This window comes from Enterobacter sp. BWH64 (genome assembly GCF_001037645.1).
Lineage (GTDB): Bacteria > Pseudomonadota > Gammaproteobacteria > Enterobacterales > Enterobacteriaceae > Enterobacter > Enterobacter hormaechei_C.
Window position 1 is genome coordinate 1,777,116 of the sequence record NZ_KQ089922.1, and the last position, 43,546, is coordinate 1,820,661.

The window sequence follows — 43,546 nt, forward strand, 5'->3', positions numbered from 1 at the left end:
CGTCCGTTCCGCCGTTGCTGAACATGTCTTTTTGCAGCGGGATCCCCTGCGAGCGCGCGATCGTCTCAGCCAGCGCAATCAGTTTGGCTGGGGCGATGAGCGTTTTGTCGTACAGCACCAGCATCGGGCCCGCACCGATCTGGCGATGGTTGGCGCTGCCATAATCGAAATTTTTTGACCAGCAGGCGGTATCCAGCACCAGCGCGATATCAGGATGAATGGCGCGCGTGGCGGTCTGGCCGCCGCGCAGGCCGACCTCTTCACTTGAGCTGGCCACCAGCCAAAGCTCGCAGTCGAGCGGCGTCTGGTGCAGCTCGTGCAGCAGCGCAATCAGCAGGTAACAGCCGAGACGATCGTCGAAGGCTTTACCCATCACCCGATTGTGGGGAAGGGTCTGAAAGGGTGTATCGAACGTCACGCGGTCGCCTGCGTCGATACCGGCGGCGAACACCTCCTCCGCCGACGTCGCGCCAATGTCGACACGCAAATTGTCAACGTTTTCTCCTTTCAGATCTCCATCCAGCAGGCCCGGTATTTTTTCCCCGTTACGCGTGGTGATGCGCACCGGCTGAAGGGTACGGGCCATCATGCGCACGTTGCCGATGGGCAGGACATCAATGGCCCCTTCGCGCGAGACGCTACGCACCATAAAACCGACTTCATCCATATGGGCGCAGACCATCACCTTCGGGCCCCGGCTCTGGTTGACGCGGATAAGCACGGAACCCAGCCCATCAAACTGAACCTCTTTATGGTATTTTTGCGCCTCACTGAGCAGGATGTCGCGCACCTCTTGCTCTGAGGCCGCAATGGCGTCTGCTTCGCTCAGGGCGCGCAGTAAATCTCTGTCCACTCTTGTTCTCCCGTCAGCAATAGCCGTTTGTCGAGGGTATAAAGCACCTCGGCGCCCGTTTCCGTCACCAGCACCACATCTTCAATTCGTACCCCGCCCTGGTGTTCAAGGTAGATCCCCGGTTCAACGGTCAGCACCATGCCGGGCTGCAACGGGGTGCGGTCGGTAGGGGAAAAACGTGGATTTTCATGGACATCAATACCAATGGCATGGCCGGTGTTATGCCCGAACTGCGGGCCGTAACCTGCACGTTCAATCACGGAACGTGCGGCGCTATCGATCTGATTACAGGAAACGCCGGGGCGGATGGCATCAATGGCCGCCTGTTGTGCCGCCAGAACGATCTGGTACACCGCATAGAGAGGGTGCTCCTCCGGCGGCGTGTTTTGCCCGGCGACAAGAAAGGTTCTTGTCATATCCGAGCAATACCCCTGGTGTTGGGCGCCGAAATCAAGGGTGATCATCTCGCCAGGCATAATCACTTTGTCAGAGGCTTTGCCGTGGGGCAGCGCACCGCGCGGCCCGCTGGCGACAATGGTGTCGAAAGAGGGCTTGTCCGCACCCTCCTGCTTCATAAACCACTCCAGCTCGGCAGCGACTTCACGCTCGCGCATACCGGGCTGAATGAAACGCCGGATGTGCTGTGCGGCGCGGTCGGCAATGCCGCATGCTGCACGGATACGGTCGATTTCGTCAGCGGTTTTTATCTGCCGCAGCGCGTCTAGCGAGGTGCTGCAAAGGGTGGTATTTAGTGTATCGTGCCACAGCACGCCTGTTTGCCAGCTCACGTATTCACCCTCAAAGCCAAGACGGGTGAGATCTTCCTTCGCAATAATCTGATTCACCGCCTGCGCAAACGGGTTCTCCGTGTTAAGCAGGTGCATCTCATAGCCCGCCGCTCGTGAAGCGATATCGCTGTAGTAACGGAAATCCACCAGGATATGTGCCGCGGTTTGTGTCACCAGCACATATCCCGAACCGGTTGAAATGCCCAGATGCGGCTGTTTATTCTGGCGCGAAGAGATGAGCACGCCGTCCAGTTTTTCCGCAGCCAGCCAGGCATGAAGCCTTCTCAGTAATTCCATGGTTCACCCCGTTACAGCGTGTCGATAGCGAGTTTTCCGCGCTTGTGCAGACTGTTACGAATAATCACGACCAACAGCGCGGTGATCGCCGCCCCGACCACAATACTGAGCATGTACGCCCCCAGATTGGTGACCAGCGGCCACGCCCAGATCGCCGATTCAGGGAACCACTGCACGGCACCGAGCGCGGTGGCGGTCATCGCACCCGCGATCGCACCCGCCATATACGCCGGCAGCGTCGCAAGCGGATTTTCCAGCAGGAACGGGATGGCCCCTTCACTGATGCCCATGAAGGCGAGGAACATGGCCGTTTTGCCTTGCGGATAAAGCTGCGGACTAAACAGGCGTTTGCCGGTCAGACGATGGTCAATCAGCGTGGCCAGCCCCAGACCAATGGGCGGAATAACAATCGCCACGGCGCGGGAGGTGATGGGCAGGACATGATCGGTTGTCAGCCCCAGGCCAACAAATCCCGCCGCTTTGTTAATGGGGCCGCCGAGATCGATCGCCGTGGCCGCCGCCATCCCGATGGCGTACATCATGGAGCCCGCCTGACCCGCCGCCAGCAGTACGGTCCGCATACCTGCATTCAGCCAGCCGCCAATCGGCGTGATGATGTAATACATCGCCAGCATCACAAACAGCGCCGAGAGGATTGGGATCAGAAAGGTGCTTTTAAAGGCCAGCAGATACTGCGGTACGTTAATACGGCTATTCAGCCATTTGACCAGATAGCCTGCGGCTATGGCGATAATCAGCGCGCCAATAAACGTGGAGGGCACGGGTTTGGTGGCAAGCCAGGTCAGTTTTTCCGCATCAAAGTTCAGCACCAGCGTCGGCTGCGTGGCGACAAGGCCACCGATAAACCCGGCCGGGAAGGCCAGCTTTCCGCCGATAGAGTTGGCGACAAAGGCGGCAAACATCGGGATGGCGAAGCTGAACAGCAGCCCGCCGAACGATTCGGTCAGATAGCCAAATTTCAATACCGAGAGATTGAAACCGGTGAATTTGCCTGAGTTAAGCGCGTCGAGAATACCGGTGTCAGGCGGGATCTCCAGCCAGACGTAGGCGATGAGCTGTGAAATGGCGAGGATAACCCCGCCCATGATAAGCGTTGGCACCATGCGGGATATCCCCGACATAATGTGCTGTGGAAGCTCTTTCCAGAAAGACGCACTGGCGGCAACCGGTGCGGATTTGATGGCAAGTGTGTCACCCTCGTGACTGTCCGGGCGAACCGCGCTGCGTTTTTTAATAGCCATGACGAAAACCCCTGGGTGTGAGGATTATTATTGTTCTGCTGCAATCATCTCTTCGATCTCTTTCAGGGTGCCTGCCGCGTTTTTAATGGCGTCCTGAAGCGTAATCTCATACACGTCGCGCGTTTCGAAGCGCTCATTGTCTTCCGGGGTGATCGCGATGGCGTGGATAATAATGTCAGCGTCGGCAATATCCTGTGGGGTCAGGCGATTCTGGATCCCGTCCGCGCCCTGGGTTTCAATTTTTACCTCATAACCGGCTTCCGTCGCTGCGTCTTCCAGCGCCTGGGCTGCCATGAAGGTATGTGCCAGGCCCATCGGGCAGGCGCACAGTGCAATCAGTTTTTTAGCCATGTGAAATTCCTCCTGTAGATAACGCCATGATTATGGCGGGGAGGTTTCAGTGATGTTTACCGGATTAATAATGCTTTAGCTGGAAAAATGATGCGTGTGAGCGGAAGTGTGAGGTTAATCGTCATATCACGGAAATCAATGAAAAACCGGGCAAAAAGGTGCCCGGCGCAGCATCAGTAACCGGCTTTATCAATGACAAACTGTTTGCCGCAGTTGCCCGGATGCGGCTGTGGCGCAAAGGAGCCGGCAGAGAGCGGGTTGTTGATGGTGCTGGCGTTCAGCGAGATCTGCATCTCGGTCAGATAAGCCGGATTGCCGTGGCAGGTAAGCTTGAACGCTTTTACGCTCTGTTTCCCCCAGCTTTTGGCCACGGCTGCATCGAAGTCGCTGCGGCGGACGGTTTTGCCATAATTTTCCGCCAGAAATTTTCCTGCCGCGCTGTGCTTCACTTCCTGGTTCATGCGCACCATGGTGCCGAAGTAAGCGTCGGGATCAAAACCAAAGCAGACGCCGTGTTTCGCGTATTCATAACGTTCAAGGCAGGAGTTGCCGCCCGCGCCGGGCATCACGCTGTTCAGCTTCGCCGCGCCGGTTAGCGATAGTCCGGTCTCTGCGGCGTCACATTTGCGGCTGGCTTTTGCTTCCGGCATATTCGGAACCGGACGAGTGGCACAGCCGAAGCGCATCCAGCGGCGTTCATCCACTCCGCGAGCGGCAATAGATTTCGGCAGCGCGGGCCATAAGCCGTGGACGGTCAGAAAATCGGTTTTGTTGCTGCTCTCTTTTTGCAGGCGACACTCTTCCGGTTCGTCACGGTTACGTTCGACCATGCTCTGGCAAAATCCGGTTTGCCAGGAAAGGGCCAGAACGTAGCGATCGAAATCGCCGTACTGGGTTGGCTTAAGCGGATCTGCCTGAATTGAGAAGACACAGAGTGCAAGCGCTACTGCGCCAGACGGGATAACGATATCCTTCCTGAACATTTGCTTTCCTAATTGGTTGGGCGCGATTAATTTCTGGGGGTTATTAAAGCACAAAAAGCGCCCGCAGGCGCTTTTTGGAAATCAGGAATTTCGCTTAGGCAGCGCCGGGAACCAGCACTTCGGTGGCGATAATAACGATAATCAGGCCAACCAGCACCGGCACTGACGTGCGTTTTACCACTTCAAACGGAGAGATTTTCGCCATCCCCGCAACCGCAACCACCACGCCCGATACCGGAGAAATGGTACGACCCAGGTTGGAGGCCTGAAGCATCGGAATGGACAGGTAAGCCGGGTTGATGCCGGAGGAGTGCGCCAGCTTAGGGATCATCTCAACAAAGGCGTAGAACGGCGCGTTACCGGAGCCGGTGGTCATCGCCGCCAGCATGGTCAGCACCACCAGCACCAGCATCAGGATAATGCTGGCCGAGCCGAACGAGGTGGCGATAGAGATCAGGCTCTGAATAAAGCCGATGGTGCTCAGCCCCTGGGCAAACACCCCCGCGGCAACCAGCAGCATCACCACGCCCGCGAAGGCATCCGCCATACCGCGGAAGGCAACTTCCAGACCCGTGAACACTTTCTGGGTGTTAAAACTACGAACGAATTCCAGGATGGCCGCCAGCAGCATACAGATCACCAGGATAGTGATGATGTGCAGCTGCGGGCCCCATTTGCCGTCGAAAATAAGCACGCCAATAATCGGCGTGAAGGGCAGGATGGAATAAAACGCTGGGGCGGTAGTGGTGATTTCGCTGACGTCCATCATTTCATGGCTGACGTTCTCTTTCTTATCGAGATAGCGCTGCCAGAAGAAATGCGCCACGCCCATGCCGAGAATAGCGGTGATGGAGATCGGCAGTGTGGTTTTGAAGGCGAAGTCAATCAACGACATTTCCGCGGCTTTTGCGGCCAACACTACGTCACCGGAAGTAGGGGAGAGAATAATCGCCGCCGGAGAGGCGCAAATAGCCGCCGCTGCGCCACGGCTGATCCCGACGTTAACCATTACCGGGAACAACGTTGCCATTAACAGCACACCAAGACCCGTTGCTGAGGAAACGGCTAATGACATCAGACAGGCCAGGAAATAGGCCGCGACCATCAGCAGATAGGGGGAATTAATATATTGCAGCGGCTTAGAAGCCAGCTTTACCACCATATCATTCGCGCCGATATGGGTCATATAGGCAGCAAATCCGCAGAGCATCATGATCATCATGCCCAGATCGCCGCCGCGGCTCATCAGCAGAATTTTTATATATTCCACAATATCGGTAGCGGTATATCCGGTGCTGGCTTCACTGGCGGGTAAAACCTGATGACCCATTAGCGCGCTAATGATCAGCAGCGTCAGGCCGCCGACAAATAGCACGCCGGTGGCTGAGTAACCTTTAATGATGTAGCGTGCTACACCGACAATGACCACGACTCCAATGAGGAGTTCGAGAAAAGTAAGCATGATTTCCCCTGTATCCTTGCTGCCCGAGAGACAAATAATCAATAAAAAAGAAGCTGAAATGTGCCGAATAAATGTCCAGTCCTTGCTGATTAAAATCAAGAAAGAGACTACTAAAGGCACTGATGACGATATTTTTGCTAACCCTGCGTCATTTATATTAAGACGTTATTGACCTGATGAATAGATATTATATGTCATTAAATTGATGGTGAAGTGTTAAGGTTTTGAGTATTACTTGCCGACAATCGATTTAAAACGTAAATCTCTTTAAAACCACTTCTCTTTCATTCTTTTGCCTGCTTATACTCGGTTCACTTTTACCCTATCCGACGATCTGAATATGCACGCCAGCTGGACATATCGCCTGCGCTTTATCAAAAAACATCTGCTGATGTTTTTGCTGGCGTTTGGCTGGCTGTTGATCCAGAGTCAGGTGGCCGTCGCCTCCCATCAATGTTCAATGGATTTGCGCGGTGAGGTAGCCACCATCCAGCATATGGAGATGATGGCGCAACCGGGGCCGCATTATGCTGCCGGTGCTTCACCGCTGTGTGAAAAGCATTGTGTGCCGGATCAGGTACAAAAAGATCCTGCCCAGCCGCATCTGGTGGCGCTGCCTGCCGGCATGACCCTGACCTTAACGACCCCAGAGTGCTCGTCTGCAAGCCATTCTGCGTGGTCCGTTACCCCTCCTGCTGTGGGGCCGCCGGCAACGATCCGCTACTGCCGGTTTCGGGAGTAAAAACCTGTTAATTCGTTGATTTTTATTTACTTAACGTTTAACAGGAGTTTTATCATGCGTACCGTATTCCTTTCCGCGCTGGTTGGCGCGTCCGTCTCTTTCGCTTCTTATACCGTTCAGGCAAACCAGACCTGGCAGGGCCACGGCGTGGTTCAGTCGATCTCTGACGGCGCCGTCATGCTCCGGCACGAGGCCATACCGGAACTAAAATGGCCAGCAATGACCATGCCGTTTACTTTATCTTCGGGCGCCACGCTGAATGGCGCCAAACCGGGGGATGAAGTGACCTTCACGCTTGAGCGTGCGGGTGACGGTTTCCAGATTATCTCGCTGACGCCAGCACGCTAAGCGAGGTCACCATGAAACAACACACACTGAGCCTGTGGCTCGGTGGGGTGTTGTTCGGCCTGTTAACCTCCGTCGCGCAGGCGGAGCCGTGGACGCTCGAACACACCCTCATCGAAGCCCAGCGCTACTCGGCAGAACTCTCCGCCAGCCGTAACGAAGCGCAGGCGCTGGATGCGATGGCGGATTCCGCCACGCAATTACCTGACCCAAAACTGAAATTCGGCATCGAAAACGTGCCGGTACAGGGCAGCAACGATCGGCGGCTGACGCGCGAAGGGATGACCATGCAGAAGGTTGGCATCATGCAAAGCTACGTCAGCTCAGAGAAGCGGGAACGTAAAGCGCAGACCTTTCAGGCGCAGGCGCGAAGCGTGCTGGCAAAATCCGAGGCCGTCCGCGCCGCGCTTCAGCGTGATACCGCCCAAGCCTGGCTGGATCTGGCGCTGGCCCAGCAGGCGCTGAACACGGCCAGAACGCTGGTCCGCGAAACGGAACGCCAGCGGGGCGTGCAGAAGGCGAGCGTCGGGGCGGGAAGCGCCACGCCGGACAGCGTACTGGCCCTGCAAATGATCCTCAGCGCCATGCGCGACAAAGAGACGCTGGCGCAGCGGGATGTGCAGCTGGCGCAAAGCCGTCTGCTGGAGCTTACGGGGCACGCGATTACGGCGGTTCGCGGTCCGCTGCCGCGCTATCAGCGTCTTCCTGCCGATGAAAAAACGTTGCAGGAGGGGATCGTCAGGCACCCGGAAGTGGAGGCCGCACGACGTGAAGCCGAGACCGCGAAAGCGCGTTCAGCGCAATCTGCCGTGGCGGCGATACCCGATGTGGATGTGGAGGTCTATTACGCCCACCGCGCCGAAGGCTACGACGATATGGCTGGCGTGATGTTCAGCGTGGATCTGCCTCTGTTCCAGTCAAAACGTCAGGACAAGGATTACGCCGCCGATGTTTCCCGCTCTATGCAGGCGGTGGATCAACTGACGCTGCTCAAACGCGAACACATTGCCCGGGTGCAAACGCTGGTGGCGCAGTATCAGGCTGCGCAAACGGTGTGGCAGCGACAGCGGGACGAAGTACTGCCGTTGCAGCGTCAACGGCTGGCGGTGCTGACGGCGCAGTATCGCTCTGGACAGTCGGCGCTTCCGGCCCTGCTGGAGGCGCGTCGTGGCGTACTGGATACGGAACTGGCGGTGAACCAGGCGGAGCGCGAAATGGCGCGAACCTGGGCTGCCGTGAACTGGCTGATCCCGCAGGAGCTGGCGCAATGAAAAAAACAACGTTAATGGCGATTGCCATCGCGATAGCTGCCGCTGGCGGCTATTTTGTCGGACAGAAGCAGACGCATCAGCCGGCTGCGGCTGCACAACCCTCTGAACGTAAGGTGCTTTACTGGTACGACCCTATGGTGCCCGGTCAGCGCTTCGATAAGCCGGGTAAATCTCCCTTTATGGATATGGATCTGGTCCCGCGCTATGCCGATGAAGCACAGGCGGCGTCAGGCGTGGCCATCAGCACTCAACAGCAGCAAAACCTGGGGATGAAAACCGCCAACGTTGAGATGCGCCAGCTGGTTTCGCCGTTCTCGGCCTTTGCCACGGTTGCAACGGACGAACGTAACGTCTCGGTGGTGTCAGCCCCGGCCAATGGCGTGGTGTCAAAATTGTTTGTTAATGCGCCGCAGCAGCAGGTGAAAGCCGGAGAGGCGCTGGCGCAACTGTGGATCCCGCAATGGACCACCGCCCAGCAGGAGTATCTCGCGGTTCGTCAGCTTGGCGATGCCGCATTGACCCGCGCCGCACGCGAGCGGCTGGCGTTGCAGTTTATGCCGGAAGAGGTCATTCGTTTGCTGGAGCGTAGCGGTAAGCCGCAGACCACGCTCACCCTGCGCGCTGACCGGGCGGGCTATGTGGTGAAGCTGGATGTGCGGGAAGGGGCGCAAATTACCGCAACGGCGCCGCTGTTTGAGATCGCCAGCCTCGATCCGGTCTGGCTGGTGGTCGATTACCCGCAAACGCAGGCGCAGTCTCTGGCAGTGGGCAGCAACGTGGTAGCAACGTCAGAAAGCTGGCCGGGGTAGCAATTCCACGGCACGGTCAGCGAATTGCTGCCGCAGATGGAGGCGACCACGCGAACCCTGAAAGCCCGTATCGTGCTGGAAAATACCGCACATAAGCTGAAGCCAGGCATGTACCTCTCCGTCAGGCGTGCGGAAGAGATGAAAGGCCCGCCGGTGCTGGCGGTGCCGGAAGAGGCGGTGATTAACAGCGGAGAGTCTGCGCGTCTGCTGCTGGCCACCGGGGATGGTTATTTCCAGCCTGTGACGGTGACAACCGGCCTGACGGCGCAGGGCTGGACGGCGATCCTGTCCGGGGTCAAAGAGGGCGATAAGGTGGTGACGTCCGGGCAATTCCTCATTGATTCCGAAGCCAGCCTGCGTAGCGTGATGCCGGAGGTGACGCCATGATTGCCGCTGTGATTCGCGCCTCGTTGCGTAACCGCCTGCTGGTGATCCTGGCCGCGCTGATGATGGCCGGCTGGGGCTGGTGGGCGGTGCAGCGTGCGCCGCTGGACGCGTTGCCCGATCTGTCTGATGTGCAGGTCATTATCAAAGCGAGTTACCCCGGAAAAGCGCCGCAGGTGATTGAAGATCAGGTGACCTGACCCTGACAACCTCCATGTTGTCTGTGCCGGGAGCTAAAACCGTGCGTGGTTTTTCAATGTTTGGTGACGCTTATGTGTATGTGCTGTTTGAGGATGGCACCGATCTCTACTGGGCGCGATCCCGGGTGCTGGAATATTTAAGTCAGGTACAGGCGCAGTTTCCGCCAGGCGTGAAGGTGTCGCTGGGGCCAGATGCGACGGGCGTGGGCTGGATCTACGAATATGCGCTGATCGACCGTAGTGGAAAACACAGCCTGGCAGATCTGCGGGCCCTTCAGGACTGGACGCTTAAGTTCGAGCTCAAGACAGTACCGAATGTATCTGAAGTGGCAAGTATTGGCGGAATGGTGCGTCAGTATCAGATCGTGGCGGACCCGGCGAAGATGCGCGCGCTGAATATTACCCACAGCCAGCTATCCGGCGCGGTGCAGGCCGCCAATAAAGAGAGCGGCGGCGCCCTGCTGGAGATGAGCGAAGCGGAGTATATGGTGCGGACAACGGGCTATTTGCGCTCGCTGGAGGATTTTCGCAATGTGGTGATCGCCACCCGCGATGGCGTACCTGTCCTGCTGAAAGATGTCGCCACCATTGGCATTGGCCCGGAGATCCGCCGGGGCGTGGCGGAGCTTAACGGTGAAGGGGAGGTCGCTGGCGGCGTGATCGTGATGCGCTACGGGCAGAATGCGCTGGAAACGCTTCGTGCGGTAAAAGCGAAACTGAGCAAGCTGCAAAAAACGCTGCCGCAGGGCGTCGAGATTGTTCCGGTCTACGATCGTTCCACGCTGATTGAGGAATCGGTCAAAACGCTGACGCACAAGCTGCTCGAAGAGTTTGCCGTGGTGGTACTGGTGTGCGCGCTGTTCCTGTTCCACCTGCGCTCCGCGCTGGTGGCGATGGTCTCTCTGCCGCTGGGGATCCTCGGTGCTTTTGTGGTGATGCACTATCAGGGCATTAACGCGAATATGATGTCGCTCGGCGGGATCGCCATTGCCATCGGGGCGATGGTGGATGCGGCAATTGTGATGATTGAAAACATGCACAAGGTGCTGGAGCAGTGGCGGCATGATAATCCGGGCAAGGAGCCTGCGCCGGGGGAATACTGGCGTCTGGCGGAAAAGGCGGCGGTTGAAGTGGGACCAGCGCTGTTTTGCAGCCTGTTAATCATCACGCTGTCATTTATACCGGTTTTTTCGCTGGAAGCGCAGGAGGGGCGAATGTTCTCGCCGCTGGCGTTCACCAAAACCTGGTCGATGGCCGTGGCCGCCGGGCTTGGGATCACCCTGGTGCCGGTGCTAATGGGCTTTTTCATTCGCGGGAAAATCCCGGATGAGAAGGCAAACCCGATCAACCGCCTCCTGATCCGCCTGTATGAGCCGCTGCTGGACAAGGTACTGACCTTCCCGAAAATGACGCTGGCACTGGCATGTCTGCTGCTGATCGCCACGCTCTGGCCGCTGAGCCGCCTGGGAAGCGAATTTATGCCGCCGCTGGATGAAGGGGATTTACTCTATATGCCCTCCACGCTGCCGGGGATCTCTGCTCGCGAGGCATCGCGGCTGCTTCAGCAGACGGACCGCTTGATCAAAAGCGTACCGGAGGTCGCGAGCGTGTTTGGCAAAGCCGGTCGCGCGGAGTCGGCAACCGATCCCGCGCCATTAACCATGCTGGAAACAACCATTCACTTTAAGCCCCGCGAGCAGTGGCGGCCAGGAATGACGCCGCAAAAGCTGGTGGAGGAGCTTGATAAAACCGTGTCGCTGCCGGGTATTGCCAATGTGTGGGTGCCGCCTGTCCGTAACCGCCTGGACATGCTGGCAACCGGGATCAAAAGCCCGGTCGGCATTAAGGTGAACGGCAATAATATTGCCGACATCGAGCGCGTGGCCCGGCAGATTGAGCAGGTGGTGAAGGACGTTCCTGGCGTCTCCTCTGCGCTGGCGGAGCGTCTGGAAGGCGGGCGCTACGTGGATATACGTATCGACCGGCAAAAAGCCGCGCGCTACGGCGTTTCCGTCGATGAACTGCAAAGCCTGGTCTCCACGCTGGTCGGGGGCGATAACATTGGCGAGGTGATCCAGGGACGCGAGCGGTATCCCATCAACCTGCGTTATCCCCGCGATTTGCGTGATAACGTCGACACGTTGCGGGTGTTGCCGGTAGTGACCGCCAGCGGTAGCCAGGTGGCGCTGGGGGAATTGGCCGATATCGTCGTGACGGAAGGCCCACCGATGCTAAAAAGTGAAAACGCGCGCCTTTCCAGCTGGATCTACGTGGACTTGCGCGGGCGCGATCTGAAGTCCGCCGTGGATGAAATGCAAAAACGGGTGGAGGAGAAGGTGGTATTGCCGCAGGGCGTGTCTCTCTCCTGGTCCGGGCAGTTTGAATATCTGGAACGGGCGACCGCGACGCTCAAAATAGTTTTACCTGTCACGCTGATGATTATATTCGTCCTTTTATGGTTAACCTTCAGGCGGATATCAAATGTCCTGATAATAATGGGGACATTGCCGTTCGCGCTTATTGGGGGCGTGTGGTTACTGTGGCTGCTTGAATATAATTTGTCAGTGGCGGGGGCCGTTGGCTTTATCGCCCTTTCCGGAGTGGCGGCAGAATTCGGCGTAATTATGGTTCTTTATTTGAATCATGCGCTTAATAAATATCACAGGCTGGAGCCAGAAGGGGGAAATACGGTGCTGATGCAGGCGATCCACGAAGGTGCCGTGCTGCGCGTGCGTCCGAAGGTGATGACGGTCGCCACTATTATGGCGGGACTGCTGCCCATCATGTGGGGCAGCGGGAGTGGCTCAGAGGTGATGCAACGTATTGCCGCGCCGATGATTGGTGGCATGGTAACGGCACCGTTATTATCGATGTTAGTTATTCCCGCACTCTACAAATTGTTACATCAACGTTAAATATGTCAACTGCATGTGCTTATTCAGGCATGCAGTTTATGTATCCTCAGATTATTCCCAGGAACGGGATGGTAATTAGGAATAACACCCATGCTGTTAAGCGTTCATTCAAGTATTCTGTGTTAAGGTCTGCACCGAATACTAAATATGGTAATGGCATTGTGATTGTACGAATTAAATTCCCCCTGATTTTGTTGTTTATTATTGGGCAGTTATCGTTTGCGTCTGCGGTTAATGCAGACAGTAATACAGCGGATAAAGGCTGGTTCACCACCTTCACGGATAACGTCGCGCAAACATGGAATGAACCTGAGCATTACGATCTCTATATTCCGGCCATTACGTGGCATGCACGTTTTGCCTACGATAAAGAAAAAACTGACCGTTATAACGAGCGTCCGTGGGGGGCCGGCTTCGGTCAGTCTCGCTGGGATGAAAAAGGTAACTGGCATGGCCTGTACCTGATGGCGTTTAAGGACTCCTACAATAAATGGGAGCCTATTGGTGGCTACGGCTGGGAAAAAACCTGGCGTCCGTTATCAGACGACAACTTCCGTCTGGGGCTGGGCTATACGGCAGGGTTCACGGCGCGTGATAACTGGAAATACATTCCTGTTCCGGTACTGCTGCCGCTTGCCTCCATCGGCTATGGTCCGGCAACGTTTCAGATGACCTACATACCGGGTACCTATAACAACGGTAACGTTTACTTTGCCTGGATGCGGTTTCAGTTTTAACTGAATTTTTCTGCTAAATCGGCCAAAAAACGCACAGACATTGAAATGTAAAGGATAAAAATCGAACAGCGAAAATTAACGCGACTTTTGTCACTTTTTATCAAAGATCCGCTGGACAAAACGCCTCACAATTGTTGTACTGATACCCGACACAGCATTTGTGTCGTTTTTTAATGTAAAGGTAATTTTGATGTCTAAGATTAAAGGTAACGTTAAGTGGTTTAATGAGTCCAAAGGATTCGGTTTCATTACTCCTGAAGATGGCAGCAAAGACGTGTTCGTACACTTCTCTGCAATCCAGTCTAATGGTTTCAAAACTCTGGCTGAAGGTCAGCGCGTAGAGTTCGAAATCACTAACGGTGCCAAAGGCCCTTCTGCTGCTAACGTAATCGCTCTGTAATTCAGACGCGTCAGCAAGAATTTCAAAACCCGCTCAATGAGCGGGTTTTTTTCGTTCTGAATCAACCATTAAGATAGATCTTCAGGAAGCTGGCGACGATCGCGACGCTTAGCAATACCATACCCACGCCTGACAGAGTTTCTTTCATGCTATCACCCTCGTTCAATATTGAGCCAAGAGTGGCAGAGAAAAATTAAGCCAACATTAAGGTTGCCGCGCTTAATGTCCGCTGGCGGAGGAAAATAACCAGAATGCGATCGCAGTCATCGCAAACGAGCCAAGCATGTTAACGGCAATGTTGGTCAGCGCCCAGCCCATCCGGCCTTCCTGAAACAGAAAGACCACCTCCGCAGAGAAGGTAGAAAACGTTGTTAAGCCGCCGCAGAAACCAGTTGTAATCAGAACCTTCCACATAGGGTCGATGTTGGTCATGCGATTAAACCAGGCCAGCCCCATCCCAATAATAAACGCCCCGATCAGATTTGCCGCCAGTGTCCCCATCGGAATGGCCTGATGCAGGGGGTTAAACCGCATGCTTAAGAGCCACCGCGCAACGCTACCCGTGCCTCCACCAATAAAAACGGCTATAAGTAGTTGTAACACTGTCAATACCTGCTATTTGCTGTGTAAGTGCATCGAGTGTAACGCTGTTTTTAACCGGGAGACAATTATGTATGTTGCAGTAGGGCAGTTCGCGGTGACGCCGGACTGGAATGAAAACGCGGAAAAATGCGTCTCCCTGATGGTTCAGGCGAAGCAAAAGGGGGCGTCGTTGCTGGTACTTCCCGAAGCGTTACTGGCCCGTGATGATACCGATCCGGACCTGTCGGTAAAGTCTGCACAAACGCTGGAAGGGGCGTTTCTGAAACGACTGCTGGCCGAAAGCGTTGACAACACGCTCACCACCATCTTGACGGTCCATGTTCCGTCCTCGCCGGGGCGCGCGGTAAACACGCTGGTGGCGATACGTGAGGGTGCCATCGTCGCGAGTTACGCCAAACTTCATCTGTATGATGCGTTCAGCGTTCAGGAGTCGCGCCTGGTCGATCCGGGGAGTGTCATTCCGCCGTTGATTGAGGTGGCGGGTTTTAAGGTTGGCCTGATGACCTGCTACGATATCCGTTTTCCCGAGCTGGCGCTAAACCTGGCATTGCAGGGGGCCGAGGTGCTGGTTCTGCCCGCCGCGTGGGTCAAAGGACCGCTTAAGGATCATCACTGGGCGACGCTGCTGGCAGCACGTGCGCTGGATACCACCTGTTACGTGGTAGCCGCGGGTGAATGTGGTAACAAAAATATCGGGCAGAGCAGGGTTGTCGATCCGCTGGGGGTGACGGTTGCGGCAGCAGCGGAGACGCCTGCGTTATTGCTGACGGAGATAATTTTCGCCCGAATAGCGCTTGCGCGTCAGCAATTACCTGTTCTGCGCAACCGCAGGTTTGCGCCACCGCAATTAATGTGATGTTTTTTTCAACAATGCTTGATTCACCTTGTTACAGATTGCTATTGTGTGCACGCGCCAAATGACCGTTAATACGTTCAGGTTTTTTGGCGGAATGCAGCCTGTTTCATGTAAAGAAGGTATTTATGGGTGAGATTAGTATTACCAAACTGCTGGTGGTTGCCGCACTGGTCGTCCTGCTGTTCGGTACCAAGAAGTTACGCACGCTGGGTGGAGACCTGGGTGCTGCCATTAAGGGCTTTAAGAAAGCAATGAACGATGACGACGCGGCAGCAAAGAAAAGCGCCGAAGATGACATCACTGCGCAGAAGCTTTCACACAAAGAGTAATGGCAATGCTGCAAGGCTTGCATAAAAAAACCGGCTCACGAGGCCGGTTTTTTGTTTTACTGTAAATAAATTTTACAGCTTTATTTCACTTCTTCGCCCTTCGCCTGCATATCGGCGTGATAAGAGGAGCGAACAAACGGACCGCACGCGGCATGGGTAAAGCCCATCGCCATCGCTTCGGCTTTCATTTCATCGAACTCATCCGGGCTCACGTAACGCTGTACAGGCAGGTGGTGACGGCTTGGCTGGAGGTACTGGCCCAGCGTCAGCATGGTGACGCCGTGGCGGCGCAGATCGCGCATCACTTCAATGATCTCAGCGTTGGTTTCACCCAGGCCGACCATCAGGCCAGACTTGGTTGGAATATGCGGATGGGCTTCTTTAAAGCGTTCCAGCAGCTTCAGCGACCAGTTGTAGTCTGCACCGGGACGTACCTGACGGTAGATGCGCGGTACGTTCTCCAGGTTGTGGTTGAACACGTCTGGTGGCGTCGCGGTCAGGATATCAAGCGCGCGATCCATACGGCCACGGAAGTCCGGCACCAGCGTCTCAATCTTAATGTTCGGGCTTTTTTCGCGGATGGCGGTAATACAGTCAGCAAAATGCTGAGCACCGCCATCGCGCAGATCGTCACGGTCAACGGAGGTGATAACAACATAACGCAGCGCCATATCGGCAATCGTCTGCGCCAGTTTTTGCGGTTCGTTTGCGTCAGGCGCAACAGGACGGCCATGGGCAACGTCACAGAACGGACAGCGGCGGGTGCAGATGGCACCCAGAATCATAAATGTCGCGGTACCGTGATTGAAACATTCAGCAAGGTTAGGGCAGGAGGCCTCTTCACAGACAGAGTGAAGGCCATTTTTGCGCATCGCCGCTTTGATCCCCTGGATACGCGAAGAGTCGGCCGGAAGTTTGATTTTCATCCATTCCGGTTTTCTTAACAGCGCCTCGCGCTCTGTAGCCACGTTTTTAACCGGGATAAGGGCCATTTTATCGGCATCGCGGTATTTAACACCGCGTTCCATCACAATGGGTTTACTCATAGCGTGCGTGTTCCAGTTGCGAATATCGAAGGAAAGCGTTTCAATTCAAGGGAATGTTGTAATTATCAACTATTTTTGAACGAACGACAGGCAGTATATCATTTAAAGGGGCGATAAAGCAGCCTGCCAGGTCGCCAATTTGTAAAATAGTTGTTGTTTTGTGCCTTTTGCCCCGCATGCGGCAGGGGCTTGTGTTGGAAGGCGGGATCAGAACGCCTGGCGGATCACATTAATGACGTTTTCCAGCACCGGATCGCGCAGGCTTAGCTTGTTGTAATGCAGTGAGATTTCAACAGATTCCGTCGTAAGTTGACTCAATGGAATGCTCTCCAGCGGCCAGCACTTTTGAAGCAGAGTGAAGAGACGCACAGGCATAATACAGAGCAAATCGCTGCTGCCAATCAGGGCCGCAAGGGTAAACATATTGTAACTGCTGAAGCTGATCAGACGGTCCGGGAACAGTTCGTCAATACGCTGGCGCAGCGGATCCGGACCCTGTCCCTCGGACATAAAGGTTGCATGTTCGTAATGACGCAAATTTTCAGGCGTCAAAGCTGCGCCCAATGCAGGATGATTCTGACGACACACGAGCGCCAGAGAGTCGGTATAGAGAACGTTATGCCCTAATGCCCTGGCCGCGAAGCTGTTGCTGTCGATGATCAAGTCCGTCTGGAATTGTGCCAGCTGAGTTTCAGGATCGTTAACGGGCACGTTGCGGATCAGCAGCTGTGGCGCATGCTGTTTAACAGCCTGGTAAATAGCGGGCATGACCAGAACGCCCACAGAGAGAGAGGTGCCTATGGTGATGGTTCGTTGCTTATCGTAACTGCCGGTGAGATCCAGCGCGCCCAGAATCGATTCAAGACCCTGGCTGATGTACTCATGCAGATGGGTGGCGTACGCGGTGGGGGTTACGCCCTGGCCTTTACGAATAAATAAGGGATCGGGAAATATCGCGCGCAATTTTTGAATTGACTGGCTAATAGCAGAGGGCGTGAGATTAAGAATTTTCGCAGCATTAACGATACCTTTGTGGACATATACCGCCTCAAAAATAGTCAATAAATTGAGATCAATATTACGTAAAGTCCGGAAAATTTGCGGCTTATCTTCGCCGCTGGTTTCATTCAGGCGTTTGGCTGGTAAATTAGTAGGCTCCACGCTCTTACTCCGTATCCATTCACAATATGAATGATAGTTGAATTTATTTATTATGCTTGCAGAGATTCGTAAAGTGTTTCGTAAGTTTCCCTTGTTTATCGAAAACAAGCAGTTGGGTGATTATCACGCACGTTACACGATACCCGGTGATGGTACTATTAAGGTTCTAATTAATATGGGACGCTAATATATGGGCGACTCGAAAATATAGAATATGCGGTTTATTGTAAAGCGTAAATGCGGCAATTAAGCAGTGGCTGGTCAAATAACCGAACCACTGCCGGAAGTGTGTTAAGCAGCAATATATTCGTAGTCAGGATTGTTAAGCAGCGCTAAAAACTTCTTCAGAAGCACGGGGCGGATATTCTCAGGGGTGGCGGTATCGACCCACTGGCGCATTTGCGTCATTTCCATACCGGCATACCCGCATGGGTTGATGCGCTGGAAAGGGGTCAGATCCATATTGATATTCAGCGCCAGCCCGTGGAACGAGCAGCCTTTACGGATACGCAGCCCCAGCGAACAGATCTTCATCTCTCCAACATAGACGCCCGGGGCATCGGCGCGAGGGTGAGCATCGATACCGTACTCAGCGAGCGTGTTCACCACGGTTTGTTCCAGTAAGGTCACGAGCTCACGCACGCCCAGCTTTCTGCGTTTCAGGTTAAGCAGGACATACATGACCTGCTGGCCCGGGCCGTGGTAGGTTACCTGTCCACCGCGATCGCTCTGGATCACCGGGATATCACCCGTCATCAATAAATGTTCGGCTTTTCCTGCCTGGCCTTGAGTAAACACCGGCAGGTGTTCAACCAGCCAGATTTCATCAGGGGTGGTGTCATCGCGCATATCGGTAAACTCATGCATAGCCTGAGAGACTGGCTCGTAAGGCTGTAGCCCAAGATGGCGGACAAGAATTTTATCCTGGTACAAAAGGACGTCTCCGAAGACAAGGGAGAATAGGTAACGGGGAGTATATCACAGCGGGGAAGTGGGTTACCCGGCAAACCGGGTAACCGCTGAGGGACTACAGCACCATACGAACAATTTCGATATTGCCGAGCTCTTCGTACAGCGTCTCAACCTGCTCAATGTGTGTCGCAGTGATGGTGATTGAGACCGAGTGGTAGTTACCTTTGCTGCTCGGTTTGACTGATGGAGAGTAGTCACCCGGCGCATGGCGCTGTACCACTTCAACCACCTGATCAACCAGCTCAGGTTTCGCCAGACCCATTACTTTGTAAGTAAAAGGGGTAGGGAATTCAAGCAGTTCGTTAAGTTTGGTTTTCATGTCAGCTCCGGCGTGTGTGTAAAAAATAATAACTCCCGCCACGGGGCGGGAGTTTTACTGATACGTAGTATATGGGGATCAAAATCACACTTTCAAGTGTTCAATTTTTAACCAAACCAGTGATGGAACATCAGCTTAATGTAATCAATGATTTTGCCGAAGAAATTGCCTTCAGGAATTTCCTCCAGCACCACCAGCGGGCGCTGATCGATGGTTTTGCCATCCAGCTGGAAGTTAATCGTACCCACGACCTGATTCTTTTGCAGCGGGGCGTGCAGCTCGGTGGTATTCAGCACGTAGCTGGCTTTCAGATCTTTCATACGACCGCGTGGGATCGTCAGATAGAGATCTTTGTCCACGCCCAGGGAAGCGCGATCGTTATCGCCAAACCAGACAGGTTCAGAGGCAAATTCTTTACCGGCTTTCAGCGGGTTCACGGTTTCGAAGAAGCGGAAGCCCCAGGTCAGCAGCTTTTTGCTTTCCGTTTCGCGGCCTTTAAACGTACGTCCCCCCATCACGGCAGAGATCAGACGCATCTGGCCTTCAGTGGCGGAGGCCACCAGGTTATAGCCGGCTTTATCGGTGTGGCCAGTTTTGATGCCGTCGACGTTCAGGCTGTTGTCCCACAGCAGGCCGTTACGGTTGGTCTGACGAATGCCGTTGAAGGTGAACTCTTTCTCTTTGTAGATAGAGTACTCGTTTGGCACATCGCGGATCAGCGCCTGACCGATCAGCGCCATGTCACGCGCGGAGCTGTACTGACCCTCGGCGTCCAGGCCGTGAACGGTCTGGAAGTGGCTGTTTTTCAGGCCCAGGGCGGAGACGTAGCTGTTCATCAGGCCCACAAACGCGTCCTGGCTGCCCGCTGCAAAATCGGCCATGGCCACGCAGGCGTCGTTACCGGACTGCAAGTTGATGCCACGGATAAGCTGAGAGACCGGAACCTGCATGCCTGGCTTCAGGAACATCAGCGATGAACCTTTGAACACCGGGTTGCCGGTTGCCCACGCATCATTACCGATGGTCACCAGGTCGGTTTCTTTGAATTTGCCTGCTTTCATGGCCTGGCCGATAACATAGCTGGTCATCATTTTGGTCAGGCTGGCCGGATCGCGGCGGGCATCGGCGTTCTGTTCTGCCAGAACTTTGCCGGAGTTGTAATCAATCAGGATGTAGGATTCCGCGTCGATCTGCGGAACGCCAGGGATCATGGTCTTGATGTTCAGGTCGTCCGCGTGAGCTGCGGAGAACGCAGCAGCGCAAAGGGCCGTGGTCAGCGCCATGCGCTGCACAAAACGAGCAGAAAAAGTGGTCTTCATGGTCAGAACTACGACATCCGTGATGGAATTAAAAAAAGTGCCTTACTATAGCAAATGCTATACGGGCAGGCATCCGACTTTCATCATGAGAGTGTTAACGTGCTTTACACAAACTGACATTTCGGATACCACCGAATAATTATTTTGCAACAGCGATAAACGACTGGAGCTGCGCCTCGCTCTGCAAACGCTGTTGCAGGGACGCTGCCTGCGATTTGCTGGCAAACGGACCCATCTGGATACGCCATACCGCACCGTTTTGCTCAACGCGGCCTGGCACGCCAAACTGCTTGCTTAAACGCTGCTGATATTGCTCCGCACGGGTCCGATCGCTGACGGCGCCAACCTGAACCACGTAGCTGCCGCTCGCCGTCGCAGGCGCCGCAGTCTGCGTAGCAGCAGGCGCGGTCACCGGGGCGGCTTGTGTAGCGGGTGCAGCAGCGACGGGCGCAGGCGCTGGGGCAGGTTCATTTGATTCAATCACGCCCGGCGCTAACGTGGTGGGTGCGCCAAGGAAACCACTGCTTTTCACCGGGGCGCCGGTCGCGTCTTCACTTTGCAGCGTATCGTTGCTGATAGCACGCACTTCACCCTGCGGCTGTGCGGGCTCTGCCGGCGTTGAAGCGCCCCCCATACCACCGCTCAGATCCGGGCGAGCGGGCAGGGCATAGGTCTGTTTCGCGACCGTGGTACAGGCCGTGCCCGGGCCAGACAGTGAACCATCCTGCGCCACGATAATCGGGTCGATACGCACTTTAGTATTGTTTGAGGTGTTCAGACGGTCGGCAGCCGCGCGGGACAGGGAGATCACGCGATCGGTGCCGTAAGGACCGCGATCGTTGATACGCACCACGATCATTCGGCCATTCGCCAGGTTAGTGATGCGTGCATAGCTCGGGACAGGCAACGTCGGGTGTGCCGCCGTGATCTGCATCGGATCGAAGGTTTCACCCGACGCGGTCAGATTGCTGCCGGGCTCAGCGTCATAGATGGCAGCAAAGCCAGCCTGGCTGAAACGGGAAGGATCCTGAACGATTTTATAGCTTTTACCGTCGCGCTGATAATCCTGATTCACGCTGGCGTTCAGCGGTTCATAAACGGGATCGGCACCGCTAATCTCAACAATCGGGCCATTACAGACCGCAGGCTGCGGCGGCGCGACGGTTGCCTGTTGCTGACCATCATCACTTGTACAGGCGGCAAGTAAACTTGCTGCGATGCAGATCCCCAGCCACTGCTTACGCATTGCGATCCCCTTATTTTTATACGCTTTTGGACAACATTTTCCTGTGGGTATGGATCGACATGACGATACCAAACCCGGCCATCAACACGATCAGTGCCGAGCCCCCGTAACTCACCAGCGGCAGCGGTACGCCAACAACCGGCAGAATACCACTCACCATACCAATATTTACGAAGACATAAACGAACAAAATCAACATTAATCCGCCTGCCATCACGCGACCAAAGGTGGTTTGCGCGCGCGCGGCAATCCACAAACCTCGCATGATCAGCAGCACGTAGAGTGCAAGCAGCACCAGGATGCCAACCAGCCCTAACTCCTCAGCCAGAACGGCAAAGATAAAGTCGGTGTGGCGTTCCGGTAAAAATTCGAGCTGCGACTGCGTACCGTGCAGCCAGCCTTTACCACGCAGGCCTCCGGAGCCAATCGCAATCTTCGACTGAATAATATGATAGCCTGCGCCCAGCGGATCGGTCTCGGGATCGAGCAGCATCATAACGCGCTGACGCTGGTAATCATGCATCAGGAAGAACCAGAGGATAGGGATAAACGCGGCAACCAGCACCACGGCGATACCAATCAGACGCCAGCTCAGGCCGGACAGGAACAGGACGAACAGGCCGGAGAGGGCGATAAGAATTGAAGTCCCGAGGTCCGGCTGTGCGGCCACGAGCAGCGTCGGCAGGAAAATCAGCACCAGCGCAATGGCGGTATTTTTCAACGACGGCGGGCAGACGTCGCGGTTAATAAAGCGAGCCACCATCAGCGGGACGGCGATTTTGGCGATTTCCGACGGCTGGAAGCGGACAATCCCCAGATCCAGCCAGCGTTGCGCCCCCTTCGAGATGGCACCGAAAGCATCTACTGCCACCAACAAAATGATACAGAAAATATAGAGATAGGGCGCCCAGCCCTCGTACACGCGCGGCGGTATTTGCGCCATCACCACCATAATGACCAGACCCATGGCGATCTGGCCGATTTTACGCTCCATCATGCCGATATCCTGGCCGCTGGCGCTCCAGATAACGAGGGCGCTATAGACCAGCAGAGCCAGCAGGATCAGCAGCATGGCTGGGTCGATGTGGATCTTGTCCCACAGCGATTTTTTATTCGGATTATCCGTCATGATTATTGGTCCTCCGCCGCAGCGGCTGCCGGGTTTTCAGCTGGCAGTTCGGTGTTGTTGTCACCCAGCATGATGTGGTCGAGGATTTGACGCATGATGGTACCCACCGCCGGGCCTGCGCCGCCGTTCTCAAGAATCATCGCCACCGCAACCTGCGGGTTATCATAAGGGGCAAACGCCGTCATGAGCTTGTGGTCACGCAGACGTTCGGCAATTTTATGTGCGTTATAAGTTTCATTCGCTTTCAGACCGAAGACCTGAGCCGTACCTGATTTCGCGGCAACCTTATACGGTGCGCCGGCGAAATATTTGTGCGCCGTCCCGTTAGGACGGTTGGCTACACCGTACATGCCGTCTTTCGCGATTTCCCAGTAGCCGGAATGAATGTCACCCACCGGCGGCTCGTGCGGCTGTATCCACGGCACTTTTTTGCCGTCTTCAACGGTGCTTTGCAGCAGGTGCGGCACTTTCACAACGCCATCGTTAATGAGGATCATCATCGCCTTGTTCATTTGCAGCGGCGTTGCCGTCCAGTAGCCCTGGCCGATCCCTACCGGAATGGTGTCACCCTGATACCAGGGTTTTTTAAAGCGCTTCAGCTTCCATTCGCGGGTTGGCATGTTGCCGGAACGCTCTTCAGCCAAATCTATACCGGTGTAATGCCCGTAGCCGAATTTGCTCATCCATTCAGACAGACGGTCAATACCCATGTCGTAGGCGACCTGATAGAAGAAGGTATCCGCCGACTCCTCCAGTGATTTGGTCACGTTCAGATGGCCGTGGCCCCATTTTTTCCAGTCGCGGTAGCGTTTCTCAGAGCCAGGTAACTGCCACCAGCCGGGGTCAAACAGACTGGTATTGCGGGTGATGACGCCCGCGCTTAGCGCAGACACGGCGACATACGGTTTAACCGTTGAAGCTGGAGGATAAACCCCCTGCGTCGCGCGATTCACCAGCGGCGTGTTTGGATCGTTGAGCAGGCCGGAGTAATCCTTGCTGGAGATGCCATCCACGAACAGGTTCGGATCGTAGCTTGGCATCGAAACCATCGCCAGAATGCCGCCGGTACGCGGGTCGGTCACAATAACCGCAGCACGGCTACCCGCCAGCAGCGTCTCGATATACTGCTGTAGCTTCAGGTCGAGCGTCAGATAGACGTCATGCCCCGCCTGCGGGGGAACCTCTTTCAGCTGACGGATCACGCGGCCACGGTTGTTAACTTCAACCTCTTCATACCCGGTCTGACCGTGCAGCACGTCTTCGTAATAACGTTCGATCCCCAGCTTGCCAATATCATGGGTTGCGGCGTAGTTAGCCAGCTTGCCGTCTTTATCAAGGCGTTCGACGTCTTTATCGTTGATTTTGGAGACGTAACCAATGACGTGCGTCAGCGCGGAGCCGTAAGGATAGTAGCGGCGTTTATAGCCTTTGACCTCCACACCGGGGAAACGGTACTGGTTAACGGCAAAACGGGCGACCTGCACTTCCGTCAGGTTGGTTTTTACCGGAATGGAGGTGAAGCGGTGAGAACGTGCGCGCTCTTTTTTGAACGCAGCGATATCGTCATCAGTCAGGTCGACAACGCTTCTCAGCGCGTTCAGGGTATCCTGCACGTTATCCACTTTCTCGGGCATCATCTCTATCTGGTAGATGGTGCGATTAAGCGCCAGCGGCGTGCCGTTACGATCGTAGATAATGCCGCGGCTGGGCGCGATGGGCACCAGCTTGATACGGTTTTCGTTTGAGCGGGTCTGGTAATCGGTATAGCGGACAATTTGCAGATTATAGAGGTTGGCGATCAGCACGCCGGTAAGCAGCAAAATCCCCGTAAAGGCGACCAGCGCCCGGCGCACAAACAGCGCGGACTCAGCCGTATAGTCGCGAAAAGAATTCTGTAGTTTCATCCGCTGCTTAAATTACCCTGGTCAGTCATTACTCGCGGTGATAAGGGTGGTTGGTAGTGATGCTCCATGCGCGATACAAACTTTCTGCCACGAGAACCCGCACAAGCGGGTGGGGCAGCGTCAGCGCCGAGAGTGACCAACTTTGTTCTGCTGCCGCTTTGCAGGCGGGAGATAACCCCTCTGGTCCGCCAATCAACAGACTGACGTCCCGACCATCCTGCTTCCAGCGCTCCAGTTCGTGCGCCAGCTGCGGCGTATCCCAGGGTTTGCCCGGGATATCGAGGGTCACGATGCGGTTTTTGCCTGCGGCAGCCAGCATCAGCTCTCCCTCTTTATCGAGAATACGTTTGATATCTGCGTTCTTGCCGCGCTTTCCTGCTGGGATCTCCACCAGTTCGAACGGCATATCTTTTGGGAAACGACGCAGATACTCAGTAAAACCGGTTTGTACCCAGTCCGGCATTTTGGTGCCGACGGCGACCAGTTGCAACTTCACGCATTAACCCCAGAGTTTTTCCAGCTCATACAGGCGACGGCTCTCTTCCTGCATGACGTGGACAATCACATCGCCGAGATCGACAACCACCCAGTCAGCGGTCGCTTCACCTTCAACGCCCAGCGGAAGCAGCCCTGCCGCGCGCGATTCCTGAACAACATGGTCAGCAATCGAAACAACGTGACGAGTTGAGGTCCCGGTGCAGATGATCATGCAGTCGGTGATGCTGGATTTACCCTTAACGTCGATAGCGATGATGTCCTGACCTTTCAGGTCATCAATTTTGTCGATAACAAAATCCTGGAGTGCTTTACCCTGCAAGTTTTCCCCCTGGGTGTATGAGATTGTACAACTATGAATTCGTGGTCAGTCAGTATACCTGAACTGACGCCAGTCGCGGGACAAATGTCACCGCCCGGCTTTTGAAGGCGGGTATCATCCCACCCTCCGCCTGATATTGCATCGCCATTTTTGTAAAACAATTTCTGTAAAGCAGCGATCGGCGGGAAAGTCTGGCAGCGGAGGATATCAGTATGGCTTAGCCTGTCAAGGCAGGATAATCATTAACGGACAATTTCGCCGGCGATGCTCAGACATCTGTACTTTTCTGATACAGACCGTGCGCATGGATATAGGCCAGCACGGGCGAGGGGAGGAGATCGTCACAGTCTAAACCCTGCTGGAGACGCTCGCGGATGAGGGTTGCGGAAATATCAAACCACGGCGTTTCAGCGAGGTAAATTTTCCCGGCGGGGAGACTGTGCAGGTCTTCTATATTGTCCGTCAGATGTGCGTCAAGCCACTGCTGATGCTGTGCGTCGCGCATGGTCAGCGGGTAGCCCGGACGGCGGCAGACCAGCAGATGACTGTTTTCCAGAATGGTTTCGTACTGGTACCAGCTGGGAAAGTTGAGCAAGGAATCCTGGCCGATGATAAACGCCAGCGGTTTCATGGGCCCTTGCTCAGCGCGCCACTCCCGCAGCGTTTGCGATGTCCAGGAAGGGGTATCCCTGCGCAGTTCACGCTCATCCAGCGTGAAGAGAGGCTTATCGGCGATAGCCAGCGCGAGCATCGCTTTACGCTGCTCGCTGGTTGCTTCTGGCTGAGGACGGTGCGGCGGAACATTGTTGGGCATGATGATTACCCGCTGCAACCCAATCAAATTCGCGAGGATTTCTACCGGCTTAAGATGCCCATAGTGTACCGGGTCGAAGGTCCCGCCATACATTGCCTGTAAAGAATGCATATCACCCATCGATAAATACGTCTGCCAGCGCCTTATGGCAGAGCAGCAAAGAGAGGCTCTCCAGCTCCGCCCAGACAGTCTGGCCGTAATCCTGTTTTAACGTCAATTCGGCGCGCATCAGAAGTTGTACTGCCTGACGCAACTGCTCCTGGCTCAGGCGGTTTATCGCCTCCGTGGTCATCGCCCGACGGTTTTGCCAGACGCGATGTTTGTCGAATAAGGCGCGCAGGGGCGTGTGTGCTGACTGGCGTTTAAGGTTGTTCAGCAGCAGTAATTCGCGCTGGAGCGTACGGAGCAGAATGACCGGCTCACTCCCTTCCAGGCGCAGCTGTTGCAGGATGTGCAGAGCACGCTTACTTTTCGCCGACAGCAGCGCATCAACCCAGTGGAAGGGGGTAAAGTGCGCGGCATCATTCACCGCCTGTTCCACGCGCGGCAGCGTCAGCTTACCATCGGGCCACAGCAGGGCGAGCCTGTCCAGCGCCTGCGCCAGTGCCAGAAGGTTGCCTTCGTAGCAGTAGCACAGGAGCTGACTGGCGGCCTCATCCAGCTGCAAATTGTGCTGCTTTGCTCGCGCGGCAACCCATTTTGGCAGATGCGCCTGCTCTGGCGTCTGGCAGGTGACCAGCACCGCATTGGGGGCTAGCCGGGTAAACCAGGCCGCGTTTTCCTGCGCTTTTGTGAGTTTGTTGCCGCGTACGATAAGCAGAAGATCGCCGTGTAACAAACTCACCAGCATAGCCAGCTGTTCATTGATGGCAGCGTTAGGACCATTCTCCGGCAGCAGGATCTGGATTGTCTGACGAGAGGCAAACAGGCTCATGGCCTGACAAAGCGAGAAGATAGCGTTCCAGTCGGTACTGTTATCGATCTGGAACGTATAATGTTCATCGAAACCCTGCGCGGCTGCCGCATGGCGAACCGCATCAAGGCTTTCCTGAAGTAACAGGGGGTCATTGCCGAGTAGCAGATAGGCCGCGCGCAGCCCTTCGTTGAGCTGCGCGCGGAGTTGTTCAGGATACAACCTGATCATCAGTTACCCAGAGACGTTGGCATATCCGGCGTGCTGGCATCCGGTGTTTCGATGACGTCAGCGCCTTTTTTCGTCGACGCGGCAATGGCAGGCAGTCTGCGGATCAGCTGTTCCGCGGCCTTATCGTACATCTCTTTGATGATAATCTGCTGTTCGGCGTCTTTTGCCAGCGCCGTCTGCGGGTTATCGAAGAACGAGCGGTAGACTTTGGTATTGATAGGGTAAATATCTTTACCTGGCATCAAGACGGCCGCATCAACGGTAAGCACCATCTGATATTCCGCCGTCCGCCCATCCTGGAAGATCGAGGCCGTATCTTGTGACAGCGTTGATTTCAGGACGCGAAGCGAAGGAACATCCTGACGCAGGGTTCCCTTCTCGATCAGCTCAACATCGTTCAAACGCAGCTGGTTACGAATGGCCCGGCTCAGCGGTCCGTTCGGATCGGATGAGTCGAAGATCATTGTTTTCATCTGAGCAGGCACTGCCGTGGTGTTGCGCAGGTGCCAGCCGCAGCCAGCGGTGACCAGCACCGCCAGAGATAAGAGTATTGTTGCCAGTTGTCGCACGTTTCCTCCCGCGCTTAGCCAACGACCAGATTCAGCAGTTTACCAGGTACGTAGATCACTTTACGTACGGTAACGCCCTCAAGGTATTTCGCGACCAGATGCTCCTGGCCTGCGCGCTCGCGAACCTGTTCTTCGGTTGCGTCGACCGCGACGGTAATTTTACCGCGCACTTTACCGTTAACCTGCACCACCACCAGCGTGGTGTTTTCCACCATAGCGGATTCATCCGCCACTGGCCACGGCGCGTTGTCGATATCGCCTTCGCCTTTCAGCTCCTGCCACAGGGTGAAGCTAACGTGCGGCGTGAACGGGTTAAGCATGCGAACGACCGCCAGCAGCGCTTCACGCATTAAGGCGCGATCCTGCTCGCCGTCCTGCGGGGCTTTCGCCAGCTTGTTCATCAGTTCCATAATAGCCGCAATTGCGGTATTGAAGGTCTGACGACGACCAATATCATCGGTGACTTTCGCAATGGTTTTATGAACATCACGACGCAGCGCCTGCTGATCTTCGCTCAGTGCAGCCACGTTCAGCGCTGGCGCATCACCCTGAGAGGTGTGCTCGTACACCAGTTTCCAGACGCGTTTCAGGAAGCGGTTTGCCCCTTCAACGCCGGATTCCTGCCATTCCAGCGTCATATCTGCCGGGGAGGCGAACATCATGAACAGACGCACGGTGTCAGCGCCGTAACGCTCAACCATTACCTGCGGGTCGATACCGTTATTTTTCGACTTGGACATCTTGCTCATGCCGGTATACACCAGTTCATGACCTTCGGCGTCTTTCGCCTTCACGATACGGCCTTTCTCGTCGCGCTCCACAATCGCATCAACCGGAGAAACCCAGTTACGCTCGCCGTTCGCGCCAACGTAGTAGAACGCATCTGCCAGCACCATACCCTGACACAGCAGCTGTTTTGCCGGCTCGTCGGAGTTGACGAGGCCTGCGTCACGCATCAGTTTGTGGAAGAAGCGGAAGTAGAGCAGGTGCATGATGGCGTGTTCAATGCCACCGATGTAGATGTCTACCGGCAGCCAGTAGTTTGCTGCATCGGAATCCAGCATGCCTTCTTTGTACTGCGGGCAGGTGTAGCGCGCATAGTACCAGGAGGATTCCATAAAGGTGTCGAAGGTGTCGGTTTCACGCAGCGCTGGCTGACCGTTGACGGTGGTTTTCGCCCACTCAGGATCGGCTTTGATCGGGCTGGTGATGCCGTCCATGACCACGTCTTCCGGCAGGATCACCGGCAGCTGATCTTCCGGCGTTGGCATCACGGTGCCATCTTCCAGAGTCACCATTGGGATTGGCGCACCCCAGTAACGCTGACGGGAAACGCCCCAGTCGCGCAGACGGTAGTTCACTTTACGCTCGCCCACGCCCAGGGAGGCCAGCTTGTCGGCGATGGCGTTGAAGCCTTCTTCGAAGCTCAGGCCGCTGAACTCACCGGAGTTAAACAGGGTGCCTTTTTCAGTCAGCGCTTGCTCAGAGAGATCGGGCTCAGAGCCGTCAGCAGCAAGAATAACAGGCTTGATGGTCAGGCCGTATTTGGTGGCAAATTCGTAGTCGCGCTGGTCGTGACCCGGCACGGCCATCACGGCGCCTGTGCCGTATTCCATCAGTACGAAGTTGGCTGCCCAGACAGGGATCGCTTCGCCCGTCAGCGGGTGAATGGCTTTAAAGCCGGTATCAACGCCTTTTTTCTCCATCGTCGCCATGTCGGCTTCGGCCACTTTAGTATTGCGGCATTCGTCGATGAAGGTCGCCAGTTCCGGATTGTTTTCTGCCGCTTTCTGCGCCAGCGGGTGACCTGCGGCCACGGCCAGGTAGGTCGCGCCCATGAAGGTGTCCGGACGGGTGGTATAGACGGTCAGGGTCTGGTCGTAGTTCTCAACGTTGAAGGTAATTTCCACACCTTCGGAACGGCCGATCCAGTTGCGCTGCATGGTCTTAACGGTATCTGGCCAGTGGTCCAGATTATCCAGATCGTTCAGCAGTTCGTCAGCGTAGGCGGTGATTTTGATAAACCACTGCGGGATCTCTTTACGCTCTACTTTGGTGTCGCAGCGCCAGCAGCAGCCATCGATAACCTGTTCGTTCGCGAGAACGGTCTGGTCATTCGGGCACCAGTTAACGGCAGAGGTCTTCTTGTACACCAGGCCTTTTTTATACAGCTCGGTAAAGAATTTCTGCTCCCAGCGGTAGTATTCCGGGGTACAGGTTGCCAGCTCGCGGCTCCAGTCATAGCCAAAGCCCAGCATTTTCAGCTGGTTTTTCATGTACGCAATGTTGTCGTACGTCCACGGAGCCGGTGCCGTGTTGTTTTTCACCGCCGCGCCTTCAGCAGGCAGGCCGAACGCATCCCAGCCGATAGGCTGAAGAACGTTTTTGCCCAGCATACGCTGGTAGCGCGCAATCACGTCACCGATGGTGTAGTTACGCACGTGGCCCATGTGTAGTCGACCAGAAGGATAGGGAAGCATCGACAGGCAGTAATACTTCTCTTTGCTCTCGTCTTCGGTTACTTCAAAGGTGCGCTTCTCGTCCCAGTGTTGCTGGACTTTTGATTCTATCTCTTCCGGGCGGTATTGCTCTTGCATGGCAGCCAGTGGTCCTGTGTTCAATACAGCTACAAATGTAGCCAATGGATGTGGTAATTCAGATCCGCATAGCATAGCCCAAACGCCCGCGTCAAAACAGCCTTTCACGCAAATGCACTTTGCAGGAATTTACCGGGTCTGTGCTTCACCTGACAAAGCGGCGGCGAAATAAGGTCTATTATTAGAGACAGTTACTTACCCGGGAGGCAAAATGATGAACAAGGTTGCTCAATTTTACCGTGAACTGGTAGCGACTCTGACGGAACGGCTGCGTAACGGCGAGCGTGATATCGACGCGCTGGTCGAACAGGCACGCGCACGCGTGACGCAAACGGGTGAGTTAACGCGAACCGAAGTGGAAGAGGTGACGCGCGCCGTGCGCCGTGACCTGGAGGAGTTTGCGCGAAGCTATGAAGAGAGCCAGGACGAGATCGCCGACAGCGTTTTTATGCGGGTCATCAAAGAGAGCCTGTGGCAGGAGCTGGCGGATATTACCGATAAAACTCAGCTGGAATGGCGTGAGGTGTTTCAGGATTTAAACCACCACGGTGTCTATCACAGCGGCGAAGTAGTGGGGTTGGGGAACCTGGTGTGTGAGAAGTGCCACCATCATATCGCCGTTTATACGCCGGAGGTGCTGTCGCTGTGTCCGAAGTGCGGGCACGACCAGTTCCAGCGTCGGCCGTTTGAGCCGTAGGTAAAAGCAAAACTGTTTGCACCCTCTCCCTGTGGGAGAGGGGCGGGGTGAGGGCATCAGGCCGCAGAATAATAAGCCAGCCGCTCCGCCAGTAAATCCACAAACGCTTCCCGATCGATATCCACCATTACCGTGGTATTCGGCTTGTTTCCCGTCAATGAGTAATAGTCCACCACCGTCATTCCCTGGGTATATTTCCCCTGTGTTTCCACACCAACCCAACGCTCGACCGTGGTAAACATTTCCGGCTTCAGCAGCCAGGCGATGGTGCATGGGTCATGCAGCGGGGCGCCGTGGAAGCCCCACTTTTCGGCTTTGTGATACTCCATAAAGAAGTCGAGCAGCTCGGCCACGGTCGTTGCAACCGGGTTGCCCACGGCGCGGAAGCGTTCAATATCGTCTGTCATAATCTGTGCCCGATGCGTCACGTCCAGCCCCGCCATCACAATCGGCAGGCCCGACTGGAAGACGATTTCCGCGGCTTCCGGGTCAACGAAGATGTTGAACTCTGCTGCTGGCGTCCAGTTCCCCAGCCCCATTGCCCCGCCCATGATGACGATACGGGCGATGTTGCTGTGCAGTTCAGGATGGCTGTTCAGCAGCAGCGCTACGTTGGTCTGCGGGCCGGTCGCCACCAACGTCACGGGCTCTGCGCTCTCACGCAGCACCTTCGCCATGAGCTCGACGGCAGTGCAGTTTTGCGGTGTGAAATTCGGCTCCGGTAGCGCCGGGCCATCCAGCCCACTTTCACCGTGAACATTATCCGCAATGATCAGCTCGCGCATCAGTGGCTTAACGGCGCCACCTGCGACCGGAATATCGGTGCGTTTCAGCAGCGTCAACATGCGCAACACGTTTCGCAAGGTTTTATCCGGCGTCTGGTTCCCGGCGGAGGAGGTGACAGCTTTTACGTCCAGTTCAGGGGAAGCAAGAGCAAGGACGAGTGCGATCGCGTCATCATGACCCGGATCGCAGTCGAGAATAATTGGCTGTGCCATAGCGTTCTCCATTCTCAGCATTATTTGTGACAAGGTTAACGCTGCGATGTGACGCCGAATAGAAAAAGAGATCTAAAGCGTGAAGCAGTGCGCAATCCGCAGATTGCGCACTAAAAAGATTAATGCAGGATTTTGGCGAGGAAGTCTTTTGCACGTTCAGATTTAGGATTTGCGAAGAACTCTTCTTTTGGTGAGTCTTCAACAATTTTCCCTTCATCCATGAAGATCACGCGGTTGGCCACTTTACGGGCGAAGCCCATTTCGTGCGTCACCACCATCATGGTCATCCCTTCGTGCGCCAGCTCCACCATGACGTCCAGCACTTCGTTGATCATCTCAGGGTCGAGCGCGGACGTCGGCTCATCAAACAGCATTGCCACCGGATCCATGCACAGCGCACGCGCGATTGCCACACGCTGCTGTTGGCCGCCCGAAAGCTGGGCCGGGAACTTATTCGCATGCGCAGACAGCCCGACGCGTTCCAGCAGCTTCAGCCCCTTTTCGCGCGCCGCTTTTTTGTCGCGCTTCAGCACTTTGACCTGCGCCAGCGTCAGGTTCTCAATGATGGACAGGTGAGGGAACAGCTCAAAATGCTGGAACACCATCCCTACGTGAGAGCGAAGCTGGGCAAGGTTGGTTTTGCGGTCATTTACTTTGGTACCGTTAACGACAATCTCGCCCTGCTGGACAGGTTCCAGCCCATTAACGGTTTTGATAAGCGTCGACTTACCGGAACCGGACGGGCCGCATACCACCACCACATCGCCTTTTTTCACTTCCGTTGAGCAGTCGGTCAGCACCTGAAAGTGCCCATACCATTTAGAAACATTTTTCAGGGAAATCATTATACCGTCCTTTTCTTCAGCCAGCTGACCAACAGCGATGCGCTTAAACTAATCACAAAATAGACCCCGCCCGCGAAGAGGATCATCTCAACCTGCGTTCCGTCACGTTCGCCAATGGTGGAGGCGGTACGGAAGAAGTCTGCCAGACTCAGCACGTAGACCAGGGAGGTATCCTGGAACAGGACGATGCCCTGCGTCAGCAGCAGCGGAACCATGGCGCGAAACGCCTGCGGCAAAATAATGAGCTTCATGGACTGCCAGTGCGTCATACCGAGCGCCAGCGCAGCGCTGGACTGCCCGCGAGAGATACTCTGAATACCTGCGCGGATGATCTCTGAGTAGTAGGCGGCTTCAAACATGGAAAACGCCACCATGGCAGAGATCAGGCGGATATCGGTCTTTGGCGACAGTCCCAGTACGTTCTGTAAAAAGCCGGGAACAATCAGATAAAACCACAGCAGCACCATGACCAGTGGAATGGAGCGGAATACGTTAACGTAAGCCGTGGCAAACCAGGCGAGCGGCTTAAAGCTCGACAGGCGCATCACTGCCAGCAGGGTGCCCCAGACAATACCGACGATAATGGCGATAACGGTGATCTTTAAGGTGATTGCCAGTCCATCCAGCAGATAGGGCATGGAGGGAACAATGGAACTCCAGTCAAAATCGTACATTTATTTGCCCCCCAGATTGCCCGGCAGGCGTACTTTGCGTTCAACCAGGTTCATCACCAGCATGATGAAAGCGTTAATCAGAACATAGGCGAGCGTGATCGCCGTGAAGGATTCCCAGGCGTGAGCGGAGTAATCCAGCAGTTTGCCCGCCTGTGCCGCCATATCCACCAGACCGATGGTTGAGGCGATAGCCGAGTTTTTTACCAGGTTCATCATCTCGGACGTCATCGGCGGAACGATGACGCGGTAAGCGTTAGGCAGCAGTACGTAACGGTAGGCCTGGGGCAGAGTCAGGCCCATTGCCAGTGCCGCATTCTTTTGCCCGCGCGGCAGTGACTGTATGGCGGCACGTACCTGCTCGCAGACGCGCGCAGCGGTGAACAGCCCCAGACACAGCATAGAGGAGACAAAAAATTGTACGTTAGGATCCAGCTCGGCCTTAAACCACATGCCGAGATCTTCCGGCAGCAGTTCCGGGATCACCAGATACCAGGTAAAGAACTGCACGATCAGCGGAACGTTACGGAACAGTTCCACATAGAGCGTGCCAATCGAAGAGAGAAAACGGTTAGGGACGGTACGCAGAATACCGAACAGCGAACCGACAAGAAACGCGATAATCCACGCCGTTATCGATAACGCAACGGTAACCTGAAAGCCGCTCCACAGCCAGCCGAGATAGGTGGTGTTGCCGAACGGGGCTTGTTGCAGAAAGATGCCCCAGTTCCAGTCAATTGACATAGTAAACTCCAGAAAAAAAAGGGTAGCAGCGCTACCCTCGAAGATTGGTGAGAAGCTCAATTTTTGCGCTGAGTGGGGAACGACCACTCAACGTATAGTCTGTCCATGCTTCCCGACAATCGAGAGGGCAGGAGATCCCGCCCCTGTCGTTCTAATTAGTTAAGAGCTTTGTCGTTTGGTGATTTGAACAGCGCTTTCATGTCGTCAGACAGTTCAAAGTTCATGTTCAGGTTTTTTGGTGGAATTGGGTTCTTGAACCATTTGTCGAACCATTTTGCCGCTTCGCCGGAGGTTTGCGCCTGAGCGATGGTGTCATCGATCAGTTTCTTGAAGTCCTCGTCACCTTTACGCAGCATACAGCCGTAGGCTTCTTTCGACTGGGCGGTACCGACGATTTCCCAGTTGTCTGGTTTCTTCGCTTTCGCGCGTTCGCCCGCCAGCAGGGCGTCATCCATCATAAACGCGACAGCACGGCCGCTTTCCAGGGTACGGAAGGAGTCGCCATGGTCTTTCGCGCTGATGATGCGCATGTCCATTTTCTTCTCGTCGTTCAGCTTGTGCAGCAGCACTTCGGACGTGGTACCGGAGGTCACGACAACCGCTTTGCCTTTCAGGTCAGCAAAATCTTTGATGTCGCCGCCTTTCTTCGTCAGCAGGCGGGTGCCCACAACGAAAATGGTGTCCGAGAAAGCGGCCTGTTTCTGACGCTCAAGGTTGTTGGTGGTTGAGCCACATTCAAAATCAAATGTGCCGTTTTGCAGCAGAGGAATACGGTTTTGTGAAGTGATGGGGATCAGCTTCACTTGCAGGTCAGGTTTGTTCAGCTTTTTCTTCACGGCTTCAACGATGGCGTTGGAGTAATCCTGTGAATAGCCCACGACTTTTTGCGTGTTGTCGTAGTAAGAGAACGGGACAGAAGATTCACGGTGGCCGACCACGATCACGCCGTTTTTGGCAATCTTGTCGAGAGTGCTTCCTGCTGCCGGAGCGTCTTCAGCGTGGACAACCCCCGCAGACATTCCCATAACCAGCATTGCTGTGGCCAGTTTACGTAATTGCATACCCAACTCCTTTCTTATCAGCGCCAGTGACGCATAGATACCCATTGTGATGTTGTTATATCTCGCGCAATGCGAGTGCAGTGTTATGCAAGCTTGTTAACATTTAGTCTGGCTTAATGTAAAGATTTTGCTGCGTTATTGTTTATTTTTGCGAAGCGCGCCGCACCATTCAGAGGCAATAATCCCTCGTTGCACCGTTTCGGTGCTACCGATGATCTACGCTGGTGCGACAAAGTTGCACGTTAAGCCAGACAGCGTTGATGTGAATAAACAAAGCAACAGGCGTGCCAGAATTGAAGTTTGGGAGGAAATTGTCGGGTGGCGGCGCTGGAGAGTAGGCCGGGTAAGGCGTAGCCGCCACCCGGCAACAGAAGGTAAGGTTATTTACGACGCTGACGCAGGCTCATCAGTACGGCGCCAAAGCCGAACAGCAAGGTCAAAATCCACAGCGGCCAGTTCCCGGTGCGCGCGTAAGGCGTAAGCCCGGTAGTTGGCGTGACGTTAGTAGTCAGCACCTCACGGGTAAATTGCGGGATCATGGCCTGGATTTCACCCTGCGGACCAATCACGGCGGTAATGCCGTTATTGGTGCTGCGCAGCAACGGACGCGCCAGCTCCAGAGAACGCATTCGCGCCATCTGGAAGTGCTGCCACGGGCCAATCGATTTACCGAACCACGCATCGTTTGAGATGGTCAGCAGATAGTCGGTGTCCGGGCGGAAATTATCACGCACCTGCTCGCCGAGGATAATCTCGTAGCAAATGGCGGCCGTCAGGGCAAAATCGTGCGCATGCAGCTGCGGCTGAACGTAAGGGCCCCGGCTGAATGAGGACATCGGCAAATCAAAGAACGGTGCCAGTGGGCGCAGAATAGACTCCAGCGGAACAAATTCGCCAAACGGTACAAGGTGGTTTTTGTTGTAGCGATTGGTGGAGGTATAGCTGTATTCGCTGTCCTTACCGAGCGTAATGATCGTGTTGTACGTGTCATAGCGGTTCTGCTGATTGAGACGCGCATCCACAATTCCGGTGATCAGCGTACTGCCGCGCGCGCGCAGCAGATCGTCCATCATCTTCAGGAAGGGCTGCTGATTGATCTCCAGGTCCGGGATCGCAGACTCAGGCCAGATGATGAGCTGCGATTTGCCCATCACCTTTTCAGTGGCGTTGGCGTAGATTTTCAGCGTGTTCAGCAGCTGATTCTCATCCCATTTCAGGGACTGCGGGATATCGCCCTGTACCAGTGAAACCTGCGTGGCGCGCGCGGGCTCCAGCGTAAACCACTGGATATAACGCAGCGGGAAGGGCAGGGCAAACAGGATCAACGAGGCAACCAGCGGCTTCCAGTTACGTGTCACCAGAGCCAGCACCAGAAGGCCGCTGACCGCCATGAGCAGGAAGTTGATCGCCTCCACGCCCATGACCGGGGCTAGGCCTTTCAGCGGGCCGTCTACCTGGCTATAGCCGAACTGCAACCACGGGAAGCCGGTCAGTACCCAGCCGCGCAGAAATTCGGTGATTTGCCAGGCAACGGGTGCCGCTATCGCCACGCGCAGCCAGGTCGTTTTTGGCCACAGGCGAGACAGGATGCCCGCGAACAGGCCGGTGTAGAGCGAGAGATAGGCGGCGAGCAGCACAACCAGGAAGACGTTAACCGGCCCCGGCATTCCGCCAAATTGCGCGATACTGACGTAGACCCAGTTGATACCAGAGCCAAACAGCCCCAGCCCCCAGAAGTAGCCAATGGCCGCGGCCTGTACCGGACGGCGGTTCAGGGTAAGACCCTGTAGCCCCATCAGGGAGAGAATAGCGGCTGGCCAGATATCGTAAGGAGAAAAAGCCAGCGTACCGCTGGCTCCGAGTAACAGCGCCAGCAGCAAACGGACGCGCTGGCGTTCAAAGAGTGGGGCAAATGCCATTTACATTAATCTTCCAGTTTTGGCACCGGTGAGTCGTCCGGCATTCTGACGTGAACCTGAATAATACGTCGGCTGTCAGCCATTGCGACCTTGAACTGGTAACCATCGATGTCAACGGTTTCACCGCGGGCCGGAAGATGGCCGAAGGCCTGCATCACCAGACCACCAATGGTGTCCACTTCTTCATCGCTGAAGCTGGTGCCAAAGGTATCGTTGAAGTCTTCAATGGAGGCCAGCGCGCGCACGGTCCAGGTGTGGCGGCTCAGCTGACGGAAGTCGATATCCTCTTCTTCGTCATACTCATCTTCGATTTCGCCCACGATCAGCTCAAGGATGTCTTCGATTGTGACCAGACCGGAAACGCCACCAAATTCATCAATAACAATCGCCATGTGATAGCGCTGGGAGCGAAACTCCTTCAGCATCCGATCCACACGTTTACTTTCCGGCACAACCACGGCCGGGCGTAACACCTTTTCCATACTGAAGGCTTCGGCATCGCTGCGCATAAACGGCAGCAGATCTTTCGCCATCAAAATCCCTTCAATGTGATCTTTGTCTTCGCTGATGACCGGGAAACGTGAGTGAGCCGATTCGATAATCACATCGAGGCACTCGTCCAGCGTCTGGTTGCGTTTCAGGGTAATCATCTGCGAGCGGGGGATCATGATGTCGCGGACGCGCTGGTCGGCGATGTCCATCACCCCTTCGAGCATTTCGCGCGTATCTTCGTCGATAAGGTCGTTCTGCCCGGAATCACGAATCAGCTCCAGCAGTTCATCACGGTTTTTCGGTTCGCCGTGGAAAAGCTGGTTCAGAATGAGGGAGAAAAATCCCTTTTTAGTGGTTGTCGTGTCGCTACTGTGTGAATTGTCGTCGCTCATGGCGTTTGTTAAGGGTTCTCTTGTTAGTTCAATGTTAACCGCCGCGCTATGTCCCTGCGCGGCGGCATGGTAGTCAGTGACTGACTATTCTTTCTCGGCAATGTACGGATCCTCATAGCCCAGAGCAAGCATTATCTCTGTCTCGAGGGATTCCATCTCTTCCGCTTCGTCATCTTCAATATGGTCGTAACCCAGAAGATGCAGGCTACCGTGCACCACCATGTGTGCCCAGTGCGCTTCCAGCGGCTTTTGCTGCTCTTTGGCTTCCTGCTCAACCACCTGACGGCAGATGATCAGATCGCCCAGCAGCGGCATCTCAATGCCCGGAGGGGCTTCGAACGGGAAAGAGAGCACGTTGGTCGGCTTATCTTTCCCGCGGTAGGTCAGGTTGAGCTCATGGCTTTCTGCTTCATCCACCAGGCGAATCGTGACCTCTGATTCTTCCTGAAACTGGGGGATAACGGCATCCAGCCATTTCTGAAACTGTGCCTCTTCTGGCATGTCGGAATTATCTTCACAGGCCAGCTGTAAATCGAGGATCACCTGACTCATTTCTGTTCATGCTCCTGCGCTTCGCGCTTACGTTCTGCGGCCAGTTCGGCCCTGCGCTTCTGATCTGCCTCTTCCCAGGCCTCATAAGCGTTAACGATACGCGCGACGACCGGATGGCGTACCACGTCTTCACTGTGGAAGAAGTTAAAGCTGATTTCCTCTACCTCGGCCAGGACTTCGATGGCGTGACGCAGACCCGATTTGGTGTTACGCGGCAGGTCAATCTGGGTGACGTCACCGGTGATAACCGCTTTCGAGTTAAAGCCAATACGCGTCAGGAACATCTTCATCTGTTCGATGGTGGTGTTCTGGCTCTCATCCAGAATGATGAACGCGTCGTTAAGCGTACGGCCACGCATGTAGGCCAGCGGAGCAACTTCAATCACGTTACGCTCGATGAGCTTTTCAACTTTCTCGAAGCCGAGCATTTCGAACAGCGCGTCATACAGCGGGCGCAGGTAGGGATCTACTTTCTGACTCAAATCGCCCGGCAGGAAGCCCAGTTTTTCACCGGCTTCAACAGCAGGGCGGGTCAGCAGGATACGGCGGATCTCCTGACGCTCGAGCGCATCGACCGCAGCGGCAACGGCCAGATAGGTTTTACCCGTACCCGCCGGGCCTACGCCGAAGGTGATGTCGTGGTCGAGAATGTTGGCGATGTACTGCGCCTGGTTCGGGGTACGAGGCTTAATCACGCCGCGTTTAGTTTTGATGTTGATGGCTTTGCCATAGTCCGGCACGCTTTCCGCGCTCTGCTCAAGCACGCGCGCCTCTTTAATGGCCAGGTGGATCTGTTCAGGTTCAATATCCTGGATCTCACCGCGCATCGGGGCGGTATCAACATACAGGCTGCGGAGAATATCTGCCGCGGCGTTGACGCAGATTGGGCGTCCGGTGAGTTTGAAATGGTTATCGCGACGATTGATTTCGATACCCAGACGTCGCTCCAGTTGTTTGATATTGTCATCAAACGGCCCGCACAGGCTCAGCAGGCGAGCGTTGTCTGCGGGCTCAAGGCTAATTTCACGCGTATCTATGTTCAAACTGTTCCTCTTTAATTGGTTAACTGACCTGTGGCCACACGGCGTAATAAAACGGTCATTACCGAAATTATTCACGCCACAGAATAAAGGCGCAAGCGTTGCGGTAGATATTGGGGGCGATGAGAGGAAATACAAGGCCTGCCGGACAGGCAGGCCAGAAGGATCAAGGCTGGTAAATACCCACGCCAGAATCGTTGACTTTGCGGGTGCGAGAGATAACGGATTCCGGAGTCTGTGCAATTCGCAGACCCATTTCGTCCTCAGTGCGTACCACCTTCCCGCGCAGCGAGTTCGTGAGTACTTCGACAATCTCGACGTCCACAAACTTACCGATCATGTCCGGGGTGCCTTCAAAATTCACCACGCGGTTATTTTCGGTTCGACCAGACAGTTCCATGACGCTTTTACGGGAGGTGCCTTCCACCAGAATACGCTGGACAGTGCCGAGCATACGACGACTCCAGGCGTTGGCCTGCTGGTTGATACGCTCCTGTAGAATATACAGACGCTGCTTTTTCTCTTCTTCCGGCACATCGTCAACCATATCGGCCGCAGGGGTGCCCGGGCGCGCAGAGAAGATAAAGCTGTAGCTGACGTCGAAATTCACCTCGCCGATGAGCTTCATGGTGCGCTCAAAGTCATCAGCGGTTTCGCCAGGGAAGCCGACGATAAAGTCGGAGCTAATCTGGATATCCGGGCGCGCTTCACGCAGCTTGCGGATGGTGGACTTATACTCGAGCACCGTATGTGGACGACCCATCAGGTTCAGCACGCGATCAGAACCGCACTGGATCGGCAGGTGCAGGAAGCTCACCAGCTCTGGCGTATCGCGATAGACGTCAATAATGTCGTCGGTAAATTCCATCGGATGGCTGGTGGTAAAGCGAATGCGGTCGATGCCGTCAATCGCCGCCACCAGACGTAGCAGTTCAGCAAAGCTGCCGGTGGTACCGTCGTAGTTTTCCCCGCGCCAGGCGTTCACGTTCTGACCCAGCAGGTTCACTTCACGAACGCCCTGCGCGGCAAGCTGCGCGATTTCAAACAGGATATCGTCTGCCGGGCGGCTCACTTCTTCACCGCGGGTGTAAGGCACCACGCAGTAAGTACAGTATTTGTTGCAGCCTTCCATGATGGAGACGAAGGCGGTCGGGCCATCAGCGCGCGGCTCTGGCAGACGGTCAAATTTCTCGATCTCCGGGAAGCTCACGTCAACCACCGGGCTACGGCTGCCGCGAACCTGATTAATCATCTCTGGCAGGCGGTGCAGGGTCTGAGGGCCAAAAACGATATCCACATAGGGGGCTCTCTGGCGGATCAGCTTACCTTCCTGCGATGCGACGCAGCCACCCACGCCAATAATCAGGTCCGGATTTTTCCGTTTGAGAAGCTTCCAGCGGCCTAACACATGAAAAACTTTTTCCTGTGCTTTTTCACGAATTGAACAGGTGTTCAGCAGCAGCACATCGGCTTCTTTCGCATTTTCAGTCAGCTGGTATCCGTGGGTGGTATCCAGCAGATCGGCCATCTTCGATGAATCGTATTCGTTCATCTGACAGCCCCAGGTTTTTATATGGAGTTTTTTAGTCATCGACTTGCTCAGCTCAGGATTGCAAGCCGCGTATTGTAATGCTTTGGTGCGGTTGTGACCAGTATGAAGGTTGTCAACCTCAGGGCCGCAAAAATCCGGTAAACTTAAGGTATTCTCCAATAAGGAATAGTGACCATGACACTCCTGAACACCGAAGTTGCCGTTGTTGGCGGCGGTATGGTCGGCGGCGCACTGGCGCTGGGGCTGGCGCAGCAGGGATTTGACGTAACCGTTATTGAACAGGCGGCTCCGCCGGCATTCGATCCTGCCAGCCAACCGGACGTGCGTATTTCCTCCATCAGCGCGGCCTCTGTTGATCTGCTTCGCGGGCTGGGCGTCTGGGAGGCGGTGCTGGCGATGCGCGCGCACCCATACAGCCGTCTTGAAACCTGGGAGTGGGAAAATGCTCACGTGTCGTTTGATGCCGCCGAGCTGAAACTGCCGCGCCTGGGCTATATGGTGGAAAACAACGTGCTCCAGCAGGCACTCTGGCAGGCGCTGGAGGCGCACCCGAAGGTGACGCTGCGCGTTCCGGACTCGCTGAAAGGCCTGCATCGTCATGAGGGCGGGTATCTCCTGACGCTGGACAACGACGATGAGCTGGCCGTGAGGCTGGTGGTGGGGGCGGATGGCGCGAACTCGCAGGTCAGGCAGATGGCAGGCATTGGGATCCATGCCTGGCAGTACCAGCAGTCCTGCATGCTGATCACCGTTCAGTCAGAAAACGCGCCGGGCGAAAGCACCTGGCAGCATTTTACGCCGAACGGCCCGCATGCATTCTTACCGCTGTTTGATAACTGGGCTTCGCTGGTGTGGTACGACAAACCGGCGCGCATTCGACAGTTGCAGGGGCTGTCCATGGATCAGTTGCAGCGCGAAATTCGCCAGCACTTCCCGAGTCGTCTGGGTAACGTGACCCCGGTTGCCGCCGGCGCATTCCCGCTGATGCGACGCCATGCGTTACAGTATGCCCGTGAAGGACTGGTGCTGGTGGGAGATGCGGCGCACACCATTCATCCGCTGGCGGGGCAGGGGGTGAATCTGGGATACCGTGACGTCGATGCGTTACTGGATGTGCTGGGTAACGCTCGCGCCCACGCGGAAGCCTGGGCCAGCCATCAGGTACTGAAGCGCTACCAGACGCGCCGTATGGCGGATAACTTCATTATGCAGTCGGGGATGGATCTGTTCTATGCCGGGTTCAGCAACGATGTTGGTCCGGTGCGTATAGTGCGCAATATTGGATTGATGGCGGCGGAGCGTGCCGGTGGGCTGAAGCGTCAGGCCCTGAAATACGCCCTCGGACTCTGATCTTTATTCCCTCTCCCCGTGGGAGAGGGGTAGGGTGAGGGCATCAGGCCGCACTATTCTGAACAACAAAAACAAAAAAGCCCGCAGAGCGGGCTTGTTTGTTTTAAGTGGCTGGGGTGCAGGGATTCGAACCCCGGAATGCTGGTATCAGAAACCAGAGCCTTACCGCTTGGCGACACCCCAATTGCGTTAAACAAACTGCTTAACGACTTTAAAGTGGCTGGGGTACGAGGATTCGAACCTCGGAATGCCGGAATCAGAATCCGGTGCCTTACCGCTTGGCGATACCCCAACAATGTTCAGTTTACCGAATCGTATTCGATAACATAAATATGGTGGCTACGACGGGATTCGAACCTGTGACCCCATCATTATGAGTGATGTGCTCTAACCAACTGAGCTACGTAGCCAGTACTGCAATCTTCGATGGCTGGGGTACCTGGATTCGAACCAGGGAATGCCGGTATCAAAAACCGGTGCCTTACCGCTTGGCGATACCCCAATACCGCGGAGAACCGCATAATCGAAGAAATATGGCTGGGGTACCTGGATTCGAACCAGGGAATGCCGGTATCAAAAACCGGTGCCTTACCGCTTGGCGATACCCCA

40 protein-coding genes, 5 tRNA genes and 2 pseudogenes (1 of these 47 running past the window's edge) are annotated in these 43,546 nt (G+C 55.3%); 11 read left to right on the top strand and 36 right to left on the bottom strand.

All coding sequences use genetic code 11. The features are described 5' to 3' along the window. From ypdE to dcuC, 6 genes are all read right to left on the bottom strand, one after another. Positions 1-853, bottom strand: partial view of an aminopeptidase gene (gene ypdE / locus SK50_RS08405; protein ID WP_045344538.1) — the 5' portion only. It extends 188 nt beyond the left edge of the window; 853 of the gene's 1,041 nt are visible here — the first part of the coding sequence; it begins with the start codon at positions 851-853; its stop codon lies off the left edge, out of view. Further along, on the bottom strand, positions 826-1,938 hold the full coding sequence (gene ypdF, locus SK50_RS08410; RefSeq protein ID WP_045344537.1) for an aminopeptidase: 1,113 nt from the start codon (positions 1,936-1,938) through the stop codon (positions 826-828). Before ypdF ends, ypdE begins: the two co-directional genes overlap by 28 nt. Positions 1,939-1,949: 11 nt before the next feature. After that, the gene (locus SK50_RS08415; RefSeq protein ID WP_017694322.1) at positions 1,950-3,200 is read right to left on the bottom strand and encodes a PTS fructose transporter subunit IIC; all 1,251 of its coding nucleotides are present in this window, start codon (positions 3,198-3,200) and stop codon (positions 1,950-1,952) included. Between the two features lie 27 nt (positions 3,201-3,227). Continuing rightward, a complete protein-coding gene (locus SK50_RS08420) occupies positions 3,228-3,551 on the bottom strand; it encodes a PTS fructose transporter subunit IIB (RefSeq protein WP_017382483.1) in 324 nt (107 codons plus the stop codon). Positions 3,552-3,724: 173 nt separating this feature from the next. Further along, positions 3,725-4,534, bottom strand: a complete 810-nt coding sequence (rna, locus tag SK50_RS08425; protein ID WP_003858741.1) for a ribonuclease I — start codon at positions 4,532-4,534, stop codon at positions 3,725-3,727. Between the two features lie 94 nt (positions 4,535-4,628). Beyond that, positions 4,629-5,996 (bottom strand): anaerobic C4-dicarboxylate transporter DcuC, encoded by a 1,368-nt coding sequence (dcuC, locus tag SK50_RS08430; protein ID WP_017694321.1) that lies wholly within the window; start codon positions 5,994-5,996, stop codon positions 4,629-4,631. A 340-nt stretch (positions 5,997-6,336) separates the two neighbouring features. Here dcuC and SK50_RS08435 point away from each other — a divergent pair, with 340 nt between their 5' ends. The 7 genes and pseudogenes from SK50_RS08435 to cspE all read left to right on the top strand — a co-directional run bounded on the left by SK50_RS08435 (position 6,337) and on the right by cspE (position 13,799). Next, positions 6,337-6,738, top strand: coding sequence for a hypothetical protein (locus SK50_RS08435; protein WP_045344535.1), 402 nt, complete (start codon positions 6,337-6,339; stop codon positions 6,736-6,738). Positions 6,739-6,792: 54 nt separating this feature from the next. Further along, complete coding sequence (locus SK50_RS08440) at positions 6,793-7,086, top strand: copper-binding protein (RefSeq protein ID WP_045344534.1); 294 nt, start codon at positions 6,793-6,795, stop codon at positions 7,084-7,086. A gap of 11 nt (positions 7,087-7,097) precedes the next feature. Then, on the top strand, positions 7,098-8,354 hold the full coding sequence (locus SK50_RS08445; RefSeq protein WP_045344533.1) for a TolC family protein: 1,257 nt from the start codon (positions 7,098-7,100) through the stop codon (positions 8,352-8,354). A 14-nt stretch (positions 8,355-8,368) separates the two neighbouring features. Continuing rightward, positions 8,369-9,550 (top strand): annotated as a pseudogene (locus SK50_RS08450) (efflux RND transporter periplasmic adaptor subunit). Next, positions 9,547-12,662, top strand: a pseudogene (locus tag SK50_RS08455) (efflux RND transporter permease subunit). The pseudogenes SK50_RS08450 and SK50_RS08455 overlap by 4 nt, the downstream one beginning before the upstream one ends. Before the next feature lie 161 nt (positions 12,663-12,823). After that, positions 12,824-13,399, top strand: a complete 576-nt coding sequence (gene pagP, locus SK50_RS08460; protein WP_017382475.1) for a lipid IV(A) palmitoyltransferase PagP — start codon at positions 12,824-12,826, stop codon at positions 13,397-13,399. A 190-nt stretch (positions 13,400-13,589) separates the two neighbouring features. After that, the gene (gene cspE / locus SK50_RS08465) at positions 13,590-13,799 is read left to right on the top strand and encodes a transcription antiterminator/RNA stability regulator CspE (protein WP_002439184.1); all 210 of its coding nucleotides are present in this window, start codon (positions 13,590-13,592) and stop codon (positions 13,797-13,799) included. A 219-nt stretch (positions 13,800-14,018) separates the two neighbouring features. Here cspE and crcB read toward each other — a convergent pair whose 3' ends face one another. Continuing rightward, the gene (crcB, locus tag SK50_RS08470) at positions 14,019-14,402 is read right to left on the bottom strand and encodes a fluoride efflux transporter CrcB (RefSeq protein ID WP_017382474.1); all 384 of its coding nucleotides are present in this window, start codon (positions 14,400-14,402) and stop codon (positions 14,019-14,021) included. Positions 14,403-14,469: 67 nt separating this feature from the next. Here crcB and SK50_RS08475 point away from each other — a divergent pair, with 67 nt between their 5' ends. Beyond that, positions 14,470-15,258 (top strand): deaminated glutathione amidase, encoded by a 789-nt coding sequence (locus tag SK50_RS08475; RefSeq protein WP_045344530.1) that lies wholly within the window; start codon positions 14,470-14,472, stop codon positions 15,256-15,258. Between the two features lie 125 nt (positions 15,259-15,383). Beyond that, positions 15,384-15,587 (top strand): twin-arginine translocase subunit TatE, encoded by a 204-nt coding sequence (gene tatE / locus SK50_RS08480; protein ID WP_003858723.1) that lies wholly within the window; start codon positions 15,384-15,386, stop codon positions 15,585-15,587. 80 nt (positions 15,588-15,667) lie between these two features. Here tatE and lipA read toward each other — a convergent pair whose 3' ends face one another. The 14 genes from lipA to leuS form a co-directional block, all read right to left on the bottom strand. Beyond that, positions 15,668-16,633, bottom strand: a complete 966-nt coding sequence (gene lipA / locus SK50_RS08485; protein ID WP_006809637.1) for a lipoyl synthase — start codon at positions 16,631-16,633, stop codon at positions 15,668-15,670. A 207-nt stretch (positions 16,634-16,840) separates the two neighbouring features. Continuing rightward, positions 16,841-17,794, bottom strand: coding sequence for a YbeF family transcriptional regulator (locus tag SK50_RS08490; protein WP_048229308.1), 954 nt, complete (start codon positions 17,792-17,794; stop codon positions 16,841-16,843). A 291-nt stretch (positions 17,795-18,085) separates the two neighbouring features. Continuing rightward, positions 18,086-18,727, bottom strand: a complete 642-nt coding sequence (lipB, locus tag SK50_RS08495; protein WP_017694313.1) for a lipoyl(octanoyl) transferase LipB — start codon at positions 18,725-18,727, stop codon at positions 18,086-18,088. Positions 18,728-18,821: 94 nt separating this feature from the next. Next, positions 18,822-19,085: a DUF493 family protein YbeD gene (gene ybeD, locus SK50_RS08500; RefSeq protein WP_003858718.1), complete on the bottom strand. Its 264-nt coding sequence runs from the start codon at positions 19,083-19,085 to the stop codon at positions 18,822-18,824. A gap of 107 nt (positions 19,086-19,192) precedes the next feature. After that, positions 19,193-20,404 (bottom strand): D-alanyl-D-alanine carboxypeptidase DacA, encoded by a 1,212-nt coding sequence (gene dacA, locus SK50_RS08505; protein WP_003858714.1) that lies wholly within the window; start codon positions 20,402-20,404, stop codon positions 19,193-19,195. 139 nt (positions 20,405-20,543) lie between these two features. Further along, positions 20,544-21,650, bottom strand: a complete 1,107-nt coding sequence (gene rlpA / locus SK50_RS08510; protein ID WP_032652961.1) for an endolytic peptidoglycan transglycosylase RlpA — start codon at positions 21,648-21,650, stop codon at positions 20,544-20,546. Positions 21,651-21,666: 16 nt separating this feature from the next. Further along, entirely contained in the window at positions 21,667-22,779 is a 1,113-nt protein-coding gene (gene mrdB, locus SK50_RS08515) for a peptidoglycan glycosyltransferase MrdB (RefSeq protein WP_015571139.1), read from the bottom strand. Positions 22,780-22,781: 2 nt separating this feature from the next. Continuing rightward, entirely contained in the window at positions 22,782-24,683 is a 1,902-nt protein-coding gene (gene mrdA / locus SK50_RS08520; protein ID WP_015571138.1) for a peptidoglycan DD-transpeptidase MrdA, read from the bottom strand. A 28-nt stretch (positions 24,684-24,711) separates the two neighbouring features. Next, entirely contained in the window at positions 24,712-25,179 is a 468-nt protein-coding gene (rlmH, locus tag SK50_RS08525; RefSeq protein ID WP_003858701.1) for a 23S rRNA (pseudouridine(1915)-N(3))-methyltransferase RlmH, read from the bottom strand. A gap of 3 nt (positions 25,180-25,182) precedes the next feature. Continuing rightward, a complete protein-coding gene (gene rsfS / locus SK50_RS08530) occupies positions 25,183-25,500 on the bottom strand; it encodes a ribosome silencing factor (protein WP_003858696.1) in 318 nt (105 codons plus the stop codon). Positions 25,501-25,768: 268 nt separating this feature from the next. Continuing rightward, positions 25,769-26,434 carry a nicotinate-nucleotide adenylyltransferase gene (gene nadD, locus SK50_RS08535; RefSeq protein WP_003858694.1) on the bottom strand — a complete coding sequence of 222 codons (666 nt, stop codon included), beginning with the start codon at positions 26,432-26,434 and terminating at the stop codon, positions 25,769-25,771. Next, complete coding sequence (gene holA, locus SK50_RS08540; RefSeq protein ID WP_045344529.1) at positions 26,427-27,458, bottom strand: DNA polymerase III subunit delta; 1,032 nt, start codon at positions 27,456-27,458, stop codon at positions 26,427-26,429. Before holA ends, nadD begins: the two co-directional genes overlap by 8 nt. Further along, positions 27,458-28,027 (bottom strand): LPS assembly lipoprotein LptE, encoded by a 570-nt coding sequence (gene lptE, locus SK50_RS08545; protein WP_006809628.1) that lies wholly within the window; start codon positions 28,025-28,027, stop codon positions 27,458-27,460. Before lptE ends, holA begins: the two co-directional genes overlap by 1 nt. 14 nt (positions 28,028-28,041) lie before the next feature. Next, positions 28,042-30,624 (bottom strand): leucine--tRNA ligase, encoded by a 2,583-nt coding sequence (leuS, locus tag SK50_RS08550; protein WP_015571136.1) that lies wholly within the window; start codon positions 30,622-30,624, stop codon positions 28,042-28,044. Between the two features lie 214 nt (positions 30,625-30,838). On the opposite strand from leuS, the gene SK50_RS08555 reads away from it, so the two are divergent. Continuing rightward, positions 30,839-31,321, top strand: a complete 483-nt coding sequence (locus SK50_RS08555; protein ID WP_003858689.1) for a zinc ribbon-containing protein — start codon at positions 30,839-30,841, stop codon at positions 31,319-31,321. 56 nt (positions 31,322-31,377) lie between these two features. Here SK50_RS08555 and rihA read toward each other — a convergent pair whose 3' ends face one another. The 10 genes from rihA to miaB all read right to left on the bottom strand — a co-directional run bounded on the left by rihA (position 31,378) and on the right by miaB (position 41,626). Continuing rightward, entirely contained in the window at positions 31,378-32,319 is a 942-nt protein-coding gene (gene rihA / locus SK50_RS08560) for a pyrimidine-specific ribonucleoside hydrolase RihA (RefSeq protein ID WP_033486406.1), read from the bottom strand. 119 nt (positions 32,320-32,438) lie between these two features. After that, positions 32,439-33,164 carry an amino acid ABC transporter ATP-binding protein gene (locus SK50_RS08565; RefSeq protein ID WP_017382465.1) on the bottom strand — a complete coding sequence of 242 codons (726 nt, stop codon included), beginning with the start codon at positions 33,162-33,164 and terminating at the stop codon, positions 32,439-32,441. Next, entirely contained in the window at positions 33,164-33,838 is a 675-nt protein-coding gene (gene gltK / locus SK50_RS08570) for a glutamate/aspartate ABC transporter permease GltK (protein WP_003858686.1), read from the bottom strand. Before gltK ends, SK50_RS08565 begins: the two co-directional genes overlap by 1 nt. Beyond that, on the bottom strand, positions 33,839-34,579 hold the full coding sequence (gene gltJ, locus SK50_RS08575) for a glutamate/aspartate ABC transporter permease GltJ (protein ID WP_015571133.1): 741 nt from the start codon (positions 34,577-34,579) through the stop codon (positions 33,839-33,841). It lies immediately after the preceding gene. A 155-nt stretch (positions 34,580-34,734) separates the two neighbouring features. Further along, a complete protein-coding gene (locus SK50_RS08580; RefSeq protein ID WP_003858681.1) occupies positions 34,735-35,640 on the bottom strand; it encodes an amino acid ABC transporter substrate-binding protein in 906 nt (301 codons plus the stop codon). A 380-nt stretch (positions 35,641-36,020) separates the two neighbouring features. Further along, complete coding sequence (lnt, locus tag SK50_RS08585) at positions 36,021-37,559, bottom strand: apolipoprotein N-acyltransferase (protein WP_045344528.1); 1,539 nt, start codon at positions 37,557-37,559, stop codon at positions 36,021-36,023. Between the two features lie 5 nt (positions 37,560-37,564). Then, a complete protein-coding gene (gene corC / locus SK50_RS08590) occupies positions 37,565-38,443 on the bottom strand; it encodes a CNNM family magnesium/cobalt transport protein CorC (RefSeq protein WP_003858679.1) in 879 nt (292 codons plus the stop codon). Positions 38,444-38,527: 84 nt separating this feature from the next. After that, positions 38,528-38,995: an rRNA maturation RNase YbeY gene (ybeY, locus tag SK50_RS08595; protein WP_023296118.1), complete on the bottom strand. Its 468-nt coding sequence runs from the start codon at positions 38,993-38,995 to the stop codon at positions 38,528-38,530. Next, positions 38,992-40,038 carry a PhoH family protein gene (locus tag SK50_RS08600; RefSeq protein WP_003858674.1) on the bottom strand — a complete coding sequence of 349 codons (1,047 nt, stop codon included), beginning with the start codon at positions 40,036-40,038 and terminating at the stop codon, positions 38,992-38,994. Before SK50_RS08600 ends, ybeY begins: the two co-directional genes overlap by 4 nt. 163 nt (positions 40,039-40,201) lie before the next feature. Further along, a complete protein-coding gene (gene miaB, locus SK50_RS08605; protein ID WP_015571130.1) occupies positions 40,202-41,626 on the bottom strand; it encodes a tRNA (N6-isopentenyl adenosine(37)-C2)-methylthiotransferase MiaB in 1,425 nt (474 codons plus the stop codon). A 135-nt stretch (positions 41,627-41,761) separates the two neighbouring features. Between miaB and ubiF the strand changes: the two genes are divergently transcribed. After that, the gene (gene ubiF / locus SK50_RS08610) at positions 41,762-42,937 is read left to right on the top strand and encodes a 3-demethoxyubiquinol 3-hydroxylase (protein ID WP_048229310.1); all 1,176 of its coding nucleotides are present in this window, start codon (positions 41,762-41,764) and stop codon (positions 42,935-42,937) included. A 108-nt stretch (positions 42,938-43,045) separates the two neighbouring features. Here the strand turns inward: ubiF and SK50_RS08615 are convergent. From SK50_RS08615 to SK50_RS08635, 5 genes are all read right to left on the bottom strand, one after another. Continuing rightward, positions 43,046-43,120: transfer RNA gene (locus SK50_RS08615), tRNA-Gln, on the bottom strand. 34 nt (positions 43,121-43,154) lie between these two features. Then, positions 43,155-43,229: transfer RNA gene (locus SK50_RS08620), tRNA-Gln, on the bottom strand. A gap of 41 nt (positions 43,230-43,270) precedes the next feature. Beyond that, a tRNA-Met gene (locus SK50_RS08625) sits at positions 43,271-43,347 on the bottom strand. Positions 43,348-43,364: 17 nt separating this feature from the next. Beyond that, positions 43,365-43,439: transfer RNA gene (locus SK50_RS08630), tRNA-Gln, on the bottom strand. A 32-nt stretch (positions 43,440-43,471) separates the two neighbouring features. Further along, a tRNA-Gln gene (locus SK50_RS08635) sits at positions 43,472-43,546 on the bottom strand.

Excerpts from the sequence above, each read along its gene's own strand:
- ypdF (WP_045344537.1), bottom strand. The coding sequence starts at position 1,938 with ATGGAATTACTGAGAAGGCTTCATGCCTGGCTGGCTGCGGAAAAACTG.
- SK50_RS08415 (WP_017694322.1), bottom strand. The coding sequence starts at position 3,200 with ATGGCTATTAAAAAACGCAGCGCGGTTCGCCCGGACAGTCACGAGGGT.
- SK50_RS08420 (WP_017382483.1), bottom strand. The coding sequence starts at position 3,551 with ATGGCTAAAAAACTGATTGCACTGTGCGCCTGCCCGATGGGCCTGGCA.
- rna (WP_003858741.1), bottom strand. The coding sequence starts at position 4,534 with ATGTTCAGGAAGGATATCGTTATCCCGTCTGGCGCAGTAGCGCTTGCA.
- dcuC (WP_017694321.1), bottom strand. The coding sequence starts at position 5,996 with ATGCTTACTTTTCTCGAACTCCTCATTGGAGTCGTGGTCATTGTCGGT.
- SK50_RS08435 (WP_045344535.1), top strand. The coding sequence starts at position 6,337 with ATGCACGCCAGCTGGACATATCGCCTGCGCTTTATCAAAAAACATCTG.
- SK50_RS08440 (WP_045344534.1), top strand. The coding sequence starts at position 6,793 with ATGCGTACCGTATTCCTTTCCGCGCTGGTTGGCGCGTCCGTCTCTTTC.
- SK50_RS08445 (WP_045344533.1), top strand. The coding sequence starts at position 7,098 with ATGAAACAACACACACTGAGCCTGTGGCTCGGTGGGGTGTTGTTCGGC.
- cspE (WP_002439184.1), top strand. The coding sequence starts at position 13,590 with ATGTCTAAGATTAAAGGTAACGTTAAGTGGTTTAATGAGTCCAAAGGA.
- SK50_RS08475 (WP_045344530.1), top strand. The coding sequence starts at position 14,470 with ATGTATGTTGCAGTAGGGCAGTTCGCGGTGACGCCGGACTGGAATGAA.
- tatE (WP_003858723.1), top strand. The coding sequence starts at position 15,384 with ATGGGTGAGATTAGTATTACCAAACTGCTGGTGGTTGCCGCACTGGTC.
- lipA (WP_006809637.1), bottom strand. The coding sequence starts at position 16,633 with ATGAGTAAACCCATTGTGATGGAACGCGGTGTTAAATACCGCGATGCC.
- ybeD (WP_003858718.1), bottom strand. The coding sequence starts at position 19,085 with ATGAAAACCAAACTTAACGAACTGCTTGAATTCCCTACCCCTTTTACT.
- dacA (WP_003858714.1), bottom strand. The coding sequence starts at position 20,404 with ATGAAGACCACTTTTTCTGCTCGTTTTGTGCAGCGCATGGCGCTGACC.
- rlpA (WP_032652961.1), bottom strand. The coding sequence starts at position 21,650 with ATGCGTAAGCAGTGGCTGGGGATCTGCATCGCAGCAAGTTTACTTGCC.
- mrdB (WP_015571139.1), bottom strand. The coding sequence starts at position 22,779 with ATGACGGATAATCCGAATAAAAAATCGCTGTGGGACAAGATCCACATC.
- mrdA (WP_015571138.1), bottom strand. The coding sequence starts at position 24,683 with ATGAAACTACAGAATTCTTTTCGCGACTATACGGCTGAGTCCGCGCTG.
- nadD (WP_003858694.1), bottom strand. The coding sequence starts at position 26,434 with ATGGGTGATATGCATTCTTTACAGGCAATGTATGGCGGGACCTTCGAC.
- holA (WP_045344529.1), bottom strand. The coding sequence starts at position 27,458 with ATGATCAGGTTGTATCCTGAACAACTCCGCGCGCAGCTCAACGAAGGG.
- leuS (WP_015571136.1), bottom strand. The coding sequence starts at position 30,624 with ATGCAAGAGCAATACCGCCCGGAAGAGATAGAATCAAAAGTCCAGCAA.
- SK50_RS08555 (WP_003858689.1), top strand. The coding sequence starts at position 30,839 with ATGAACAAGGTTGCTCAATTTTACCGTGAACTGGTAGCGACTCTGACG.
- rihA (WP_033486406.1), bottom strand. The coding sequence starts at position 32,319 with ATGGCACAGCCAATTATTCTCGACTGCGATCCGGGTCATGATGACGCG.
- SK50_RS08565 (WP_017382465.1), bottom strand. The coding sequence starts at position 33,164 with ATGATTTCCCTGAAAAATGTTTCTAAATGGTATGGGCACTTTCAGGTG.
- gltK (WP_003858686.1), bottom strand. The coding sequence starts at position 33,838 with ATGTACGATTTTGACTGGAGTTCCATTGTTCCCTCCATGCCCTATCTG.
- gltJ (WP_015571133.1), bottom strand. The coding sequence starts at position 34,579 with ATGTCAATTGACTGGAACTGGGGCATCTTTCTGCAACAAGCCCCGTTC.
- SK50_RS08580 (WP_003858681.1), bottom strand. The coding sequence starts at position 35,640 with ATGCAATTACGTAAACTGGCCACAGCAATGCTGGTTATGGGAATGTCT.
- lnt (WP_045344528.1), bottom strand. The coding sequence starts at position 37,559 with ATGGCATTTGCCCCACTCTTTGAACGCCAGCGCGTCCGTTTGCTGCTG.
- corC (WP_003858679.1), bottom strand. The coding sequence starts at position 38,443 with ATGAGCGACGACAATTCACACAGTAGCGACACGACAACCACTAAAAAG.
- ybeY (WP_023296118.1), bottom strand. The coding sequence starts at position 38,995 with ATGAGTCAGGTGATCCTCGATTTACAGCTGGCCTGTGAAGATAATTCC.
- miaB (WP_015571130.1), bottom strand. The coding sequence starts at position 41,626 with ATGACTAAAAAACTCCATATAAAAACCTGGGGCTGTCAGATGAACGAA.
- ubiF (WP_048229310.1), top strand. The coding sequence starts at position 41,762 with ATGACACTCCTGAACACCGAAGTTGCCGTTGTTGGCGGCGGTATGGTC.